Annotated in this window: 52 protein-coding genes and 1 tRNA gene (1 of these 53 cut by a window edge); 35 read left to right on the top strand and 18 right to left on the bottom strand. The window is 29.3% G+C overall.

The window, feature by feature from the left end:
* Positions 1–32: 32 nt before the first annotated feature.
* Positions 33–968: a calcium/sodium antiporter gene (locus MKD41_RS07605; RefSeq protein ID WP_240244831.1), complete on the bottom strand. Its 936-nt coding sequence runs from the start codon at positions 966–968 to the stop codon at positions 33–35.
* A gap of 148 nt (positions 969–1,116) precedes the next feature.
* Between MKD41_RS07605 and MKD41_RS07610 the strand changes: the two genes are divergently transcribed.
* The 18 genes from MKD41_RS07610 to MKD41_RS07695 all read left to right on the top strand — a co-directional run bounded on the left by MKD41_RS07610 (position 1,117) and on the right by MKD41_RS07695 (position 24,595).
* The gene (locus MKD41_RS07610) at positions 1,117–1,476 is read left to right on the top strand and encodes a BlaI/MecI/CopY family transcriptional regulator (RefSeq protein ID WP_240244832.1); all 360 of its coding nucleotides are present in this window, start codon (positions 1,117–1,119) and stop codon (positions 1,474–1,476) included.
* Positions 1,476–3,419 (top strand): M56 family metallopeptidase, encoded by a 1,944-nt coding sequence (locus tag MKD41_RS07615; RefSeq protein ID WP_240244833.1) that lies wholly within the window; start codon positions 1,476–1,478, stop codon positions 3,417–3,419. The genes MKD41_RS07610 and MKD41_RS07615 overlap by 1 nt, the downstream gene beginning before the upstream one ends.
* 532 nt (positions 3,420–3,951) lie before the next feature.
* Positions 3,952–4,101 (top strand): SsrA-binding protein, encoded by a 150-nt coding sequence (locus MKD41_RS07620; RefSeq protein ID WP_240244834.1) that lies wholly within the window; start codon positions 3,952–3,954, stop codon positions 4,099–4,101.
* A gap of 35 nt (positions 4,102–4,136) precedes the next feature.
* Positions 4,137–4,210, top strand: a tRNA-Arg gene (locus tag MKD41_RS07625).
* A gap of 221 nt (positions 4,211–4,431) precedes the next feature.
* Complete coding sequence (locus MKD41_RS07630; protein WP_240244835.1) at positions 4,432–5,691, top strand: site-specific integrase; 1,260 nt, start codon at positions 4,432–4,434, stop codon at positions 5,689–5,691.
* A 92-nt stretch (positions 5,692–5,783) separates the two neighbouring features.
* A complete protein-coding gene (locus MKD41_RS07635) occupies positions 5,784–6,647 on the top strand; it encodes an RteC domain-containing protein (RefSeq protein ID WP_240244836.1) in 864 nt (287 codons plus the stop codon).
* A gap of 317 nt (positions 6,648–6,964) precedes the next feature.
* Complete coding sequence (locus tag MKD41_RS07640) at positions 6,965–7,237, top strand: helix-turn-helix domain-containing protein (RefSeq protein ID WP_240244837.1); 273 nt, start codon at positions 6,965–6,967, stop codon at positions 7,235–7,237.
* A gap of 12 nt (positions 7,238–7,249) precedes the next feature.
* Positions 7,250–7,936, top strand: coding sequence for a hypothetical protein (locus tag MKD41_RS07645; RefSeq protein ID WP_240244838.1), 687 nt, complete (start codon positions 7,250–7,252; stop codon positions 7,934–7,936).
* Between the two features lie 318 nt (positions 7,937–8,254).
* Positions 8,255–8,989 (top strand): ATPase, encoded by a 735-nt coding sequence (locus tag MKD41_RS07650; protein WP_240245019.1) that lies wholly within the window; start codon positions 8,255–8,257, stop codon positions 8,987–8,989.
* Positions 8,990–9,911: 922 nt separating this feature from the next.
* Complete coding sequence (locus MKD41_RS07655; protein ID WP_240244839.1) at positions 9,912–11,495, top strand: type I restriction-modification system subunit M; 1,584 nt, start codon at positions 9,912–9,914, stop codon at positions 11,493–11,495.
* Positions 11,479–12,771 carry a restriction endonuclease subunit S gene (locus MKD41_RS07660; RefSeq protein ID WP_240244840.1) on the top strand — a complete coding sequence of 431 codons (1,293 nt, stop codon included), beginning with the start codon at positions 11,479–11,481 and terminating at the stop codon, positions 12,769–12,771. Before MKD41_RS07655 ends, MKD41_RS07660 begins: the two co-directional genes overlap by 17 nt.
* Before the next feature lie 12 nt (positions 12,772–12,783).
* The gene (locus MKD41_RS07665) at positions 12,784–15,699 is read left to right on the top strand and encodes a TrlF family AAA-like ATPase (protein WP_240244841.1); all 2,916 of its coding nucleotides are present in this window, start codon (positions 12,784–12,786) and stop codon (positions 15,697–15,699) included.
* Positions 15,700–15,981: 282 nt separating this feature from the next.
* Positions 15,982–19,116 (top strand): type I restriction endonuclease subunit R, encoded by a 3,135-nt coding sequence (locus tag MKD41_RS07670; protein ID WP_240244842.1) that lies wholly within the window; start codon positions 15,982–15,984, stop codon positions 19,114–19,116.
* Positions 19,117–19,160: 44 nt separating this feature from the next.
* Positions 19,161–20,678 carry a hypothetical protein gene (locus tag MKD41_RS07675; protein WP_240244843.1) on the top strand — a complete coding sequence of 506 codons (1,518 nt, stop codon included), beginning with the start codon at positions 19,161–19,163 and terminating at the stop codon, positions 20,676–20,678.
* Positions 20,671–22,392, top strand: a complete 1,722-nt coding sequence (locus tag MKD41_RS07680) for a hypothetical protein (RefSeq protein ID WP_240244844.1) — start codon at positions 20,671–20,673, stop codon at positions 22,390–22,392. The genes MKD41_RS07675 and MKD41_RS07680 overlap by 8 nt, the downstream gene beginning before the upstream one ends.
* Before the next feature lie 363 nt (positions 22,393–22,755).
* Entirely contained in the window at positions 22,756–23,097 is a 342-nt protein-coding gene (locus tag MKD41_RS07685) for a type II toxin-antitoxin system RelE/ParE family toxin (RefSeq protein WP_240244845.1), read from the top strand.
* 3 nt (positions 23,098–23,100) lie between these two features.
* Positions 23,101–23,430, top strand: coding sequence for a helix-turn-helix domain-containing protein (locus MKD41_RS07690; RefSeq protein ID WP_240244846.1), 330 nt, complete (start codon positions 23,101–23,103; stop codon positions 23,428–23,430).
* A 172-nt stretch (positions 23,431–23,602) separates the two neighbouring features.
* Complete coding sequence (locus tag MKD41_RS07695; RefSeq protein WP_240244847.1) at positions 23,603–24,595, top strand: hypothetical protein; 993 nt, start codon at positions 23,603–23,605, stop codon at positions 24,593–24,595.
* Positions 24,596–26,160: 1,565 nt separating this feature from the next.
* On the opposite strand, the gene MKD41_RS07700 is transcribed toward MKD41_RS07695, so the two are convergent.
* From MKD41_RS07700 to MKD41_RS07710, 3 genes are read right to left on the bottom strand one after another with little or no spacing between them, the layout of a single operon-like run.
* Positions 26,161–26,892: an SOS response-associated peptidase gene (locus MKD41_RS07700; protein WP_240244848.1), complete on the bottom strand. Its 732-nt coding sequence runs from the start codon at positions 26,890–26,892 to the stop codon at positions 26,161–26,163.
* Between the two features lies 1 nt (position 26,893).
* Positions 26,894–28,153, bottom strand: coding sequence for a Y-family DNA polymerase (locus MKD41_RS07705; RefSeq protein WP_240244849.1), 1,260 nt, complete (start codon positions 28,151–28,153; stop codon positions 26,894–26,896).
* Positions 28,154–28,603, bottom strand: coding sequence for a LexA family protein (locus MKD41_RS07710; protein ID WP_240244850.1), 450 nt, complete (start codon positions 28,601–28,603; stop codon positions 28,154–28,156). It lies immediately after the preceding gene.
* A gap of 360 nt (positions 28,604–28,963) precedes the next feature.
* On the opposite strand from MKD41_RS07710, the gene MKD41_RS07715 reads away from it, so the two are divergent.
* The 8 genes from MKD41_RS07715 (at position 28,964) to MKD41_RS07750 (ending at position 34,407) form a co-directional block, all read left to right on the top strand.
* Positions 28,964–29,368, top strand: coding sequence for a DUF6943 family protein (locus MKD41_RS07715; RefSeq protein ID WP_240244851.1), 405 nt, complete (start codon positions 28,964–28,966; stop codon positions 29,366–29,368).
* A 223-nt stretch (positions 29,369–29,591) separates the two neighbouring features.
* Positions 29,592–29,972, top strand: a complete 381-nt coding sequence (locus tag MKD41_RS07720; protein WP_240244852.1) for a DUF2493 domain-containing protein — start codon at positions 29,592–29,594, stop codon at positions 29,970–29,972.
* 369 nt (positions 29,973–30,341) lie between these two features.
* Complete coding sequence (locus tag MKD41_RS07725; RefSeq protein WP_240244853.1) at positions 30,342–31,067, top strand: hypothetical protein; 726 nt, start codon at positions 30,342–30,344, stop codon at positions 31,065–31,067.
* Positions 31,068–31,120: 53 nt separating this feature from the next.
* Positions 31,121–31,528, top strand: coding sequence for a hypothetical protein (locus MKD41_RS07730; protein WP_240244854.1), 408 nt, complete (start codon positions 31,121–31,123; stop codon positions 31,526–31,528).
* 261 nt (positions 31,529–31,789) lie between these two features.
* Positions 31,790–31,972, top strand: coding sequence for a hypothetical protein (locus MKD41_RS07735; protein WP_240244855.1), 183 nt, complete (start codon positions 31,790–31,792; stop codon positions 31,970–31,972).
* Positions 31,962–32,630, top strand: a complete 669-nt coding sequence (locus MKD41_RS07740; protein ID WP_240244856.1) for an SLATT domain-containing protein — start codon at positions 31,962–31,964, stop codon at positions 32,628–32,630. Before MKD41_RS07735 ends, MKD41_RS07740 begins: the two co-directional genes overlap by 11 nt.
* 146 nt (positions 32,631–32,776) lie before the next feature.
* The gene (locus MKD41_RS07745) at positions 32,777–33,391 is read left to right on the top strand and encodes a hypothetical protein (RefSeq protein ID WP_240244857.1); all 615 of its coding nucleotides are present in this window, start codon (positions 32,777–32,779) and stop codon (positions 33,389–33,391) included.
* Complete coding sequence (locus MKD41_RS07750) at positions 33,388–34,407, top strand: Kiwa anti-phage protein KwaB-like domain-containing protein (protein WP_240244858.1); 1,020 nt, start codon at positions 33,388–33,390, stop codon at positions 34,405–34,407. Before MKD41_RS07745 ends, MKD41_RS07750 begins: the two co-directional genes overlap by 4 nt.
* Positions 34,408–34,755: 348 nt before the next feature.
* Here MKD41_RS07750 and MKD41_RS07755 read toward each other — a convergent pair whose 3' ends face one another.
* Genes MKD41_RS07755 through MKD41_RS07765 form a run of 3 tightly spaced genes read right to left on the bottom strand, consistent with a single transcriptional unit; the run spans position 34,756 to position 36,206 of the window.
* Positions 34,756–35,043, bottom strand: coding sequence for a hypothetical protein (locus MKD41_RS07755; protein WP_240244859.1), 288 nt, complete (start codon positions 35,041–35,043; stop codon positions 34,756–34,758).
* A 12-nt stretch (positions 35,044–35,055) separates the two neighbouring features.
* Positions 35,056–35,451, bottom strand: coding sequence for a DUF5675 family protein (locus MKD41_RS07760; protein WP_240244860.1), 396 nt, complete (start codon positions 35,449–35,451; stop codon positions 35,056–35,058).
* Positions 35,451–36,206, bottom strand: coding sequence for a hypothetical protein (locus MKD41_RS07765; RefSeq protein ID WP_240244861.1), 756 nt, complete (start codon positions 36,204–36,206; stop codon positions 35,451–35,453). The genes MKD41_RS07760 and MKD41_RS07765 overlap by 1 nt, the downstream gene beginning before the upstream one ends.
* Positions 36,207–36,367: 161 nt before the next feature.
* Here MKD41_RS07765 and MKD41_RS07770 point away from each other — a divergent pair, with 161 nt between their 5' ends.
* Entirely contained in the window at positions 36,368–36,571 is a 204-nt protein-coding gene (locus MKD41_RS07770; RefSeq protein ID WP_240245020.1) for a hypothetical protein, read from the top strand.
* Between the two features lie 608 nt (positions 36,572–37,179).
* Positions 37,180–40,518: a glycoside hydrolase family 2 TIM barrel-domain containing protein gene (locus MKD41_RS07775; RefSeq protein WP_240244862.1), complete on the top strand. Its 3,339-nt coding sequence runs from the start codon at positions 37,180–37,182 to the stop codon at positions 40,516–40,518.
* Positions 40,519–40,632: 114 nt separating this feature from the next.
* Here the strand turns inward: MKD41_RS07775 and MKD41_RS07780 are convergent, their stop codons facing one another.
* The 5 genes from MKD41_RS07780 to tpiA all read right to left on the bottom strand — a co-directional run bounded on the left by MKD41_RS07780 (position 40,633) and on the right by tpiA (position 44,669).
* Positions 40,633–41,649 carry a UDP-glucose--hexose-1-phosphate uridylyltransferase gene (locus tag MKD41_RS07780; protein ID WP_240244863.1) on the bottom strand — a complete coding sequence of 339 codons (1,017 nt, stop codon included), beginning with the start codon at positions 41,647–41,649 and terminating at the stop codon, positions 40,633–40,635.
* Between the two features lie 363 nt (positions 41,650–42,012).
* Positions 42,013–42,324, bottom strand: a complete 312-nt coding sequence (locus MKD41_RS07785) for an isoamylase early set domain-containing protein (RefSeq protein ID WP_240244864.1) — start codon at positions 42,322–42,324, stop codon at positions 42,013–42,015.
* A gap of 358 nt (positions 42,325–42,682) precedes the next feature.
* On the bottom strand, positions 42,683–42,958 hold the full coding sequence (locus MKD41_RS07790) for an ATP-dependent Clp protease adaptor ClpS (protein WP_240244865.1): 276 nt from the start codon (positions 42,956–42,958) through the stop codon (positions 42,683–42,685).
* Positions 42,959–42,986: 28 nt separating this feature from the next.
* Complete coding sequence (prmA, locus tag MKD41_RS07795; protein ID WP_240244866.1) at positions 42,987–43,820, bottom strand: 50S ribosomal protein L11 methyltransferase; 834 nt, start codon at positions 43,818–43,820, stop codon at positions 42,987–42,989.
* A gap of 90 nt (positions 43,821–43,910) precedes the next feature.
* Positions 43,911–44,669 (bottom strand): triose-phosphate isomerase, encoded by a 759-nt coding sequence (gene tpiA / locus MKD41_RS07800; protein ID WP_240244867.1) that lies wholly within the window; start codon positions 44,667–44,669, stop codon positions 43,911–43,913.
* 276 nt (positions 44,670–44,945) lie between these two features.
* Between tpiA and pyrF the strand changes: the two genes are divergently transcribed.
* Together pyrF and MKD41_RS07810 are read left to right on the top strand one after the other, a co-directional pair.
* Positions 44,946–45,767: an orotidine-5'-phosphate decarboxylase gene (gene pyrF / locus MKD41_RS07805; RefSeq protein WP_240244868.1), complete on the top strand. Its 822-nt coding sequence runs from the start codon at positions 44,946–44,948 to the stop codon at positions 45,765–45,767.
* Positions 45,768–45,872: 105 nt separating this feature from the next.
* Positions 45,873–46,679 (top strand): ABC transporter substrate-binding protein, encoded by an 807-nt coding sequence (locus tag MKD41_RS07810; protein WP_240244869.1) that lies wholly within the window; start codon positions 45,873–45,875, stop codon positions 46,677–46,679.
* Between the two features lie 100 nt (positions 46,680–46,779).
* Here MKD41_RS07810 and MKD41_RS07815 read toward each other — a convergent pair whose 3' ends face one another.
* The 4 genes from MKD41_RS07815 to purU all read right to left on the bottom strand — a co-directional run bounded on the left by MKD41_RS07815 (position 46,780) and on the right by purU (position 49,312).
* Entirely contained in the window at positions 46,780–47,481 is a 702-nt protein-coding gene (locus MKD41_RS07815) for a DUF4197 domain-containing protein (protein ID WP_240244870.1), read from the bottom strand.
* A gap of 4 nt (positions 47,482–47,485) precedes the next feature.
* Entirely contained in the window at positions 47,486–47,656 is a 171-nt protein-coding gene (locus MKD41_RS07820; protein ID WP_240244871.1) for a DUF5522 domain-containing protein, read from the bottom strand.
* A 69-nt stretch (positions 47,657–47,725) separates the two neighbouring features.
* Positions 47,726–48,256 carry a DUF4136 domain-containing protein gene (locus MKD41_RS07825; RefSeq protein WP_240244872.1) on the bottom strand — a complete coding sequence of 177 codons (531 nt, stop codon included), beginning with the start codon at positions 48,254–48,256 and terminating at the stop codon, positions 47,726–47,728.
* Positions 48,257–48,457: 201 nt separating this feature from the next.
* Positions 48,458–49,312 carry a formyltetrahydrofolate deformylase gene (gene purU, locus MKD41_RS07830; protein ID WP_240244873.1) on the bottom strand — a complete coding sequence of 285 codons (855 nt, stop codon included), beginning with the start codon at positions 49,310–49,312 and terminating at the stop codon, positions 48,458–48,460.
* 141 nt (positions 49,313–49,453) lie between these two features.
* Here purU and MKD41_RS07835 point away from each other — a divergent pair, with 141 nt between their 5' ends.
* Both MKD41_RS07835 and MKD41_RS07840 read left to right on the top strand, forming a co-directional pair.
* Positions 49,454–52,906, top strand: a complete 3,453-nt coding sequence (locus tag MKD41_RS07835; protein ID WP_240244874.1) for a methylmalonyl-CoA mutase family protein — start codon at positions 49,454–49,456, stop codon at positions 52,904–52,906.
* A gap of 177 nt (positions 52,907–53,083) precedes the next feature.
* On the top strand, positions 53,084–53,623 hold the full coding sequence (locus MKD41_RS07840) for a sigma-70 family RNA polymerase sigma factor (protein ID WP_240244875.1): 540 nt from the start codon (positions 53,084–53,086) through the stop codon (positions 53,621–53,623).
* Position 53,624: 1 nt separating this feature from the next.
* Here the strand turns inward: MKD41_RS07840 and MKD41_RS07845 are convergent, their stop codons facing one another.
* Positions 53,625–54,023 (bottom strand): hypothetical protein, encoded by a 399-nt coding sequence (locus MKD41_RS07845; RefSeq protein ID WP_240244876.1) that lies wholly within the window; start codon positions 54,021–54,023, stop codon positions 53,625–53,627.
* Between the two features lie 116 nt (positions 54,024–54,139).
* Between MKD41_RS07845 and MKD41_RS07850 the strand changes: the two genes are divergently transcribed.
* A complete protein-coding gene (locus tag MKD41_RS07850; protein ID WP_240244877.1) occupies positions 54,140–54,583 on the top strand; it encodes an Lrp/AsnC family transcriptional regulator in 444 nt (147 codons plus the stop codon).
* An 86-nt stretch (positions 54,584–54,669) separates the two neighbouring features.
* Here MKD41_RS07850 and recQ read toward each other — a convergent pair whose 3' ends face one another.
* Complete coding sequence (recQ, locus tag MKD41_RS07855; RefSeq protein ID WP_240244878.1) at positions 54,670–56,787, bottom strand: DNA helicase RecQ; 2,118 nt, start codon at positions 56,785–56,787, stop codon at positions 54,670–54,672.
* A 254-nt stretch (positions 56,788–57,041) separates the two neighbouring features.
* Between recQ and MKD41_RS07860 the strand changes: the two genes are divergently transcribed.
* Positions 57,042–57,311 (top strand): hypothetical protein, encoded by a 270-nt coding sequence (locus MKD41_RS07860; protein WP_240244879.1) that lies wholly within the window; start codon positions 57,042–57,044, stop codon positions 57,309–57,311.
* A gap of 79 nt (positions 57,312–57,390) precedes the next feature.
* On the top strand, positions 57,391–57,671 hold the beginning of the coding sequence (locus tag MKD41_RS07865) for an amidase (RefSeq protein ID WP_240244880.1). 1,117 nt of this gene lie beyond the right edge of the window; only the first 281 of its 1,398 coding nucleotides appear in the window; its start codon is at positions 57,391–57,393; the stop codon falls past the right edge of the window.

A 57,671-nucleotide genomic window follows, 5' to 3' on the forward strand; every position in this document is an offset into this window, starting at 1 on the left:
AGCCTGTTAGGCTTAACAACTTAACTAAGTAATTAAGCTATCATTTTATAAATAAAACCGCCATATAAAGCAATTAAGATAAGACCTTCTTTCCAACTCAATTTCATTTTTACAGGTGCAAAAACCAATGGAAGTACTAAAAGTGACACACCAAGCATCCAATAAATATCGCTAGTTAACAAACCTTGATCTTTTACGGTAACTGGAGTAATTATAGAAGTTATTCCTAAAACAGCTAAAATATTAAACACATTAGAACCAATTAAATTTCCTAAAGAAATTGCTTTTTCCTTTTTTAGTATAGCAATAACTGAAGCAGCTAATTCAGGTATACTTGTACCAACCGAAACAATTGTAACACCAATAACACGCTCACTAACATTAAATTTAGTTGCTAAACCAACAGCACCATCAATTAACAATTCTGAGCCTCCCCAAAGTGCAACACCACCAATTACTAAAAATAACACATCTTTGTAAAGCGGCAATTCCTCATTATCATCTGGTAAATCTTCAATAACAGCAGGTTTTTGAAATTTTAATAAATAAAATAAAAAAACTACAAGCATTAAAAATAATATAATTCCTTCATATCTTACCAAAACACCATCAAAAGCTATAAAGCCATAAAGTAATAATGAAGAAAGCATCATTACAGGCCAATCTGTTTTATAAAAACTTTTTTCAACACTAATTGTTGAAATTAAAATAGTGATTGCTAAAACCAATCCTAAATTTGCAATATTAGAACCAATAACATTTCCAAGTGCTAAATCTGCGTAACCATCTAAAGCCGATTTTACACTCACAATTAACTCTGGAGCAGAAGTTGCAAAGGAAACTACCGTCATACCAATTACAATCTTTGGTATTTCTAAACGTAAAGAAAACCCAACTGCAGCTTTTAACAACCAATTTCCTCCCAATATTAATATCACCAATCCAACAACAATAAACAGTAAATTCATAAAAAATATTTTGTGCAAATATAACAGAAATAAAATCGTAAAGAATGAAGTTTTAAAATTTGAACAACTTAAAATTTAGTTAAATAACTATTTATTTAGTTGTACAACTAAATAAATAGTTTATATTTGACTTATAATTTCAAAAAATATGGAAAAACTCACCAATAAAGAAGAAGAAATAATGCAGGTTTTGTGGAAGTTAAAAAAAGCTTTTGTTAAAGAAGTTGTTGCCGAATTACCTAAACCTAAACCACATTACAACACCGTTTCTACAGTTATTAGAAAAATGGAGGATAAAGGTTTTATAAAACATGAAGCTTTTGGAAATACGCACCGCTACTATCCTATAATTTCAAAAGAAGACTACAGAAAAGGCTACTTTTCAAATGCTATTCAAAATTATTTTGAAAATTCTTATAAAAATGTGGTATCATTTTTTGCAAAAGAAGAAAAAATTAGCACGGATGAATTGCGAGAAATTATTAAACTAATTGAAAACAAAAAATAATGGAATTTTTACTTAAAGCAAGCGGATTAATAACCACTCTATTTCTATTTTATATTGTATTTTTAAAAAATGATACTTTTTATAAATCAATTCGTCATTATTTTTTGTTAGGACTTTTATGCTCTTTAGCAATTCCTTTTATAGAAATTCCAATCTATGTAGAACAAGCTATCAATAATTTTAACACAACAAACATAGCTACTACAGTAAATATTGTAAATTCTCCAGAAGAAGAAAGTTTTAATTGGTTATTAATAACTCCAATTATTTATGCAATTGGAGTATTATTTTTTAGCATCAAATTTATAATTCAAATAGTTTCATTACTTTATTTAATTTATAAGAATGAAGTTTCTAAACAAAATAATTTCTATTATGTAAAAACTGAAAGAGACATTAGCCCTTTTTCTTTTTTCAACTATATTGTTTACAATCCAACTAGTTACAATCAACAAGAATTAGAACAAATTATCAACCATGAAAAAGTTCATGTAAATCAACTACACAGCTTAGACACCATTTTAACGCATTTAGTTGTAATACTTTTATGGTTCAATCCATTTGCATGGCTTTATAAAAAAATTGTATTACAAAACTTAGAATTTTTAGCAGACAAGCAAGCTATTCAGACCTCAAAAAACATAGAACTTTACCAACATACACTTCTTAAAACAAGTGGAAATACTTATTACACAGCCTTAACCAATAATTTTTACAATTCATTAATAAAAAAACGCATTATGATGTTACATAAAACACCTTCAAAAAAATTAAACCAATGGAAATATGCATTGTTAATTCCGGTAATAATTGCATTTATTGCTACATTTAATACTAAAACCGTAGCGCAAGAGAAAAAACTAACAGAAATTGAAAATATAGATAAACTGGAAGTAAAATTAAAATTAGATAAAGATACTGACAGTAAAACATTAAAAGAAGAAGCTTCTTTTTTCAAAAAAGAATTTGATGCTGATATTTCTTTTAAAAGCATAAAACGAAATAAAGAAAATGAAATTACTTCTATTAAAATAACTTCAAAATACAAATCTAATTCTACAGTTTTTGTAAGAAAAAGCGACAAGCCTATTTCTCCTATAATTATAACTTATAATTCAGAAATTGATAAAATAAATATTGGAGATGCCAGTAATGAAGATCCAGAAAGTGCTTACTCAAAAAACAAAAGAATTCATGAGAAACACAAAAAGATTCATGAGAAAATTAAAATATCAAATAACTTAAACACTTCAAAAATAAATAGCGACACTTTAATAGTTGAGAATAATAAATTTATAATAAATAAAATTGATGATAATAATATAGAGGTTGAAGTAACTGAAACAGAAGATTCAGATAAAAAAAATACAATAAAAGTTACTAATACAATCTTTATTTCTGATGAAGGTGAAGAAACTAAAATTGATCTGGATAAAATTAATGCTAGTGAAAATACTTATATTATTGAAAGTGATGATGCAAAAGGACATAAAATTAAAACCTACACTATCAATAACGAAAGCTCAATAATTAATGAAAAAGAAAAACCAAAAGTATTTGTTAATGGTAAAGAAACTTCTTATGAAAATATTGAAAAAATATCACCAGACAATATCAAATCAATTTCTGTTCTAAAAGATGATTCTGCAATTAAAAAGTATGGTGAAAAAGCTAAAAACGGAGTGATAGAAATAACAACAAAAGAAAATTACAGAGTTCTAATTAATACTGATGAAAAAGAAATTTCAACAAATTTAAATAGAATTGCTGATGATAATAAACCATTGGTATTAGTTAACGGCAAAGAAATATCTACAGAAGAAATGAAAGATCTAGATCCAGATACAATTAAATCTATGAATGTTATTAAAAATGTAAATGCCACTAAAAAATATGGTGAGAGAGGTGAAAATGGAGTTATAGAAATAACATTAAAAGAATAATAATTAAATAAAATTTTATCAACCTCTTTTTTAAATTAAAAAAGAGGTTTTTTTTATTCAAAAAAATGCAAATTATATTTTATACTACTTTTAAACATAAAAACTCCTTAACATTTTAAAAAAGCGTAAAAAACACCCTTTAAATACTTACATATTTTAAATAAAAAAATTAATTTAATTACACTTAACAACTTAGTTATAGTATTAAAATAAAAACAATAAATTAAAAGTATTTTTTAATTGATAAATGAAAGGTAATCATATAAATAGCAATTAAAATTATTGCAAATAGCTTTTAATTCTTCATATCTTCTTTTAAGAATTAATTCAAATACTATTTATTAACCTTTAAAACTAACCCATATGTTATCAATTTTCGCATTTCTTACAACGTTAATACTAACAATTATTAACTATTTATTAAACTTATAAAACACTAATTACACCAATGTATTTAATAGCATTTGTTTAAAATAAGCTAAGAAACTTTCCCACACTTCTGTGGGATTTGTTTTTTATGTACATTTACAATATGAAAAAACAACTCTTTAAATTTGTTGCAAAAATCAATAAAATTGTATTGCCAAGCCTTGCTAAAACAGGTCTAGATGTGGCAAAAGCAAAGAAATGGCAGTTAGCAATTATTGGTTGGAGATATTTTGTTACAAAAAATAGTTTGTAAATAATTAAAAAGTATTATATTTGCACCCGCAAAACGGCCTCGTGGCGCAACTGAATAGCGCATCTGATTACGGCTCAGAAGGTTACAGGTTTGAATCCTGTCGAGGTCACTAAAGCTTAGTGCTTTTAACCCTAAATCCTTGTAAATCTTATGGTTTACAAGGATTTTTTATTTTTTGAACAACATATAATTTGATTTAATTTCATATATTTGGTCAACAAATCGGTCAACAAAATATTATGCGGTCAACATTGTTGACCAGATGACCAAAACCATAGTTGATTTGACTTTCGTCTTAAACAAAGTATAACTTTAAAAAAGACAACAACTATGAAAACATCAACCACCTTTTCAATCCTTATTTGGATTAATGCTTCACGTGCCAAAAACAATGAAGCTGATTTATTTGCAAGAATTACTGTGAACCAAAAACGTGCAAATATTAGTTTAAAAAGAAAAGTTAATATTAAATCTTGGGACAAATCAAAATCTAGATTAAAAGGAAACAGTGCAAATGCCCGAAAAGAAAATCAATATATCGAACAAGTAAAAGCCAAACTGCATAAAATTCATATTGATTTAGTCAATCAAGAAAAATTTATTACAGCCCAGCTAATCAAATCAACCTATCTAGGCGAAGGAGAAAATCATAAAACCCTTCAAAATTTGATTGATTATCATTCCAATAAAATTAAAAACGTGCTAGCCCCTGGTTCGATAAGAAACTACGGAATCACAGAAAATTATATTTCAAAGTTTCTAGACCAAAAAAGAAGAACAAATGATATATATTTAAAGGAGCTAGATTATAAGTTTATATGTGATTTTGAAAATTTCCTTCACAGCTATTGGCCAGAAGGTCATCCAAAAGCAATGGGCCAAAATACGGTAATGAAACACATTCAAAGACTACGTAAAATGGTCACCTTAGCTTACCATTTAGAATGGTTACAAAAAGATCCTTTTATTAGATGGAAACCAACATTTAAAAAAACAGAACGTCAATTTTTATCTGCAAATGAATTATCAAATATTGAAAACTACCACTTCCCTATTGAAAGACTTGATAGAGTACGAGATTTATTTGTTTTTAGCTGTTATACCGGTATAAGCTATATAGACATTATGCAATTAACTAAAGAAAATATTCATTTAGGAATTGATAGAAACAACTGGATTATAACCAAACGTCAAAAAACGAAAACACCCGTAAAAATCCCCTTACTAGAAAAAGCACAAGCAATAATCAATAAATATAAAAACCATCCTATCACACAAGTAAGTGAATCATTATTGCCTATTATAACCAATGAAAAACTAAATTTCTATTTAAAAGAAGTTGCACTTGCCTGTGGCATCAAAAAGAACCTAACATTCCATATGGCACGGCATACATTTGCAACAACCGTAACTTTAACAAACGGAGTTCCAATAGAAACCGTATCAAAATTATTAGGACACACAAAAATCGCTACTACGCAAATTTACGCAAGGGTAATTGAACGAAAAGTAAGTGAAGACATGAATGCTTTAAAAGCAATTTTAGATAAAAATAAAACTAAAAAAAATGAAAATAAAGCTGTAAATTAATTAGGGGTTACTATTTAATAACTATTGAATCAGGAGTTTAGGAACTTTTTGTTATTTTTAAGCATTGGAAAAGAGTTATAATTCCCCTCATTATGTCAAAAATTGTAAAAATTATCGAACAATTCGATGCGTCTATTAATGAAATTGATAAATCAAATCTAAATCTATTAAATAGTTTAAATTTAAAAATCAAAATAAATCAAAATTGTTTAGTTGTACTTCGCAAAGAAGTAAAACAAAAAGGTTTCTCTTCTCAAAAATCAGAAATAACCTTTTTTAAAAATCAAAAACCCTATATTAAGGGGAGACTTAAATTTTATCTTGCTTTAAACGATTATTATTTAGGTAAGCCTGCAGGTGAAAAATCAAAAATCCGAAAATATATAAACCTTAAATTAAGTGAGATTTCAAATGAAAATTGCAAATACAATGGATTTAGAAATTATATAAAATTAGAAAAATCATATAAAGACAACTTGTATTTTCTTAGAATACCTAATCAACTTGAATTATTAATTGAAGACACACCACTCAATAATCCAAATATTTTCGAGGACCCAGATTTTTGTACATCTAGAGATCATCTTGTAGCTATGATTGTTAAAAATGATTTACTCTGTCAGTTTTTCACAAATGAATTAGAGATTAATAAAAAGAAAAATTCTAAACCATTAATACAAGAAGTGCAAAGTATTAAAATTCCTTGGACAGGTACTAAAACAGAATTAGTAGAATTATTATTTGCATCAAATGCAGAAGGTTCAATAGGCAATGGTAATTTAAGTTTAAAAGAAATAAAAGAAATTTGCATTAATAATTTTGGAGTAGATCCGGGTAATATTTATCAAATAGTAGATCAAATAACAACTAGAAAAGGCAATCCAATAAAATTTATCGATAGATTGAAAACTTCACTATCAAATGAAATTAATAATTTTTTAAAGAAAGGTAAATAACTATACTGCAGTATGTTATATTTATTTTTTTATTAGTAATTATTACTGTTAAAAAAATATACCCTAAAAATAAACAGAATATTACCTTTATTTCAAGAGTGTATTTTAAAAAAAATATTAAAAATCATTTTTTAAAAAAATCCATAAAAAAAAGTGAAAAATAAGCATCACAATATCAGGATGATAGCTTGTTTTGATACTCCTTTTTTTATTACTTAATAAAAACTAATATTTTTTCTCATCATAACTTTTCAGCTTTGCAGAACGAAAGTCAAATCGCTATAAACAAATTATTAACCTAAAAAAAAGTTGAAAAAATGGCAGCAGAAATTATTACAACAGATGATCTCCGAGAATTCAAAATTGAACTACTAAATGAGTTTGAAAAACTATTAGAAAAAACAACGGCATCAGGAACAAAAAAGTACTTAAAATCTGGTGACTTAATGAAAATGCTAAAAGTAAGTTCAGGAACACTCCAAACGTTAAGAATCAACGGAACCCTACCCTACACAAAAATTGGAGGAATCATTTTTTACGACGCTGATGAAATCTCAAAAGTGATGAAAGAAAACCGGGCTCATAATTAAATTTCAAGTCTTATGAATTACATCAAACACCTCAACGGAGTTATGCTCCAATTTTCAAAAGACAACCGCTTAAATCCAACACATATAAGCTTGTATTTAGCTTTATTCCAGTTTTGGAACTACAATCGTTTTCCGAATGAATTTTATATCAATCGCGAAGAAATCATGAAGTTTTCTAAAATCGGTTCAAATACAACATACCACCGTTGCATAAAAGAGCTAAGTCATTGGAAATATATTCTTTACAGTCCATCTCACAATCCATACAAAGGCAGTAAAGTGAAGTTGTTTAATTTCAGTACAAGCGATAAAAAAGCTATGTATTTAGACTATCCCATAAATGAACAAGCACTGGTATCTAATATAAACATTAATAAACATAATATAAACTTTATTAAACTAGAGGCAATCGCAAAAGAAAAATTGATTTTAGATTTTTTTAAAAAAGAAAAATATCCAGAATTGGAAGCCAAAAAATTTTTCAATCATTACCAGGGAATCGGATGGAAAGTTGGAGGGAAATCAGCAATGGTAGATTGGCAGGCAACCGCCAGAAGTTGGATGCTAAAATCCGAAGAAATGAAATTAAAATCTCAAGGAAAATCGAAAGCACAAAACAATCCAAACGCTTTACCACTTGACCATTTTTACGACAACCTCCACGTCAACCAAAACAAACGCTATGATGAACCTCTTTGAATTTTCCGTTGAAGCCAAACGACCTATTTGAATTTCTGTAGCAATTCAAATTTTAGTAGCGGCTAAGCATCCAAAGAGCGCAGCGGTCTGGATGCGATAGCGGATAAAATGCAAGAATTCAAAGAAATTAAAATCAGTCTTGACTTTTTTGTTTCGTTTTTGTGTCAAGACAAAAATGAAAAGAACACAAAAGAAACCTAAAAACAAACTTCTAGAACTTAAAGAAATGGATGAAACAAAAAAATGAAAGAATACCAAAAGAATTTCAAATTTTCATTTCAACAATCAGAGTTGAATAGAACCAAAAAGAAAAAAACTATGAACCCACAACCTCACATAAAAACCGAAGGAACCTCAAAATTCCAAATAGGAGAAATTATCGACAACACCGTTCATTACGATTTCGAAAAAATAAAAACCTACCTCAACATCAAAGGGCATCTACTCTTTGGGAAAAATTTTAGAATCTACAAAGAAGACGAACCACTACTTTTCAAACTCTGTTGCTATTTCATCCAGGATCATTACAGCTGTGCCCAAATGGGAATCGACACCAATAAAGGAATATTGCTATCAGGACCCGTAGGATGTGGTAAAACATCGCTAATGAAGCTACTCCCCTACTTAGCACCACACAAAACCAACTACGAGCTCATTCCAACACGCAACATCGTTTTCAATTTCAATACCAAAGGATTCGAAACCCTGGAAAAGTTCAACGACACCAAAAACTATTGTTTTGACGACCTAGGTGTTGAACCAGACGGTTCACACTATGCCAAAGAATGCAATGTAATGGGTGAAATACTTTTATCGCGTTACGATCAATTTACCCAAGCAAATCAAAGCCTTAGTCCAAGTCTTAGTCTTAGTCATAGTTCAAGTCAAAGCCTTAGTCTTAGTCAACGTCTTAGTCACACCAAAACCCACCTAACCACCAACCTCAACGCAAAAGAATTAGAAAAAAGATACGGAAGTCGTGTTAGAAGCCGATTAAGACAAATGATGAACGTTATAGCATTTGATTCAAATTCCAAAGATAAAAGACTGTAGTTCATCATTCACGAAAACCAAAACAAATAAAAAAGGGTTGAGTAATGTTCAATCTCCTTAGCTTCAATGTAAATTCAAAAGACAAAAGAAAATAGTTTTTTATCCGTACCCTGGAATAAATTAAGGGTCTTTCCAAAAACCACTAATTGTCAAACTGAGCTTGTTGAAGTGTTGATTCAGCACCTCAATACTAAGGTTTCCCGTAACAAAATTCACTTTAAAATCCAGTAATTAGAGAAACACGAAAAACTATAAAAAAACCACCTCCAGCAGTATTTTTGTAAACCACCTGTAACACAGAACCTCCCCAAGTCCAAGTCTTCGTCTTCGTCTTCGTCTTCGTCCAAGTCTTAGTCTTAGTCTAAGTCTTAGTCTTAGTCAACGTCAACCTCCTATTTCAGCACCTCAACAATACGGAATCCCGTAACAAAATTTACTTTAAAATCCGGTAATTTGAGAAACCAACAAAATAAAACCCACCTCCAAAAATTGCTATGTAAAATAAAAGAGGTGGGTTAAAAAAATTGCTATGAAATGAGCTTTACGCTCGAAGATTATTTTTACTAAAATTACTTTTAGCGAATTCAAGCTGTACCATAAAAAAAATAAAATGACAACAGCTTAAAAAGATTGACCACTAATCGTAGTCATTTCAAATATAAAATAATTTTTTTTCAAACCCAATTTTATTCAATATTTATTATATTCAAACCCAATTTAAAACAACCAACTAAAAAATTAACATTTATCATAAAGCACATCATTTATTTTAAGTACTTTTAACTTCGTTTGATAAATAACGCTATGACCTTTATCAAAAAAACAACAAAAAAAATAACGGAATTATCGTCATTTTCAAGGCTAAAAGTCAAATTTAGTGCTTGATAATGTTGAATTGTTTCAAAAAAGTATAAAAATAAATATGGCTAAAAAAAGCACAACTCCCAAAAAAACGAAATCTATTGAAGAAACCCTTTGGGATTCGGCCAATAAATTAAGAGGTACTGTTGAATCATCAGAATACAAACACGTAGTTTTAGGATTAATCTTCTTAAAATTCACATCTGATAAATTCCAGGAACGCAAACAAGAGATCATAGACGAAGGAAAAGAAAAGTTTGTAGATATGGTTGAATTCTACACAATGAAAAACGTGTTTTATTTACCTGAAGAATCTCGTTGGAGTTACATCATACAAAATGCCAAACAAGCTGATATTGCGCTAAAAATCGATACCGCTTTATTTACCATTGAAAAAAACAATCCTTCATTAAAAGGAGCGTTGCCAGACAATTACTTTTCACGCTTAAATATGGACGTAAGTAAGCTTTCAGCGTTACTGGATACCATAAACAATATTGATACTATAAAAGACAAAGAACAAGATATTGTTGGGCGTGTATATGAATATTTTTTAAGCAAATTTGCCATTGCAGAAGGAAAGGGAAAAGGAGAATTCTACACACCTAAAAGCATTGTAAACTTAATTGCGGAAATGATTGAACCGTACCGTGGTAAAATCTATGACCCAGCTTGTGGTTCTGGTGGTATGTTTGTACAGTCGGTAAAATTTATTGAAAGCCACAAAGGGAACACCAAAGACATTTCCGTTTACGGACAAGAATATACAAATACCACCTACAAACTAGCAAAAATGAACTTGGCTATTCGTGGTATTGCTGCAAATTTGGGTGCCGTAGCTGCTGATACGTTTGGTAGAGACCAACACCCCGATTTAAAAGCTGATTTTATTATGGCAAACCCTCCTTTTAACCAAAAAGATTGGAGAGCAAAAGATGAGTTATTAGACGACCCTCGTTGGCGAGGGTATGACGTGCCTCCTACTTCAAATGCAAACTATGGGTGGATTTTAAATATGGTTTCTAAACTATCTGAAAATGGTATTGCAGGTTTCCTATTGGCAAATGGTGCGCTATCTGGCGGTGGTGAGGAGTATAAAATTAGAAAAAAACTAATTGAAAATAATTTAGTAGAAGCCATTGTTATTTTGCCTCAAAATATGTTTTATACTACAAATATTAGTGTAACTCTTTGGATTTTAAACAACAATAAAACCGAAAGAACGGTATCTAAAGGAATTGAAGACCGTAACTACCGAAACAGAAAAGATGAAGTACTGTTTATGGATTTACGCCAAAAAGGAGAACCTTTTGAAAAAAAATACATTCAGTTTAATGAAGCTCAAATAAAGGATTTTGCAAAAACGTATCACAACTGGCAATGCCATCCTGAGCTTGTCGAAGGATCTTATAAAAACATCCCCGAATATTGCTACTCCTCAACAAAAGAAGAAATTAGTAAAAAAGACTATTCTCTAGTACCAAGTAAATACATTGAATTTGTAAACCGTGATGAAAACATTGATTTTGATACCAAAATGAAAGGTTTACAAAATGATATTGGTAACTTACTTAAAGAAGAATCGAAATCTAAAACTGAGCTATTAAACGTTTTTAAAGAATTAGGGTATGACATCGAATTATAAAAAAATTGGAGATTATATTCAGCTCGTTGACGAAAGGAATAAAGAATTAAAAGTTACTACACTTTTAGGTTTAAGTATTACAAAAGAATTCATTCCATCAGTAGCCAATACTATTGGAACGAATATGAAGAACTACAAGATTATTAGAAAAAATCAATTTGCTTGTAGTACTATGCAAGTTCGTAGAGATAAAAAAATGCCTATAGCATTACTACAAGAATTTGATGAAGCTATCATTTCTCAAGCTTATCCTGTTTTTGAAGTAATGAAAGAAAATGAATTACTGCCTGAATATTTAATGATGTGGTTTACACGTTCTGAATTTGATAGACACGCTTGCTTTTTAGCTGTTGGAGGTGTTAGAGGTAGCTTAGAATGGGAAGATTTCTTAGAAATGCCAATACCAATCCCATCCATAAAAAAACAACAAGAAATAGTTAATGAATACAATACCGTAGTAAATCGCATAAAATTAAACGAACAACTCAACCAAAAATTAGAAGAAACAGCACAAGCATTATACAAACATTGGTTTGTAGATTTTGAGTTTCCTGTAGATTCAGAACGTCATCCTGAACTTGTTTCAGGATCTCATCCAATAGGCTACAAATCTTCTGGAGGTAAAATGGTTTACAATGAAGAATTGGATAAAGAAATTCCTGAGGGATGGGAAGTTGAAAGTTTATCCTCAATATGTCAAATAAAAGGAGGGAAAAGAATGCCTTCTGGTGAAAATCTTATCTCTATTAAAAACAACCACCCTTATATAAAAGTTGCTGATTTAGGAACATCTAAATATGCTACCCTCAATGATAATTTTGAGTATGTTCCAAAAGAGGTTCAAAGTAAAATATCAAGATATATTGTTTCAACTGGAGATTTAATAATTTCAATTGTTGGTACAATCGGAATTATTAAAGTGATTCATAAGTCATTAAATAATGCCAACCTTACTGAAAACTGTGTAAAAATTACTAATCTAGAAAGTATTAGCTCTGGATACTTATATCATTATTTAAATTCAAAAGAAGGGAAAGAAGAAATAAAAATGAGAAATGTTGGGGCAGTGCAAGCTAAGCTACCAATTTATAATATAGAATCTTTTGATATTCTGTGTCCAGAATCAAAACTATTTGAAAAATATAAAAAATATATGACTCCAATAGATTCCTCTATTGAAAAAAGTCAAATAGAAAACATTCAACTTAATCGCTTAAAAGTACTCTTACTCTCAAAAATGACAAAGGTTGAAATTGAAAAAGAAATAGTTAGTTAAAATATCATCGTTATGAAAAAAGAAAAAACAAATCAAAAATTTCCTAAAGGAGCAGAATGGCGAAAGTGGGATTTACACGTACATAGTCCTTATACTTTTATGAATCGTTATTCATCCACAGATGAAGAATTTATTAAAAAAATTCAAGATGAAGACATTTCAGTTATTGGTATAACTAATTATTTCAAATTCTCTGATGAAGAATTTAATTTAATTACTAAATTAAGAAGTGTCAGTGTTCAAGCATTTTTAAACCTTGAATTACGTTTAGATTACCAAAATAAGGATGATGATTGTTTAGACTTACATATTATTTTTTCTGAAACTGTTGAAAAAACAGATATTCAAAAATTTTTACAAAACTTAACGGTCAATGTCGAAGGGAAAGACAAAAAAGCAGACGATTTAGCTACTTCAGATGATTTTAAAAAAGCAGTTGTAAATTTTGATAAATTAATTGATGAATTAAATCAAGAGTCATTAAACCTTAAAGGAAAGTATTTAGTTGGGTTTTTATCGAGAGGAAAAGGAAATGCCCGTAGTAGTTCTAACTTTGAAAAAATAACTTCCAAAACATCATTTTTAATTCATTCAACAGATAATCCTAAAAATATAAATGATGATAGACTTTTTTGGCTTAAATATGAAAAGCCTCTTTTTCAAAATAGCGATGCACATAGTCTTCAATCAATTGGGAGTAAAAACACTTGGGTAAAAGCAGATTCAACTTTTGATGGTCTTAAACAAGTTCTAAATGAGCCTGAAGAAAGGATTTATATTGGCGAATCACCATCTATAAAGAAAAGAGTATTGACTAATAAAACAAAGTATATTAAAAGCCTATCAGTAAAATCTATCCCAAGTTATAGCGGAGGATATGGAAAATGGTTTTCAAATGTAAATATTCCTTTAAATCCAGAGCTTGTAGCAATTATTGGAAACAAAGGGAGTGGTAAAAGTGCTATGGCGGATATTATTGGTTTATGTGGGAATGCAAAAATTAGAGTTGATGACTTCTCTTTTTTGAATAGGAAGAAATTTAGGTCTGGAGGAGATAGAATCGCAAAAAACTTTGAAGCTAATTTGTTATGGGAAAGTGGTACATCTAAAACAAAAACATTAGATAGTAATATTGGAGAAGAAATCCAAATGGTAAAATATCTACCTCAAGGGTATTTTGAAAGATTAACGAATGAAATTTCATCTGTTGAAGAATTTCAAGAAGAAATTGAGAATGTTGTATTTACGCATATTAATAGTGATGACAGAGGTGACTTCACTTCTTTTGACGAATTAATTAGACACAAAAAAAATATTTCTAATCAAGAAATCAACCTAATTAAACAAGAATTAAAACCCATTAATGAAGAAATTATTAACCTCGAAAAAAAGAGAAATGCTAAATACAAAGAAAAAATTAAAAATAGTATTAGATTAAAAAAGGATGAGCTAAAAGCCCTTAATGAGCCAAAAGCTGTTTCTAATCCTGATACTGATCCTAAAAATGTTTCTCAAAATAAAGTCATTCTTGATGCTATAGAAAAAATAGATGAGAAAATTCAAAAAATATCAGAATCCATTCAGAAAAAAATAGAACTTAAAAAAGAACTTATTACTGAACTTGATGAAATAAAAACAATAAAAGAAGATTTTGAGTTTAAGAAAAGAGAGTATGATGATTTCAAGGTTCAAAAAGAAACCATTTTAACAAAGTATAAATTAGTATTTGATGACATTTTTGAATTCAAATTAAACCTAAAAAGTATTAATGACTTAATAAAGAAAAAGAAAAAAGAATTATTAATTGTTAAGACTGATTTGGGTGATGAAACTAGTAAAGATCCTAACTTTAATTCATTAGAAACTCAATTAGAAATATTAAACAAGGAGCTTAAAATTGAGCAAAACAAATTAGATGGACCTCAAAAAGCTTATCAATTATACCTTACAAAAAAGAAAGAATGGGAGAAACAAAAAGCTCTAATTATTGGTGCTGATGATAAGTTAAATACTTTAAAATTCTTTGAAAAAGAACTGAAATTTTTAACAAATGATTTATCAAGTAAACTTGATGAATTAAAAGATAAAAGGAATCAAATTGCGAAGAGGATTTTTGATAAAAAACAAGCAATTATATCCATCTATAAAAAAATTAAGTCTGATATTGATTCTATTATAAAAGATAATTCAAGTTTAGTTAATGATTATAAGATTAACATTAATGCTGCTTTGACTTTAAAATTAGGGTTTAATGATAAATTCTTTAATTTTATTAACCAGAATGTAATAGGTACATTTTACAATAAAGAGAATGGACAACAACAATTAAATCAAATTTCGAATGGTCTTGATTTTGATAAAAAAGATGAGGTAATTAGTTTTCTTGATAGTTTGGTTGATGCAATTTCTTTTGATAAAAGAGATTCTCAAAACAATGCTGAAAGGTACATAAATGAACAATTGAAAGAACCTGAGGAGTTTTATGACTACTTATTTTCATTAGATTTTTTAGATTACAATTATCAATTGAAACAGGGTGATAAAACTTTAGAACAATTATCTCCTGGAGAGAAAGGTGCATTATTACTTGTCTTCTACTTACTCTTAGATAAAGAAGATATTCCTTTAATTATCGATCAACCTGAAGATAACTTGGACAATCATAGTGTTGCAAATATTTTAGTGCCATTTATTCGAATAGCAAAAAAGAATCGTCAAATTATTATGGTTACACATAATCCTAATTTAGCCGTTGTTTCAGATGCAGAACAAGTAATTTACGTGAATTTAGATAAAGAAAACAACCATCAATTTGAAACTATTTCTGGAAGTATAGAGGATAGAACTATTAATGAAAGTATTGTTAAGGTTCTTGAGGGAGCTATGCCTGCATTTAATAAACGTAAACAAAAATATTATGAACATTAATCACAAACAATCATTCTTGCTTTACGAGATTTGGATGCTTTAGTTGTAGTAGGAGTACTAGAAAAGGTTGGAGAAAAACGAGGTACTTTTTATAAATTGGCGAATTAGTGGCGGAAATGGCGGATAAATGGCGGAAAACATTGTTTCAAATGCATCATTATTGATTCAATAGACTCCTTTGAGATGTCAAAACAAGCAAATTGGTAACCAAGTAAGTAACAAAGTTGGTAACCATCACAGTAACCAAGATAAAATTAAATGTAATAGATTTGTAAAACAACTATGAAATTTACAGAATATCAATTAGAAAAGGCATTTATAGAATTACTAGAGGTACAAGAAATACCACACGTAAACGGTAAAGAAATTGTACGTGCTGAAAATGAAGTGTTAATTAAAAACGACTTAATTACATATCTTCAATATCGTTATACCGATATTTCAATAAGTGAAATAAATTCCATTATAAAAAAAATGGAAGCTTTACCAAGTTCAGAAGTATACCATAGCAATAAAAAAATAATGCACTGGTTAATGGATGGGTTTACATTAAAACGTGAAGACCCCACTAAAAAAGACCTTTTCATTCAGTTAATTGATTATTCAGATAAAGACAACAATACCTATAAATTTGTAAATCAACTAGAAATTGTTGGGTATGAAAAACGCATTCCTGATGGCATTATTTACATCAATGGTTTACCAGTTGTAGTATTTGAATTTAAAACAGCTATTAGAGAAAACACCACCATTTACAATGCGTATGTACAGTTAACAACACGGTACCACCGTGATATTCCAGAATTGTTTAAATACAATGCTTTTTGTGTAATTAGTGATGGTGTAAATACTAAAGCAGGTTCCTTTTTTGCACCTTATGAATTTTATTATGCTTGGAGAAGAGTGGCTGGTTTGGCTAAAGATGTAGATGGTATCGACAGTATGTTTACGTTAGTGCAAGGAATGCTACATAAAAACAGATTACGTGACATTATTCAGAATTTCATTTACCTGCCAGATAGTTCAAAAAAAGACGAAAAAATAGTATGCCGTTATCCGCAATATTATGCAGCACGAAGTTTGTATAACAATATTAAAAAAGCGCAAAAACCAGAAGGTGATGGTAAAGGGGGTACTTATTTCGGCGCTACAGGTTGCGGTAAAAGTTTTACAATGCTATTCTTAACAAGGTTATTAATGAGAAGTCCTTTTTTCTCAAACCCAACCATCGTGTTAATCACAGATAGAACAGATTTAGACGATCAATTATCCGGGCAATTTACCAGTGCTAAAACCTATATTGGCGATGAAAATATTATCAGTGTTGAAAGCCGCAATGAATTAAGAGAATTAGTACAAGGCAGAAAAAGCGGTGGGGTATTTTTAACCACCATCCATAAGTTTACAGAAGATACAGAACTTTTAACCAATAGAACAAATGTTATTTGCATTTCTGATGAAGCCCATAGAAGTCAAACAAACCTCGACCAAAAAATTCAAGTAACAGAAAAAGGTGTGAAAAAATCATTTGGTTTTGCAAAATATCTTCACGATTCTTTACCAAATGCAACATTTGTTGGTTTTACAGGAACACCTATTGACGCAACGTTAGATGTATTCGGAAAAGTAGTGGATGCCTATACAATGACAGAATCTGTAAAAGATGAAATTACAGTAAGAATTGTATATGAAGGTCGTGCTGCAAAAGTTGTTTTACATAATAATGAGCTACATAAAATTGAAGAATACTATGCTGCTGCAGAAGAAGATGGAGCCAATGAATACCAGGTAGAAGAAAGCAAAAAGCAATCAGCTAATATGAATGCTATTTTAGGTGATCCTGATCGTTTAAAAGCATTGGCTGAAGATTTTGTAAAACATTATGAAAACAGAATAAATGAAGGCGCTACTGTAAAAGGAAAAGCAATGTTTGTTTGCAGTAGCAGAGAAATTGGATACCAATTTTATAAAAATCTAATTGCTTTACGTCCAAATTGGGCAGAAGTTAAAATTGCTGAAGAAGGAGCAGTTTTAACGGATAAGGACAAACGAGAAATCAAACCAATGGAGCGTGTCAAAATGATAATGACAAGAGGAAAAGATGATCCAAAGGAAATGTACGATTTGTTGGGTACGAAAGAATATCGAAAAGAATTAGACCGTCAGTTCAAAAATGAAAAATCAAATTTTAAAATAGCCATTGTAGTAGATATGTGGCTAACAGGTTTTGATGTACCATTCTTAGATAGTATGTATATCGATAAGCCAATCCAACAACATAACTTAATTCAAACCATATCTAGAGTAAACAGAAAATTCAAAGGTAAAAACAAAGGTTTAGTAGTAGATTATATCGGAATCAAAAAACAAATGAACCTTGCGTTAGCTAAATACAATAAAGGAGAAAAAGAAAATTTTGAAGACATAAATGAATCACTTGTTATCGTTAGAAATCATTTAGACTTGCTAGCTAAAATATTCCACAAGTTTAATAGTACCAAATATTTTAAAGGTTCAGCTTTAGAGCAATTAAACACCTTAAATAATGCCGCTGAATATGTACAACTTACAAAAGAATTAGAAGTACGTTTTATGGGATTGGTAAAAAGATTAAAAGCAGCTTATGATATTTGTGCCGGTAGTCATCAATTAACACAAACTGAAAGAGATGATACACATTTTTATTTAGCAGTGCGTTCAATCGTATTCAAACTTACAAAAGGTAATGCTCCAGATACAGCACAAATGAATGCCAAGGTTAGAGAAATGATTAAAAAGGCATTAGAAAGTGATGGAGTTCAAGAAATATTTAAACTAGGTGAAGAAGCAGGAACAGAACAAGATATTTTTGATGAGACTTATTTAGCCAAAATTGATAAAATAAAATTACCAAATACAAAGATTAAACTATTACAACAATTGTTAGCAAAAGCAATTGGAGAAATGAAAAAAGTCAATAAGCTTAAAGGGATTGACTTCTCAAAAAAAATGCAATCATTAGTAGAACGCTATAATGAAAGAAAAGATGATGATGTTTTAAAAAGTGAAGTGTATGAAGAAATGGCAGAACAATTAACCAATTTAATTTGGGAGGTACACAAAGAATTTTCGGCAGGTGATGAATTAGGAATTGACTTTGAAGAAAAAGCCTTTTATGATATTTTAAAAGAATTATGTGTTAAATATGATTTTAGATATCCCAATGATAAATTAATTGAGTTATCAAAAGCAGTAAAAGACTTAGTAAATGCTCAGGCTAAATTTCCTGATTGGAGTAAAAGAGATGATATAAAAGCTGCTTTAAAAGTCGGTTTGATTTTATTGCTAGATGAATTCGGTTACCCACCAGTAGAACGTGATGAGGTTTATCACGATATTTTTGAACAAGCTGAAAACTTAAAAAAAAATAAAGGCTAACCTAATAATTGTAATAGAAATAAGAATTCAAAAATTGCTACGCTATGGCATTAGATGATGAAAAAAAGTTGACAAGTGCAGATTATTTTGATAATGTGTTGACTCAGATAGAATTAATAAAAAGTGATGCGGATTTTAATATTGATTTAAATACTGTTTTAAATGGAGTTAAAAATAGATGTAGAGCGGACTATAGTTTAGGTTTAGAATTATTAAATAAATCATTATCAGTAAATGAGGACAAAGAAATTATTATATCTGCTATTGTATCGGGGCTCTATGATAACAAGAAAGTTGAATTCTATAACTCAATCTTACTAGATTTTATACAAAAAGATGATAAGCTAAATCCAATTTTCTTTGGCTTATCTAATATTTCAGAAATTACAGAAATCGAATGTAAATTATTTATCAAACTAATTAATAAATACAACAAAGAGGATTTATTAATTAGTTCAATTTTATCACTTATATTTTCAATTCTAAAATCCAACAATACAAAATATCACATCTTTTGTTTTAAAGAATTAAAATCATTTATTAAAAATGAAAAAGCAGCTTACTATATTATAAGTAATTTAAGTCATCTAAATGATTACAATAAAGAGAAAACAGAAATTGTTATCAAACTAATAAATCAAGATTACTTTTCAATTGAAAAATATATAAATCCAATAAGTAATGTATTTTGGCATTTAAAAGAATTTGACTCTTTTAAAAGTGTTGTGCTTAGCTTAATTAGAAAGAAGCCTTTTGAAAAATTTATTAAACGTTTTGGTTCGTATTTACATTCTGTAGATAAAATTGAACTAGACAAATTTACATTAGATCTTTTAACTAGTAATCAAGCTAGTAAAAGAGCGACTGGTATTGAGATATTTAATCAATTATCAAAACAAAACCCTTATCGTTTTACATTTAACGTTTTAGAACTATCTTATATTTCACAATATAAATTGTGGATGTCATTAACTCAAGACTTTCACGAACCTAAAAATAGACTTATAGCTTTACTTCCTTTAATTGATTCAAAAAGTGAATTAATTAAAGAAAGTTTTTTATGTAAACTAGAAGAAATATCAGAAGACTATGGAGGTCTGGTTACTAAGGTATTGGAAGAAAATCTTAACAAAGATAATCCTGATTATATTTTAGTGACGGAAAGGATTAAAAAATATAATGAGAATTATTATGGTGAAAATATTGATATAAAGAATTCCGTTTTAGAATTAAATCCATACCATATCCATTATAAATACATAAAACATTTTAACGAAGTATTTTATAAAAATATGAGTAAAACAGTAGATAAAGGAGCTAAGGAAAATAGCTTTCTTTCTTTTTTGGGAGCAAATACTATAAAACTATCAAAAGGTGGAGGTTGGCGATTTGGAGAGAACAAAGAAATTTCACAATTAGGAAAAGTTGGAACTAGTTTTACTATGCCAAGAAGTTACTTTATAAATCCAAATAGATTTGAACTTGAAAAAGGATTTTCAATTAGACAAGATTGGACAGATGAAGAATTTTTAGAAATTAAAAGCTTTCTTGAGGATGAATAGCAATAGTATAATAGTTCGTGAATATCTAGCTTCATTAAAAGAAGATTCAGAATTAGATTATCTATTTCCAATTCTTTTAAATCTTATGGGGTTTAGAATTATTCAAACAGCAAAAGAATCAAAAGGACAATCACAATACGGAAAAGATATTATTGCTATTGGTAAGGATGAAAATGGAATCAAGCACAAGTGGTACTTTGAATTAAAAGGATATTCCGATAGAGATATAACAATTACTAATTTCTCAAAATCTGACGGAATTAGAGAATCAATTATTGAAGCTAAGCATAGTTCATTTAATGATTCTAGTATTCCTGAATTCAATAGTTTACCTATAAAAATAGTAATTGTACATAATGGAGTTTTAAAAACAAATTTTAGAAATACTTTTGAAGGTTTTATTACCAAAGAATTTAAAAATGGTGAATTTGAACGCTGGGATATTTACCTACTAACAGATCTTTTCAGTAAATATTTATTTAATGAATATTTGCTTTCGGATGATGCAAGTAATAGGTTGTTAAAAAAAACTTTAGCCTTTTTAGATTCCCCAGATAACGATTATTTAGAATTTAAAGAGTTAGTTACTATTCAGTTCAATAAGGTTGAAAACATAAAAAGTAGAGCATTTAAAAAGCTTTTTGCAACTCTAAACCTTTTAAATTCTATAATCTTTCATTATAGCAAAGAAAATAATTATTTAGTACCTGCTAAGGAATGTTCTAAATTTTTGATTCTAGAAACTTGGCATTGGATTTTAGAAAATAACTTACAAGACAAAAAACCGGTCGTCAAAGAATTTAAGAAATTACTTAAAGGTCAGTTCGAAATATTTGACAAATATTTTCAAAAAACTTTTTCTATTGCAAAAATCGAAAATGGTTTGTTCTCTGAATATGGTGCTTTCTACGAAAAAATCGGATATCCTTTAAGGTGTTTTGAATATTTAGACGACATAATTTATTATTGTAGATTAAGAAATACCATATTTGAATCAAAGAAAATTGAACGTCTTAAAAACAAACAGAAGGACTTAATCATTGAGCTGATAAATAATAATAGTGGTTTCAATCGTCCTATTTTTGACAATCATTCTATACCTATTACACAACTATTTTTATTCTTTTCCGATAAAAAATGCTTAAGACAAAAAGATGTTAACTTTCTTGCTGGTTATTTTCAACTTACAATTTCAAATTTAAGAATAGAAAAAATAAGACACGATAGACAACCTGAACTGTACAACAGAATTGACCCAATAATTGAATTTGTTGCCACTGGAATCAAACCAGAAGAATATTGTGACAGCTCTTCAATTCTACTTGCAATATTATTAGAAATAACTTTAATATTTAATTCAGAAGATTTATTCAATGAAATCTTATCATTTGTAGATGAAGGTTTAAGTTTGCAAATAGTCTCTATTGATGCTGCCAAATATAATGTTGAGCAATTACTATTTGAAAAAAATTTACACAGTGAATATTATGTGGATTGTATTGAAAGAGATCAAGAAGGATTAAAATTACTTAAAAACCAAGCTGATTACCGCCTTTTTAAAAAATCAGTATTGAAGAAAAAAGCATTACCTAATTTATACAAAACAGATAAATTAGGTCTTTCCTGCATTAGATATTTGGCTCATAGTTATTATAAAAACGAAATATTACCAGAAGAGTGGAGAGAATTAATTAATGATAATAATGGTCAATAAATAAAAAACTTACCCTATTATCTCCAGCAGTATTCCGTTCCATTGCATTACACTACATACAGCTTTCAATTCACCGCATAAAAGCTTTCCTATGGTCAGCATTTATCTTTGCCTTTGCGCTCTCTTAAATCCGGTTCCATAATAAAGTTTAGTACAAAACTTCATCATTATAAAAATGTTATTTTTATATTTGAATAACTCAACTAAAACCCATGTTTATCCCAAAGTAGAATACAGATAAACCAATATAAATGAAGCATATAACAAGTTGCCTGTAATACGATTGAAAATCGCAAAACACAAAATAGTTTCCATATATTGAAACTTTTCACTAACTTTGTCGTCTAAATAGTAAGAAAAGGAATGAAACCTAAATTTGATGTTATATTTTTAGAACAAGCGATTGAGTTTGTGGAAAATTTAGACAAAAAAACGAGAACGAAAATATTTTACAATATTGACAAAGCAAAATTGATAAATGATCCTAAACTATTTAAAAAACTAAAAGATGAAATTTGGGAATTTAGAACAAAGTATAACGGAGTTCAAATTAGACTTTTTGCTTTTTGGGACAAAACAGAGAAAACTGAAACGTTAGTAATATCAACTCACGGAATTATTAAAAAAGTGAGTAAAGTTCCGAAAGGAGATATTGATAAAGCTGAAAAATTAAGAATGGAATATTTTAATCAAAAAAAATATTAGAAAATGGAAACTACTAAAAAAATAAAAATGATGAGTTTAAACCAACTTAAAGATAAACATCTTGGAGAAGTTGGAACAATTGAAAGAGACAAATATGAGTTTGATTTAAAGATTGAGATTCTTGGAGATATGATAAAATCTGTACGAAAAGAAAGACATTTAACTCAAGAACAATTGGGAGATTTAATTGGAGTACAAAAATCTCAAATATCAAAACTTGAGAGAAATACGAGAAATGTTACAATTGAGACAATATTGAAAGTATTTAAAGCTCTGAAAGCTAATGTGAAATTTAGTATAGAAATGAACGAGGGAGAATTTAAAGTAGCATAAAAGTACTACAGGCAACACCTCATATAATTTATGCTTATATTTAAAATAAATACGAACTGACAAACATTCAACTAACGATTTGCTACCACCGAAAAATCTCCGATTTTTAGGCGCACAAATCATATAAAAACTCGTTATAGGTAATTTACCAAAATCGCTAAAAACCAGAAAAATGAAAAAAATTGGAATAAAAAATTTTGATATGCTTTACTTCCTTAATTCTTCAAGTTTAAAATCAGATTTTTTGTTCTTTGATGAAATCAGATATGACCCTTTACAATTAGAATCAATTTTACCTTTTGCAGAGTTAATCTCAAAAACAATGTGTGATAGAACAGGAAACATGTTTGAGGGGAAAATGAAAGAAATTGAATTCTTATCAAAAAAAAATTTACTAAAGGAGTTTGAAAGAATTGAAATTTCAAATTGTTCAAATATGCATAAAATTTCAAATTCCGAACAGTTAAAAATCTTACAAATAAAAATCACAGAATTAATCAACGAAAGGAATGAATTATTAAACGCTGATTTTGCAAATAATATTCAAAACAGACTGGAAAGAGTATTTACTTCCTCTACAGAAATTAGTGATTTACATTCTCTATTTTTAAGTTTCATTACAAATTATGAAGGAGTTTTTGAAACTACACCTATTGTCTTTTATCCACAAAATTTAAGCTTTAATAAAAAATTTATATCAAATAAATCAAAAGTTATAAACTTAACACTTAATAAATTTCCATCTTTAAAATATCAAACTGAATGGAATCAAATTATAGAAATCAAATCTGATGAAGACTTGAAACATAAATACCTTAAGCTAAATAATTGGATAAATGAAGTTGCTTTGGAAAGTTATTCTATAAATGAAATTAAAGAAAAGTTAGAATTTATGTTAGCAGATTATGAAAAACAACTAAAATATCACTCAAAACAAATAGAATATAATAAACTTGAATTACTACTTAATTCGAGTATAGGAATAATTGAAAACCTTCTTAAATTAAATTTAACTGAAATAGGAAAAAACACTATTAATGCAAAAAAGGAAAAATTGAATTTAGAAATTAATAAGCAATTTTTATCGGGTAATGAGATTGCATATATAACTGAAGTCGGAACAAAAAAATCACTACAAAAAACTACTTACAACAAAGTACTGTGATAAAAAACAAGTAAAAATGTATTAATTTTTCACAAAAGTACTTTTATAGTTTCTATCATATATTAATCCAGATTTAGCAATTGCAAAGGCCTGTTTTAGTAGTTTGTTACAAACCCGTTTACCTCAAAGAACCTCAAAAGATTTTATAACCCGAACTCCCAACAAATCCGTTTCCATAACAAACAGCAAAACAAACCACAAACATTCGTGCAGGTAATAAGGTGTTCGCAATACGCTCCATTTTGTTCCATAAAATATAATTACAAGGGTTTTTAACTTTAAAACCTAATCCCGGACTTGTTCCAAAATCTCATAATTAAAACCGTAATCCAATTCTCAACCCCTTGTACTTACCGTTCATAGCACTACAATTTGTGCTCCAGCGGGTGCTCATTGTAGCACACTCACTTATTTTATTACACACAATACACGTATTCCTCACGCATAGCTATCTTTTGCCCCTAAAACCCAATAAGGTATAAATATATAGTATTAGGGGCAAACCGCTATTAAACTATTTTCGCTCGCCTGCTGCTCACTTCGGGCAACCCCCATAAGAGGATAATGGAACTTCGTTATGAGAATTACAAAAGACAAAAAATATAGTGTTTTTAATATGTAATAGAAGGAATAATCCCTCTTATGGGGTACGGTTGTCACAGTTTTTGCAGTACTTACTTCAGAATTAAAAAATCCATTTTGCATATTATTTAACCCCTCCCTAACACTCGGGATTAAACCATATTGCAAACCCGCACAAGAGCAATCCATTTCGTTATATTATTTTTACATTAGAATAATTTTATTAGTTACCCAACTCACCAAATCGACCTATTAAAATTGCAGTAGTAATACAAGTTATCGAAACGTTTGAGTAAGCCAAAGAGAACAGCGGTCTGGCGTCAGGTCAGAGCGTCAAGGAAATGTTCAGTGAACATTTTTAGCGAATGAGCCAGATGGCGCTTTGGCAGATGACATAATATTCAATGCAATTTTAATAAGTCTTGATTTTTTGGTTCGTTTTACATCAAGTCAAAATGAACATAAAGTAAATAAACCACTCCATTCCTTGCCCTTGTCTTTCCTACCACATAAACTCAAACATAAAAAAGTAGGCAAAAACTCCGCCAACCTTGCGTGTGCCACGTAGTTGTTCCACGTACTTATGCCGTTGGCAACGTACTTTTGCCCCAACACCCTCGTTCAACTCGCTGGCGGCTCGCTTTAACGCTTCGCAAATTACCTGCTTAAGTATACTGTGTAGATTCTGATTAATATTAATTTTCAAAATATTATTCCAATCCTCATCGACCTTAGAAAACTAAAGTAGTAATTCAAGTTTTACAAACGTTTGAGTAAGCCAAAAAATGAAATGGTCTGGCGACGAAAGTTGTAAAATGTAGAATTCAATGAGGTTTTATGCAGTCTAGATTTTTTGGTTCTTTTTCATCAATGCAAAAAGAGTAATAAATACAACCGCATAACACATTGATTTTTGTTATTACAAAAAACCAATAAGTTATTGCTAACACCCAATGGGTTAAAAACAAATTTTTAACCCATTACTAAAAAAAAATATTCACAGTCGTATCTCGTTCCAAAATTGAACTTTTATTGCTATCGACACTAGAATTAAACAAATCCTTGGAAACAGCATAAGCATCTAATTCAGTATCATTATAGCTTTCATTAAGTAGTAATTTTATATCTGTTTCTGTTAAAGAAGCATTTAACCATTCCTTTTCCAAATCTTTAGAAAGTAGTAGAGGTTGTCTTAATTTCTTATTGTGAATTTCACTAAACAACGGACTAGCATTTTTAGTTAATATAGTATAAGTAACAATATTTTCAACAACTGTATAAATTCCCGCTAAGCCAATTATAGCGTCATCTTTATGCTTAATATGTATGGGATATTTTTTTTTATTGTATTCGTGAGGTTCAAAAAAACCAGTTACAGGTATAATACAACGTTTTGTCAATGCAGATTTTTTATACAACCAATAATTAAACAACTTTTCACTTCTAGCATTTAAGCCACTACCATATTTAAGTTGTTGTTTGTAGTACTCTTTTACTTCACTAACTTTTTTGGTAGGTGGCACAATACCCCATGTTGCGGGTATTAAATGTGTTGTTTTTTGTTGAGGTATAATCAACGAGTTTAAATGTTCAAATCCATTATTATGAAAATGAGGTGTATCATAGGTTTCTCTCAATCCATCATCAATCAATTGAACCTTGAATCTATTTTCAACTTTCTTAACTTTTTTAGTATGTGATGTATGAAAGCACATTTTAATAAATAGTAATGATCTCTTTTAATTTTGTAGTATAGCGTGGTGATAATTGTTCTTGCTTCATTTTCCAAGTTCGTCCTAAACTTTGTGAACCAAACTTTACTTTATGACTTCCCAATTCTCTGTTCAATTTATCAATACTTTTCATTAAAGGCAAATGCTTCGCATTTTCTTTAGTAAATAAAGTCATTTGTTTATTTGTTTCAGGTGCAATACCCATAACAACAATACCTGCTTTTTTGTAGTGATAATTTTCTTTATAAATATATTCCAACCCCTCAACAGCATATTTAATTAAATCAATGCTAGAATTAGTTGGATAATGAGTTTTAATAACGATGTTCTTGCTATATTGAGCTAAATCCTTTCTATGGTAATTAGTATGTAAAAACACCATAACAACAGTGCAACAGCTACCTTGTTTACGTAACTTTTCAGCACAACTAACAGCAAAGGTACTTACGCGTTCTTTGATACTATCAAAATCAGTTAACATTCCTTCAAAAGTTCTGGTAGTTGCAATTGCTTTTTTCTTTTGAATAACTTCTAAACCTAAAGTTTCTTTGCCTTCCAATTCGTGTTTTAAACGTAAGCCAACAACACTCATCTGTTTTCTAACAACATCATCGTGTAAATTTGTAAACTGGTATGCAGTTAAAATATTTTTTGCGTGAAGTTTTTGTGAATGTTTCCTCCCAATACCCCAAACATCTTCAACAGCTAACCATTTCAAAGCTTTAATTCTTTTTTCTTCTGAATCAATAATATACACACCTTTGGTTTGTTTTGGAAACTTTTTAGCGATTCTATTAGCTACTTTTGAAAGTGCTTTTGTAGGTGCAATTCCAATACTAATTGGAATGCCTGTTCCTTTGTCAACAGTACGTTTAATAGATTCAGCATAGGTTTGTAAATCAAAATGTTTGTCAAAACCTTTAAACTGTAAAAATGCTTCATCAATGCTATAAATTTCAACATCTGGTGTATAAGTACCTAGTAAAGTCATAACTCTATGACTCATATCTCCATACAAGGCATAGTTTGAAGAAAATACGTGAATGTTGTTCTTTTCAAATGTACTTCTGAATTTAAATGCAGGTGCGCCCATTGGAATGCCCAACGCTTTGGCTTCATTACTTCTTGCAATAACACAACCATCATTATTCGACAAAACAACAATAGGTTGATTTCTCAAATTTGGTCTAAACACACGTTCACACGATGCGTAAAAGTTATTACAATCTACCAATGCGTACATTTAAACAGATTTAATAACAGTTGTTACAATACCCCAAATAATAAAATCATTATCTTCAGTAACTCTTATAGGTTTATATTTTTCATTTTCAGCTACTAGCCAAACACAATTTTTGTCAATGTTTATACGCTTTACAGTAAATTCTCCATCAATAAAGCAGACAGCAATTTTATCATTAATAGGCTCTAAACTCTTATCAATAATTAATAAATCGCCATTATTTAAACCTGCATTAATCATACTATCTCCTTTAACTCTTCCATAAAAAGTAGTACTTGGATTTTTTACAAATTCTTTATTTAAATCAATAGCAGCATCTAAAAAATCATCAGCCGGACTCGGAAACCCTGCACTAATACCACTATCAACCAAAGGTAAATTAATACTTGTTGAAGTATCAGAAGAATAAATTTCCAAATTTGTAGAATGATGAAGTTTCAAGAGTTTCATTTTTGAAGTTTTTACAAAATTACTTCTAAATAAAATATGAAATAAAGTTGTATTTAAAAAGTTATAAACGAATCTAAAAAAACAAAAGTTGATGCAAGTAGTAAAATAAAAAAACATAGCAAATATTGGTTGTTCCCTCCACCAGCCGCACTAAGGCTATAAAGGTCAAGCCCTACGGGTTTTGAAAAAAACCTCCACCTCACAATATTTAAGTTTTTATTAAAGCATTATATATAGGTTGTATTTTTCTCAAAAACCTTGACAGCCTTTGCCTCACAACCATAAAGCTTGCTTTCTTTTTTCTTTTTGTTCCGAAAAAATTACGTGCGCGGTAGCGCATATAATTTTAAATCGTGAACTATGTCAAATTTTGAAATCAAAACCCACCAGGTAGGAAGAACCTACTGCGTACCTCATTTTTTTATCCTATCTAAAGGCTTGAACAGTGGCAAGCCACTAGAGCAGCCTTGCCCAAACTGCTTTGTAATTACAACTAATTCTGAAGCAACCCGGGAGTCATTGTATTACCTATGTCTATCTCTTAAAATTGGTCGATTCTTCAGCTATTATTTAAAAGGAAGTGTTATCCCATTCATTTGTATTTCAGATGCTAAAAAAGTAATCAATACAGCCTTGCAAAACAACCAAGAGCAGCAATGGAAAATCAAAGTTGAAAAGCTAAAAAAAATCAATGCTTTTGAAGCAAACCTAAAACAACAATTAGCTGCAATCTCACAATTAAAAATTGTGTTGTTGAGGTCTTAAATAATCTATAAATCAATTATTTACAATACGACCTATTTAAATTTCTGTAGTAATTCAAGTTTTAGGAGCGGCTAAGTATCCAAAGAGCGCAGCGGTCTGGATACGATAGCGGATAAAATGCTAGAATTCAAAGAAATTAAAATCAGTCTTGACTTTTTTGGTTCGTTTTTGTGTCAAGACAACTGCGAAGCACATCACGATTTCAGTTAAAAAAAAAAAAGGAATGAGTAAAAATGAACAAACAACTATGAAACTAATTATAGCCGGAAGTAGAACCTTCTCCGACTACAAAAAACTAAAGGAGGTGTGCGACCAATTCCTCCAGGATCAAAACAATATTGAAATCGTAAGTGGAGCCTATTACAGAGGAGCCGACAAACTTGGAGAACAATACGCCACTGAAAAAGGATTCCCTATAAAACAATTCCCTGCAGACTGGAAAAAATTCAGAAGAGCTGCAGGACCAAAACGCAACCAACAAATGGCAAAATATGCCGATGCCTTAATAGCCTTTTGGGATGGAAAAAGTAAAGGGACCAAAAATATGATTGACTTAGCAAAAAAAGAAAATCTAAAAGTAAAACGTATACATTTCGAAACGTAACCCTGAACTTGATTCAGGGTCTCTCCTCCAAATTTTAAAACTAAAATAGCATCAAATAAATTTAAACCATATTTAAATTCATTTTAAATTGGAGACAATCATATTTTTGAAGCTCTTTTTTATTAAATTAGTACATTGAAAAATTGCACAATCAAAAATAACTCAAACATACGTTTATCCAGAAACAGCATCGGATAAACCTTAATAAATGTTTGGATATAACTAGTTGTAAAATATAGCGGATTAACAATTCAAAAAACGGATTGATTTTATTAATAATTAGAGAAATGAACATTATAAAAGGAGTAATAACAAAAACAACAAAGTAATAAAAGAAAATTCTAAATTTTAACATAAATATTACAAATTATGAAAAAAGCACTATTATTAATTGCTTCTATTATCATTTTTATAAATACAACTAAAGTATTTAGTCAAAATGAGGTTTCAGGAACAGTAACATACTTATTCAATTATTATCAAGGAAATAAAGCAGACGTCGGTTCTAAAGTTTATCTAATTGACAGTACAATGTTTTCAAAGATTAAGAATTACGAAAACTTAAAAAACTATTCGCTGATGAACAGCAAAAGATTTTTAGCAAATAGTTGTATTAAAAGCTTAGCTGAATATAATTCAGAAAATGACTATAAAAAGCTGATTAAACAAAAAGAAAAATTAGAGAATAAAAACAAGCATCTACAAGAAAAGAATAAGGAAGATTATAAAAATATAGTGGATGATTTAAAACCATTTAATAAAAAGATTGAAGATAAAAAAAAGGAATTAGAAAAATGGACAAATGATTTACAGGAAAATAAGGCACTTACAGATGATGAGTGGAATATTTATTGCCGTAAAGCTGCTGAATCGTTAATAGACTTATCAAACTCAAAAAACGTTAAAACAAATACTGCAAACGGTCTCGGAATGTTTACGTTTAAAAAAGTTGAGAATGGAACATATTATGTAGTTATCCAGTCTAAAAACAGAAGTGGTTTAGACGTGCTTAGCTTTATGGGTAAAGTGTATTCAAAAAAAATAATAGTTGATAATTCCGATATCGATGTAAGTTATAATTTTACTGTTAATTAAAACCACCTTAGCCTTTTTTTTCAAAATTAAAATCACTTTAAACTAAATAAACTATGAAAAAGACACTATTCCTAATCGCAATTATAACCTTATTTACAAACTGCTCAAAGGACGATGATCCTAAATTAACAATTGACGATATAGCAAAGAATGTTAAATTATCATTTTCAACTGAAAATTACGAACCTGAATTAATTATTTTTTCAGGCTCTGTATTTTCAGTTATCACAAATAATAATAATGATGTTGATTTTAATGTACGTAGCTTAGAAGTTACCGCAAAAAACGGAGATGTTTTATACTCTAAAAATTACAAAAACGATTTTATAACCGTTCCAAAAAATGGAGGAGAATGGTTAGATGGAAAAAATTTCCTTTACGTTTTTTATGGTGTTACTTTTAAATGGACTATTGTTTATAATGGAGAAACTCGCATTTTAGAACATACTTTTGTCAAATAAAACCAAATTGACAAAATAGTAACTAAATCGAGAATCTTTCACATTTTCCAATTTAAGAGGATTTGAGAATTGAATCAGTACGATTTTAGCACTAGATTGAAAAGCTACATTTTACAACACCTCATAAAATTTATGCTTAAATTTGAACTAGTACAAACCGACAAACATTCAACAAACGATTTGCTTCAACCGAAAAATCTCCGATTTTTAAGTCGCACAAATCTTATAAAAACTCGTAACCACACATTAAAGCGAACACCTATGACAGACGACCAATACCAAAGAATAGTTAAGAATCAAACAATTTTGGATAGTAAACTTGATGGAATAATTAACGAATTGAAAGTGATTAAAAGTGACGTAAAAGTTGCTATTAACAATCAACAGTTACTTGAGCAGTATGAAATAGATATAACCAATAGATTAAAAAGAATTGAAAAATAATAAACCATCATTAGAAAAGAAAAAATCATATAAAGATTATTTAGACAAGACATTTATTGAAGAACTTAACTATAAAATTTGGTCTACGAAAGGAAGCCGATTTAATGCGAATAAAAGACTTCTAAAAATTGCAGATTTATCTAATTTATGTACAAGTATGTTATCGGTTTATCTGATAGCAGTTGGACTTTTATCAGTTTATAACATCTACTCGACTGAAAATATTGATGAAAATCTAATTGCATATTCAATAACTTGTTTATCAATTCTACTTTTAGTTTTTGGACAAATAGAAAACGCTAAAGATTTTAGCACCAAAGCAAAACAATTCCATAATTGCGGACTTGAACTTTCAAGTTTATATAATGACTTGCGGATTTTTAAAACTCTGACTGACAAACCAAATCTGAAAGAAAAGAAAGATTTTGCGGAAAAAATATCTAGAAAGTATGAACGGATTTTGGAAAGACACGAAAATCATCATCCAATTGACCATAATATGTTTAAAGCAACTAAAGCGGAATATCACGAATTGAGTGATTGGTCTGTTTTTAAGATTAAAGCTGATTACTATTTAAAGACAAGTCTGATTTATCACGTTTTAATAATTTTACCGCCAATAATTATAATTGGATTAATGATAAAAAACGTGTGGTAACTCCGTGTATAATTAATTACAAGGTTCTAGCCTACTTACGAAAGTCCTCTCGGACTTTCTATCTGTGATTTATTTGCTAACTTTAGTGCTTAAACCACGCAACTAACCATACATAAACACGTTAGCCACAAGCCGAAAAGAAAAAAATGACTATAAAAAAAACAAATAATTTAGAAAGTAGAGCACAGTTTTCTTTGTTTGTAACTTCATATTTGCCATTATTTATATTGATAATATTCAAACAATTTTATATAAATTTTTCAGATTTAGTTTGGGGTGGATTTACTTTTAATTCAATTAATAATTTTATTGAAAAATTTGGTTTATCAGCAATCCTGATAGTTATTGGAGCTTATGGTTATTGGGGAGCTCAATTGACTTTTTCAAATATCGATAAAGCTTCAAATAATGGTTTTCCATCGGTTGTAACAAATATCAAAAATAAAAATAGTGAAGCGATTAGTTACATCGCAACTTACATTATTCCTTTTGCATTTCAAAAATTTGATTCTTGGTTTGAATTAATTTCTGTACTATTTATTATAATAATTATTTATAGAATTTATATAAATTCTTCACTATTACTAATAAATCCCGTTATGAATTTAAAATATGCCATTTTTGACTTTGAATTTGAGGAGAACGGAAAAATCAAAAACGGAATGATAATTACAAAAAATAAATATTTACAAGAAGACGATAGTGTTAAACTATACCAAATCGGAAACAAAATGTATTACTCAAAAAATATTGCAAAATGATAGAAACTTTTTTAGAAAAAATTGAAGAATTACCCGTTGAAAATTCTCACTTATACTTTATAACAAGAGTCTTAAAACCAAATATTAAAAAAAGAGACAAAGTATTAGATAAATATGATTTTCAAATCTACCAAGTTGATGTAGATAATGAAATTCAAAACCATTTACACAGCTTAACTGTTAGACAATTAAACTATATTAACAGAAAAAAATTAGAGACTACAGAATATGAGGCAATATCTGATGACACTCATCAAATATTCACTTATGACACTACGAATAAAGCAATGTCATTTACAAATATTGTTGAAAATCGTCTTTCAAATAAATCTGAAATTCCAAAAATTGATAATTTAACTGATATTGTTTCTACTCAAGAACTTTGGGCTTATTCAGTTGGTTTTTTTGATAGTGAAAACAAATGGATTTATTCTTTTAGAAAAATTCTAAGAGGAAAAGTGGCAATAGATGAAGAAGAAAATTCTAAGAGAAAATTTTTAGGGTCATTTAGAACTAAATTTAACACGCAAAGTAGTAAACTTGAATTACTAAAAGGTGAAACTATAACACTTGATGAAAAAATAGATTGTTTATTTTTTAATGATATATTTTATATATTTCAAAAAACACAATTCGAACAAATAACTTGTTTAACAGAAGAATTTAAAGATCACGCTGAAAAAGTAGCAAATGAATTACTCGAAACAAATATGTTTGAGGGTATGGAATTATTAAAAACACAGATTAAAGAAACTCCTGCGATTCATAAAAAATTGGTAAGATTAAAAAAGACAAACAACTATAACAATCTTAATGAAAATTCATTAGATAGGATGATTGATATTGCTCATAAATATGGAGGAATATTAAAAAAGAAAGGTGGTAAACTGTTAATTGAAAATGAAACAGATATTGATTTAACAATCAAGGTCTTAGTTGATTTCTACAAAAAGGGTGAGTTTTCGGGAAAACCATATGGAACATTTAGCGGAAAAGAATTAGTAGAAAAAGCATAATGCCAGTGGCTAAAAATGCATATAAAAATAGGTAAATTATTGTAAATATGATATTTACGACACAAAAATACATTAATTTTAAGCATCTGAAAAGTGCGTTTTCAAACCCGCTACTTTTCATATTCTAACCCGTTAAAAAAAAGCCTGGCTAAAAATAGCTAGGCTTTATTTTTTAGAAAACAACTTCCGCAACAAACAAGAAACAATAAAACTTACAACCGCTCCAATAACAGCCATAACAACGGTAAAAACCACATCGTGTATGCTAATATTAAATAGAGTGGAAAGCAACGTACCTCCCACAACCCCAGAGCGTACTTGTATATTTGTATTATTCATCACTTCGTCTTAGTCAAGGTCTTTGTCTTCGTTTTTGTTTAAGTTTTCGTCTAAGTCTTTGTCTTCGTTTAAGTCTTTGTCAAGGACCTCGTCATTATCAGAAACCACCGCCTGACTCACCGCAGTTGCCACCGTTCCGGCAACCGTTAAATAAGTGGCAATAGTTACAATAATTGCAGGCATAGCAACTGGTGCTGCAATAATAGCACCACCAGTAGCGGCCAATGCAATACCTATATTTCTAAGCTTTTTAAAAAAGCTTGGCGTTGTTGTTTTATAACGTTCAGTAATTTTCATAATAGATGTTTTTTAAGATTTAATGTTAAGTGTTACTTTTTCTTTTCGTTCAAATGCCTGATGGCAATACGAAAGTATTTTTTGAAACAAGGGCCTTGAATACAATCCCTTTCCAATACCGTTGAGGTGTCCTACAGGAGCCAAACAACCTTTTAATTCTGTTCGTGCATCATTGGCAGGATGAATCAATATCAAGCTTCTGCCAGGAACATTTTCAAGTTGTAAATGATGTTTAAACTTTTCAGAAAATCTCGGTTTCAAAATATATTCACCTTCTGGAATACAGGAAACTTGTTTCTTATTTTCAAACCAAGGCAATTCAATCACAAAACCCATAAAATGGTTTTTGTAAAAGAGGGCACCATTGGTACCCTCTTTAAAATAGGTTCTATGCAGTAAAAACTCCATTAAGCCTGATCAACTTCAATAACAGATAAAGCATTGTAAGAACCGTTTTTCAACGGATACATTTGCCCATTTACCTCTTGATAAAACTCAACACCCAATACAATAACAACTGGGTTTGTTGAATTTGCAGGTACCGTAGTTGCTAAACTAATAGCAGCTCCCATTGTACTGTCATAAGGTAAAACAGCAGTCTCATCATTTTCAAAAGCTGAGGTTTCTCCTGCAAAATCCAATTCAGCAGCACCAGTCACTACTTTAAAATGCGTAGTTCCTGAAGGTGCAGCAATACGAATAGCAGGAGCAAAAGCTGCAATATCAACTACAACATCACCCAAAGCTCTGTCATAACTTGCAGTGTAAGGAGCAAACAAAGTTGCACCTAGCTTTCCGTTCGTATTAAAATCAAAGCCCTTTAAAAGACTTAAATCACCATCTTCAATGGTTCTTAAACCTCTTTCGTTGGTAGCATCTGTTTTTACCACTTTCAATAAGTCAGTAGTCAATCTACTAACCACTCTTTTGTCCTTTGCATTTTGCAACAACACACGAATCGCATTACGTAATACTTTACCACCTTTACCAGCTCTTCCAAATTCAGAACCGTTTTCACGCGTTCTTTGAAACGCAGGATCATTTTTAATTCGTGATGCATCCACACCACCTTTTTCACGGGCCAAATGCCCATCACTTGTTTTGTAAAAAGAAATATCTCCGATAGTTCCTTTTAACTTAATAATGCCGTTTTGTCTAGCCATAATTATATAAAATTTTTAATTCTCAACAAATGAAGTTATATTTATAAAAGAATTAAAAAACAAGTATCCATTCATTCCGAAACCCGTTTTTTCTTCCGAATTAGGTGTATAGATAAAGCATAGATACTCCTAGGGTAAAGTATGGATAGTGTATGAAAACAATGAAAATAGTAAGAGCTTGCATATACCCAAAAGACATTCAGTGCATCACTGGTAGAAGTGAACGCTATGGTCGTAAGCTCCTAAATAAAATTAAAGATCACTTCGGGAAACAAAAGCACCAGTTTATTACTTCAGAAGAATTTGCAGAATACAGTGGTATTGATCTAGAAATTGTAAATGAATATTTACAAAAAGTATCATAGTATTTAATGCTATTTGTGTTTATTTAATGATGATAAAATTGTATATTTGATATTAAGATTGAAAGTTAAAACCAATCAATGGATATCAAAGGTTAGGTCAACAAATCGGTCAACAAAATATACAAGGAGCAGGAATTCCCTTATAAAATAAGGCACTCAACTGATAAGTTTGAATCCTGTCGAGGTCACAATTCAAAAAAGCAACTATCTAACATACAGGTAGTTGCTTTTTTATTTAATCCACCCTCTCCCCTTTTAACCAACTAAGAATCTTTCTTTTTATTAACCTATTTACTATTTTAAAATAAATTGTAAAAATCTTAACTTATAGAAACTTTTATTAATTTACTGATTTAAACATTAAATAAATAGTAGTTATTAAAAATTAACCATCAGAAAATCTACCATTTATTTTAGCTAAAAATAAAATTTCAGATAACCTATAATCAAATTTGTAAATCAATTAGCCGCATTAATAACATCATATTTAATTCAAAAAATAATTGTATTTTAGACATTTATTTACCCTTTTAATTCAAAAAATAATTGTATTTTAGACATTTATTTACCCTAAAAAAATTAAAATAACTGAAACTAAACTAAATCTAATGAAAAAAACAACTAAACTCCTACTATTTCTCTTAGTTACACTAAACTCATTTGGACAACAAAAAGCCCCTATTACGGACTACAAATATTATATTGAAAATGAAACTGTAATCAGTGAAAACAAATTAGATGCACGTGCTTCTTTCACCTCATATTCTAATTACAAAGATGCTTTAAACGAAAATATATCCAATACTTATTTTCAGTTATTAGATGGTGATTGGAAATTTAATTGGGTAAAATCTCCAAAAGATAGACCTACAACTTTTATGAATCCTTCAGAAAATATTTCTGATTGGAATACCATTAAAGTTCCTTCAAATTGGGAAGTTGAAGGTTATGGAACCCCTATTTATGTAAATCATCAATATGAATTTGCAGATCACAAAGCTATGGTTGCAGATGATATGGAATTAATAGATGGTATTTACCCTGCTGACCCAGGAAATGTTCCAAACAGTTATAACCCTGTTGGTTCTTATAGAAGAGATTTCACTGTTGATGCTAATTGGAACGATAAAGAAGTTTTTTTACAGATTGGAGCTATGAAATCGGGTGGATTTGTTTGGTTAAACGGACAATATATCGGATATTCTCAAGGAAGTAAATTACCTGCAGAATTTAATATTTCTAAAGCTTTAAAACCTGGGAAAAACACTATTGCTATTCAAATTTTTAGATGGACAGATGGTAGTTATTTAGAATGTCAAGACTTTTGGAGAATTAGCGGTATAGAACGAAGTGTTTATATTTATGCGCAACCAAAAGTAAGAATTAATGATTTTGAAGTTGCTTCAACATTAGATAAAGCCTATGAAAATGGTTTACTTGACCTAACAGTTTCTTTAAAAAATCATTTTTTAAAAAAGCAAAACATACAAGTTAGCTATCAATTATTAGATGAAAATCAACAAATAATTACTTCAGAGAATGTAAAAACTTCAGTAAATGCTTCTAGTAACAATCAAGTAAATTTTAAAGCTGAAATTCCACAAGTAAAACAATGGAGCGCAGAACATCCAAACCTATATACTTTAATTTTAGAATTAAAAGATAAAAAAGGGAAGGTTTTAGAAGTAATTCCTACTAAAATTGGATTTAGATCTGTTGAAATTAAAAACGGATTGCTTTTAGTAAACGGCCAACGTATTACTTTAAAAGGTGTAAATACTCAGGAAGCCAATCCTGAAACCGGACATGTTGTACCTGAAGAACAAATAATAAAAGACATTAAACTTTGGAAAGAAAATAACATTAATGCAGTACGTTTAAGCCATTACCCTCAACAACGAAGATTTTACGAATTATGTGATATTTATGGAATATATGTTGTTGATGAAGCAAATATAGAATCGCACGGAATGTACTACGGAAAACACTCTCTAGCAAAAAAAGAAAGCTGGGAATTAGCCCATGTCGACAGAATGGTTAGAATGGTAAAACGCGATAAAAACCATCCTTCAGTAATTATTTGGTCTATGGGTAATGAAGCTGGAAATGGAGTGAACTTTTTTGCTGGATACGATGCTATTAAAGCTTCTGATAAAACTAAACGACCTGTACAATACGAACGACCATATAAAGACTACGATGGTAGTTTATTTGACATGGATACTAACACAGATATAATTGTACCACAATACCCATCTCCTGCAACTTTTGAAGCCATTGGAAAATCTAAAACAGACAGACCTTTTATTCCAAGTGAATATGCTCATGCAATGGGAAATAGCACAGGTAACTTTCAAGATTATTGGGATATTATTGAACAATACGACAATTTACAAGGTGGTTTTATTTGGGATTGGGTAGATCAATCTATATGGAAAACTAATGAGAAAGGAGAGCGTTATTATGCTTATGGTGGAGATTATGGTGAAAATATGCCTTCAGATGACACCTTTTTAAATAATGGAATTGTTTTTCCAGATCGTACTCCACAACCTGGTTTATATGAAGTAAAAAAAGCACACGAATTTATTAATTTCAAAAATAAAGGAATTAATAAACACAACGAAATAAGAATATTAGTAGAAAACCTATACGATTTTACAAACTTAGATCAATTTAACATTAGTGCACAGATTAAAGCTGATGGTACTATTTTAAAATCTATAAATATTGGTAGCATTCCTGTTGAAACTCATACAGGAAAGCTTATTAGAATAAGTTTAAATGGTGTAGATTATAAAGAAAATACCGAATATTTTGTTGAAATTTCAGCAACTACAAAAGAAACTTGGAGCCTACTTCCTGCTGGGTTTGAAGTTGCACATGAGCAAATTATGTTAACAAATAAATTCAAACAAAATACTAAGGAAGTTTATTCAAACAATACACTTACTGTTAAAGATTCTGATGGAAATTTAACTATTTCTAATGAAGATGTTACCATTATTTTTAATAAAGAAAATGGAATTATTACATCTTACACATACAAAGGTAACCAACTTATAAAAGATGGTAATGGTCCAAAACCAAACTTTTGGCGTGCACCAACAGACAATGATTTTGGTAATAGAATGCAAGCAAACAATATTGAATGGAAAAAAGCGTCATTATTTGCCAAAGTAACAAATTTTGAAACTTCAAAAGGAGCTAATAATAGTATTAAAGTTACAATAGATTATAAGCTTCCTGGAGTTGAAACTACTTTTAATTCGTCTTATGCTATAAATGGTGATGGAGTTATTTTAGTTGACAATACCTTAAATGAAACAACTTACAAAGGAGATATTCCACGTATAGGAATGCGTATGCAATTACCAAAAAAATATGAAAATATGAATTATTACGGTCGTGGCCCTTGGGAAAACTATATAGATAGAAAAGCATCTGCATTTATAGATTTATATAGCTCTAAAGTAAAAGATCAATACGTTCCATACATTCGCCCACAAGAAAATGGATATAAAACAGATGTACGTTGGGCTGCTTTTTCTGATACAAATAACAACGGTTTATTAGTAGTTTCAAAAAATATATCTAAGGGATTTGGTATGAGTGCACTACATATGCCAAATGAAGATTTTGATACTACAGAAGGACTTGTTTACGGAAAGACACAAGATATTGAACCAGAATTTAGAATTGATGGTATTCCAGCAATTAACACATCTAAACATACAATAGATATTAAAGAACAAGATTTAATACAATTAAATATTGATTTAGAACAAAGAGGTGTTGCTGGAGATAATAGTTGGGGTGCTAAACCACAAGATTACTATCTAATTAAGGGTAATACTAAACAGAATTATCAATTTTATTTAGTTCCTTTTAATAATAAAACAAAAGATGATTTTATTAAACTAAGTAAATTAAGTTATAAATTTTAAGTTGAAAACACACTGTTTTTTAATTTAAAAGCTAATTAAGAATGCAAAAAAAGGATTAAATCTTAAGATTTAATCCTTTTTTGATATAATAAAAAATAATATAAACTAAACTTCTTATAATTCTCTTAATCTTTGAGCAGCAATTTCTGCGGTAATATCTCTTTGTGGAGAACCAAACATTTCGTATCCAACCATAAACTTCTTAACCGTTGCACTTCTTAATAATGGTGGATAAAAACTCATATGCCAATGCCAATGATTATTATCTTCATTATTTGTAGGCGCTTGGTGAATTCCACTAGAATATGGAAAAGAACAATCAAATAATTTATCGTATGCTTTTGTTAAAACCGAAATTGCTTCAGCAAATTGCTTACCTTCTTCTTCGTTTAAACAACTTATATTTTTTTGTGCTTTTTTTGGTAAAATCATAGCTTCAAATGGCCAAACTGCCCAAAACGGAACTAACACTACAAAAGCATCATTCTCAAAAATAATTCTTTCTTTAAGAGCCAGCTCTTGTTTTACATAATCTTCTAAAATAGTTCTATTATTTTGTTGAAAATATTCTAATTGCTTAACATCTTTTTTAAACACCTCGTTAGGTAAAGAAGATTGACTCCAAATTTGTCCATGTGGATGTGGATTACTACATCCCATTACAGATCCTTTATTTTCAAAAATTTGAACGTAATTTATATTTTCTTCCTTCCCTAAAAGTTCGTACTCGTTTTTCCAAGTATCAACAACTTTTTCTATAGCGTCTATAGACATTTCAGCTAAACTTTTTGAATGGTCTGGACTAAAACAAATTACTTTACAAATACCAGTTTCACTTTCTGCTTTTAATAAACCATCATTTATACTAAAAGACTTAGAATCTTTTTGCAATGCAGCAAAATCGTTGGTAAAAACAAACGAACCTTTATAATCTGGATTTACTTCACCATTAATTCTTGTATTTCCTGCACACAAATAACAGCTTTCATCATAAGAAGGTCTTACTTCTTTATTTAATGTTTCTTTCTGTCCTTGCCAAGGTCGTTTTGCTCTATGAGGAGAAACCAACACCCATTCACCAGTTAAAATATTGTATCGTTTATGCGAGTAATCTTGTAAATCTGTATTCATTGTAAAATTTTTATTTTCTGAAACATTTTTAAATGTAAAATATACATTTAATTTAACTTGTACAAAGATAATTTAAATTTTATAGAAATAATAAATACAGTGCTTAAAAATAACTTTTGAAATAAAAAAATTAAATATTTTATTCTAAAGTATCTAAAAACAGGTTGTTAAATAAAGAATTTTAAAAAAAACAATTAAGTATGATAAAAGTCATAAATTATACTCTTATTTAGACTTACTTTTGGCGTATATTTCATTACTTAATTGAAATAAGTAATGTTTTTGATTTTTTTAGTTAGTAGTAAAAAAAAGAGAATTTGACTTCAAATTCTCTTTTTTTATGTTAACCAATATATAATTGTATTATAGTAATACAACTGAATTTTCTTCAGCTCCTAATCCGCTATTTACATATTTATCTGCACTATCATCATTCACCCATTTTTCACCGTCTAATAAATATTTGAATTGAAATTCATTTCCAGCCGGCAAATCAATTGTAACCTTAAATGATCCATTCTTTAATTTTTTCATAGCAATTGGTTCTGCAGTATTCCAATTATTAAATTCACCTAATAAATCAACTTTTTCGGCTCCTAATACAGCATCTTTATCCATTGAAAAAGTTACTTTACATACCGGTTTGCTTTTTAAATATTGTTTCTTTAAACCCATAATAATTTTTGTTTAGTATTTAAATACAAATATAATTGAGAATTAAGTGTTTAAATACAACTCAGTTTTCATATTTATACACTATTTTAACCTTTAGATTATTTTTAAATGACAAATATCAATATCACACACATACAACGTTTTCTCTTAAAATAAAATTAGCTTAAATTAATAAGCTACAAACAGTTAAAAAAATGCTTAAATTCTTAATTATTATATTTAAATAAACAATTTGTAAGCTTTACAAGTAATTAGCGTCTAAATAAAAAAGAGAGAAATCTCTTTTCATTTTAATTAATAATGTTCTTTTTAATTAAATAAGTTATTTGAAAAGTCGGTAGTAAATCATCGACTTTTCTTACACTATTTCTGCAGATAAGCCTTTGCTTAATAATTTACTACAGCGTGGTTTCAATTCGTTATATTCCCCTGTTTTTACGGTACATTTTCCTTTATAGTGAACTAAAATTGTACATTGCTCAGCTTGTTCTAAAGTATGGTCACAAACTTCTATTAAAGAATCAATTACAAAATCAAATGTGTTAACATCATCATTAAACAACACAATTTCATATTGATTGGTTTCTTTTTCTAATGTTTCAACTTCTTCTTGTATTTTTCTTTCGGTACTCATAATGCTAAAATAATAAATTATTATGAAATTAAATGGCCTTATATTTTAAAGCAACCCAATTATTACGCTCTATTATGGTATCTATTTTAAAATTATATTTAGATACTTCTGCATCAATAACTGGAATATCTTCTTGATAAAAACCACTAAACAATATTACACCATCTTTATTTAAACAATTCATATACGATTGCATATCATTCAACAAAATATTTCTATTAATATTTGCAATAATTACATCGTATTTTTTATTTACCAACAAAGAAGCATCTCCTTCATAAACTGAAATATGCGAACATTTATTACGTGCTACATTTTCTAATGAATTCTCATAACACCAAGTATCAATATCAATTGCATCAATAGGTTTTGCACCTTTCATTTCAGCAAAAATTGCTAAAATTCCAGTTCCACACCCCATATCTAATACTTTTTTATCGGTTAAATCTATGTTTAACAAGTGTTGCACCATCATATGTGTTGTTTCATGATGCCCAGTTCCAAAACTCATTTTTGGTTCTATAATAATGTCGTACTTTAAATTTGGGTTTTCGTGAAACGGAGCTCTAATACTCACCACATCATCAACCTGAATTGGGTTAAAGTTTTTTTCCCATTCACTATTCCAATTTGTTTGTTCTATAACCTCTTCAGTAATGGCAAATTCAAACTCACCTGAATTTAAAATCTGAATGTCTTTTAAAATTTCGGAATTCCAATCATCTTCCTGTATATAGGCTGTTACACCATCTTCATTTTCAACAAAACTTTCAAATCCTGCAAAGCCTAATTGCGCAATTAAAATTTCAGTAGCAGGTTCTTTAGGTGAAACCGTAAAATTATAACCAATGTATTTTATCATATCAAAATTTATTTCCAAATGCAAAAATACGGTTTCCTTTGCTAATGAAAGAAAACCGTATCTATATTTTGTATTTATTTTAAAAACTCCTTAAAAAGAATTTACCAAAGCAATAAAACTTTCAGCTTTTAAAGCTGCTCCACCAATTAATCCACCATCTACATCTTCTTTAGAGAAAATTTCTTTTGCATTTCCTGGGTTTACACTTCCTCCGTATAAAATTGATACGTCACCAGCAACTTCTGTATTGTATTTGTCTGTAACAATTTTTCTAATAAAAGCGTGCATCTCTTGAGCTTGCTCTGGAGAAGCAGTTTCACCAGTACCAATTGCCCAAACTGGTTCGTATGCTAAAACTATATTTTTCCAAGCATCAGCTGGTAAATGAAATAATGCATTTTTAATTTGACTTTCAACAACACTAAAATGATTTCCAGCTTTTCTGTCTTCTAAAACTTCACCAAAACAGAAAATTACTTCTAATCCGTTTGCTAATGCAGCATCCACTTTTTCGGCTAAAATAGCATCGGTTTCTCCAAAATATTCACGTCTTTCTGAATGTCCTAAAATAACAGTTTTTAAACCTAAAGATGTTAACATTTCAGCAGAAATTTCTCCTGTAAAAGCACCGCTTTTAGCTTGGTGCATATTTTGAGCAGCAACTTCTACAGCTGAACCTTTTGCTACTTTTACAACTTCACTAATATTTACAAAAGTTGGTGTAACAATTACACGCGTATTGTCTAGATTTAAGTCTTTTACTTCTGCTACAATTTCGCTTGCTAATTGTGTTGATTCTTGAACATTTTTGTTCATTTTCCAGTTTCCTGCAACTATTTGTTTTCTCATTATATTATATTTTACTTTATACTATTCATTTATCATACAAATTTACACTTTTAAGATGAAAAAAAGGCTGAAAAAAAGGACATGTTTCCGCAATCGTTTTCGATTGATAATCAATATAAATAACTAATTCAATAGTTACATAATAATTACTAGAAGTGCAATCTAAAGCCTAAAATATTAACAAGTAGATAACATTGTTAAACGCATAAAATTTAAGCTCAATTAGAACTTAAACTATTAAAATTACTATTTTTGCCCTAGACTTTATTTTACACTATGAACAGACAAGAATTAATTGCCCAAATTCAACAAAAAAAATCTTTTTTATGCATTGGTTTAGATGTTGATTTATCTAAAATTCCAACATATTTATTAACTAAAGAAGATCCTATTTTCGAATTCAACAAACAAATAATAGATGCCACACATCATTTAGCTGTTGCCTACAAGCCAAATACAGCGTTTTATGAGGCTTACGGAATTAAAGGTTGGCAAGCATTAGAAAAAACCATAAAGCATATCAATACAAATTATCCTGAATTATTTACTATTGCCGATGCAAAACGTGGCGATATTGGAAATACTTCTACAATGTATGCTAAAGCTTTTTTTGAAGATTTAAATTTTGACTCAGTTACAGTAGCTCCCTATATGGGAAGTGACTCTGTGGAACCTTTTTTAGCTTTTAAAAACAAAAACACCATTCTTTTAGCACTAACTTCTAATAAAGGCGGATTGGATTTTCAAGGATTAAAAACTGAAAATGAAGCATTATACAAAGAGGTTTTAAAAACTGCACTTACTTGGAAAAATTCTGAAAACTTAATGTTTGTTGTTGGAGCCACAAAAGCTGAATATTTTAAAGATATTAGAAAAATTGTACCTAATCATTTTTTATTAGTTCCAGGAGTTGGAGCGCAAGGCGGTAATTTACAAGATGTTTGCAAATACGGATTAAATAAAGACTGTGGCCTACTTATAAATTCTTCAAGAGGAATTATTTATGCTGGAAATGATGAAAATTTTGCTTTAAAAGCACAACAAGAAGCTGAAAAACTGCAACAAGAAATGGCTAAAATTTTAGTTACTGAGGTTTAACTGTTTACTTTTAGTGAATCCAATTAAATTCACTCAGATAATATGTATAAAACCAATTAATTTTTACCACCACCAAAACACTAAACACCTGATAACCAAAACACAATGAAAACAATTAAAGATCAAATTGGAAGAGAAATCACATTAAAAAACACACCTAAAAGAATTGTTTCTTTAGTTCCTTCGCAAACAGAATTATTATATGATCTAGCCTTAGAAAATGAATTGATTGGTATTACCAAGTTTTGTGTTCATCCGTATCATTTAAAGCCTACAAAAACAAGTGTTGGAGGTACTAAAAAAGTAGATTATGAAAAAATTAAAGCGTTAAACCCTGACTTTATTTTATGCAATAAAGAAGAAAACGCTTACGATATGCTGCCTGAATTAGAAAAAATTGCACCTACTTATTTTTCTGATGTAAATACCATACAACAAGCTATTGACTTAATTTTACACTTAGGTTCAATTCTTAACCGAAGAACTGAAGCTGATAATTTAGTGCATAAAATTGAGTTTAAAATGAACGATTTTAAACAATTTATAAAAGACAAACCCACCAGAAAAGTTGCTTATTTTATTTGGGCAAAACCGTGGATGGTTGCAGGAAACGACACCTTTATCAACGAAATGATGCTACTTAATAAGTTTGAAAATATTTATGGAGATATGAGTCGCTACCCTAAAGTAGAAATCAATAAAATACGCCACGAAGGCGATCCAGACGTGGTAATACTATCTTCAGAACCTTTTCCTTTTAAAGATGAACACGCCATGGAAATAGCAACCTTTACAAATCGTTCTGTTACAGTTTTTGGAGATGGCGAAATGTTTAGTTGGTTTGGTTCTAGAATGCTTTTAGCTTTTGATTATTTTAAAGAATTACATAAAAAATTAGAAAGCCATTTCTAAGAAATAATTGCTAAATGTTACTTTTTAGTGAACACAGTAAACCTTTACCCCTTTAAACCTATACAGCTATAAACCTTTCAACTTTTCAAGTCAAAAAAACCTAATCCTGTAAGGCAAAAACCTTTTTTAACAAGTCTGAGCTTCTACTACCAACTTTAGTTCTAATATTTAACTCTTCAACTTCAACCATTTCATAAACACCTTTTAAAGCTTCTCCAGTAACATAATCTGTTAGGTCTGGATTCACATCATTTGTTAATGGCAAACTATTATACTTGGTAATTAAATTTGTCCAAATTTGATCTGCTCCTACTTTTTGAAAAGAATTAGCGATAATTGGATTAAATTTTTGGTACAATGTGTCAGAAGTTGCAGTTTGTAAATATTGTGTTGCAGCATTGTTTTCTCCTAATAAAATATTTTTTGCATCTGCAAATGTCATACCTTTGATAGCATCAACAAAAATAGGAATAGCCTCTCCTACAGCATCTTCAGCGGCTCTATTTAATACTTTAATACCTTCATCAGCTAATTTAGACAAGCCTATTGAACGTAGTGTATTATCTACTTTTTGTAATTCTTCAGGTAGTAAAATTCTAGTTAATTCGTTATTATAAAAACCATTTTCTGCAGATAATTTTGTTACCTGATTGGTAATTCCATTATTTAAAGCCTCTTTTAAACCTCCAGCTATCTGCTCGTTTGTAATACCTGTATTAGGCAATTGACTTATTACTTGTTGTAATTCTGAACAAGCAGAGAATTGAAAAATAACTGCAATTAATAATATTCTTTTTAACATTTTTTTATTTTTTAAATGAATCTGTTTTTTTATCGTAACCATACGGACAATGTTTACATCCATTTTTACAACAACAGCCTCTTTTTAAAAGGTATTTTTCTGTAAAAACACGATATCCTTGTTTATTAGTATAGTAATCTCCTTCTTCTAAAGGAATGAATTTTTTATATTCCACGGGGTAAAAAATAACATAAAAAAACGTTCTGAAACATCAGAACGTTTTTAACCGTATTATTAACTATTTTCATTCAATTGTTGGTGGATATTTTGCCATTATTTCAGCAAGAAACTCTTTAATTCTGGCTTCTTTTTTAGCTACATCACCAGAAGTAGTTAAACCTCCACTTCCTATCCCTTGCCAAACTAATTCTTTCTTATCTGCATCTATTAAGTCTACAAAAAGTGTTCCTTCTGTATATTTAGAAATATGCATTCCATAATTTGGACCATAATACCAAGGATGCCAACCAATATGCATAGAGTTATTACTATAAACATCAACTTTTTGTCGTGCTTTAGTAAAAATATTTACCAAAATATCTGGATTTTCAGATTTTGTAAAACCTTTAGCAAGCAATTCAGATTCTATTGCTTTTAAAATTCTACGTTTATCTAAATCAGATATTTCAACCTTATCAATTCCTTTTTTATAAAATGCAAACGTTTTATATTTAGAAAAATCTGTTGATGTATCATAATCAGATGTAACTTTTACAGAACTACATGATGCAACTAAAAAAAGTAGCACTAATGGAAGAAATTTTATGGCTTTCATATTCTTGAATTTTACTTTATTGAACATATTTTATGATGAATAGCTTTTATTTTATTACGTTTTTTTTTTAGATATAATCTTAATAAATTAACTTTTAACAAGCTATCTTTCATAACAATTAACATATCAATAATCATACCAGAGTCTTTAACTAAAATACTAATCCAATTTTAAATCTTAAGCTTTAACACAAAATGCTTCTTACTTAAAAACAACAGTTTTATTTTTAAAAACCATTACTTTACGTTTTGTATGTAATTTTAAGGCTCTAGACAATACAATTTTCTCTAAATCTCTACCTTTTAAAATAAAATCTTTAATGGTATTTATATGAGATATACGCGTTATATCTTGTTCAATTATCGGACCTTCATCTAATTCTTCAGTAACATAATGACTTGTTGCTCCTATTATTTTAACCCCTCTTTTAAAAGCCGAATGGTATGGTTTTGCGCCGGGAAATGCAGGTAAAAATGAATGGTGAATATTTATAATTTTATTCGGATATTCTTCAATTAATTTAGAGGAAATTATTTGCATATACCTTGCCAATACAATAAAATCTATTTCAAACTCACGCAATAATTTTAACTGCTCATCTTCAGCCTGTTGCTTTGTTTCTTTAGTTACTTTTATATAATAATAAGGAATATTAAAAGATTTAGCTATAGGCTCTAAATCTTGATGATTGCTTATTATTAATGGTATTTCCACCTCCAATTCATTTGTAGTATACCTACTTAAAATATCATACAAACAATGCTCGTATTTAGATACAAACAATGCCATTTTAGGTTTTTGATCGGAATCATACATACGCCAAGTCATCTCAAATTTATCGGCAATAACATCCCTAAAAACATTTTTAAATACACGAAAAGAGAACGATTCTTTTAAAAGTTCACATTCCAATCGCATAAAAAACATATTATCTTCTCTATCAACATGCTGATCTATATATACAATATTTCCGTTTTGTTGATGTATAAAATTAGTTACAGCAGCAATTATACCTTTACTGTCTTTACAATTTATAAGTATTGTTATTTTTTTCATTACTAAAATTTATGTGTCAAAATTAAATAAAAATAACACTGTAATTACCGTTACTTAAAATGTTATCTATTTAATAATAAAATATTTGTATTTTTAAAAAATTCATAAATTGCAGCAACAAATATTTATAAATATTACGAAATGAAAAAAATCACACCTTTTAAACCCGTAAATAAAATACGAATTGTAACTGCTGCTTCGCTTTTTGATGGCCATGATGCATCCATAAATATTATGCGTAGAATTATTCAAGCAACTGGTGTAGAAGTTATTCATTTAGGTCATGACAGAAGCGTTGAAGAAGTAGTAAATTGCGCTATTCAAGAAGATGCCAATGCAATTGCAATCACTTCTTATCAAGGCGGACATACTGAATATTTTAAATATATGTTAGACCTTTTAAAAGAAAAAAACGCTGCACATATTAAACTTTTTGGCGGTGGTGGAGGTGTAATACTTCCTTCTGAAATTGAAGAATTAATGCAGTACGGAATCACAAAAATTTATTCTCCAGACGATGGTAGAAGCCTTGGACTACAAGGTATGATTAATGATATGGTTAAAAAAAGTGACTTTACCACTGGTGAATTTATTGATTTTAAAGTTTCGGACTTAAAAAGTAAAAACGACCGACAATTAGCAATTGCTATTTCAGCTGCTGAAAACTTTTCAGAAAAACATACTAAATTTATTAAAGAAATTAGAAATTCATCAAAAACATCTGATACACCAGTTTTAGGTATTACAGGTACTGGTGGTTCTGGAAAATCTTCTACCGTAGATGAAATTGTAAGACGCTTTTTAAATGATTTTCCTACAAAAACAATTGCAATTGTTTCGGTAGACCCTTCAAAACGTAAAACTGGAGGCGCGCTTTTAGGCGATAGAATTAGAATGAATGCCATTAACAACAACCGTGTTTATATGCGCTCATTAGCCACACGTCAGGCCAACTTAGCACTTTCAAAACACATAAATGATGCAGTTAACATTCTAAAAGTTGCTGGTTTTGATTTGGTTATTTTAGAAACTTCTGGAATTGGACAAAGCGATACTGAGATTATAGAACACTCTAACGTTTCTATGTATGTTATGACACCAGAATATGGCGCTGCAACACAATTAGAAAAAATTGATATGCTAGATTTTGCAGATATAATTGCACTTAATAAATTTGATAAACGCGGCGCCTTAGATGCACTTAGAGATGTAAAAAAACAATACCAACGCAATCATAATTTATGGGAAGAAGCTATTGATTCTATGCCAGTTTTTGGCACTATTGCTTCACAATTTAACGATCTTGGTACAAATCAATTATACCGCTTTTTAATTGAAAAAATAAACGAAAAAACCAATTATGATTTTAAAAGTAATTTTAAATTTAAAACAAATTCGGTTAAAAATCAATTTATAATTCCTCCAAATAGAACCCGCTATTTATCTGAAATCACCGAGAATAATAGATCTTACAGCAAAAAAAGCCTTCAACAAAAAGAAATAGCTGAAAAATTATATGGAATTTACAAAACTATTTGTTCCGCTGCAAACGTCATTTCAACGGAAACAACACAAACCTTTCTTTCTGAAACTGGGTTAAACGAAGATGAGATTCTAAAACAAGTTGACAATAGCGAAAATCACCAATTAATTTCACTGTTATTTAAAGAATTTACTCGTGTAAAAATGGATTTAAATCCGCATAATTGGAACATCATTTTAAACTGGGAAATCAAAAAACAAGCTTATAAAAATGAAGTATATTCTTATAAAGTACGAGATAAAGAAATTCAAATAAAAACACATAGCGAAACACTTTCTCATTTACAAATTCCAAAAATTGCATTACCAAAATATGAAGCTTGGGGAGCAATTTTATATTGGACTTTAGAAGAAAATGTACCAGGAGAATTTCCGTATACCGCCGGACTTTTTCCTTTTAAAAGAACTGGAGAAGATCCTACAAGAATGTTTGCAGGTGAAGGAAGTCCGGAACGCACAAACAGACGTTTTCATTATGTAAGTTTAGGCTTACCTGCAAAACGCCTATCCACCGCTTTCGACTCTGTAACTTTATATGGAAATGACCCAAATATTCGTCCAGATATTTATGGTAAAATTGGAAACGCCGGTGTTTCTATTTGTTGTTTAGACGATGCTAAAAAATTATATTCAGGTTTTGAATTAACAAACCCTACAACATCTGTTTCTATGACTATTAACGGCCCAGCCCCAATAATGCTAGGCTTTTTTATGAATGCCGCCATAGACCAAGAATGCGAGAAATACATTATAAAAAACAACCTTAAAGAAGAAGTTGAAGCTAAAATAGGTTCAATTTATAAGAAAAAAGGAGTTAACAGGCCAAAATATCAAGGAAAACTTCCCGAAGGAAACAACGGTTTAGGTTTGCTATTATTAGGTGTAACTGGAGATGAAATACTACCAAATGAAATTTATCAAAAAATTAAAGCTGAAACTATTTCAAAAGTTAGAGGTACTGTTCAAGCTGATATTTTAAAAGAAGATCAGGCACAAAATACCTGTATTTTCTCTACTGAATTTGCATTGCGTTTAATGGGTGATGTTCAAGAATACTTCATTAAAAATAGTATTCGAAATTTTTATTCAGTCTCTATATCTGGCTATCATATTGCAGAAGCTGGTGCAAATCCAATTTCGCAACTTGCATTTACTTTGGCAAACGGATTTACATATGTAGAATATTATCTTTCTAGAGGAATGGATATTAATAAATTTGGACCAAATCTTTCATTCTTTTTTTCAAATGGTATCGATCCAGAATACGCAGTAATTGGTAGAGTTGCTCGTAAAATTTGGGCAAAAACATTAAAATATAAATACGGAGCAAATTCAAGAGCTCAAATGTTAAAATATCATATTCAAACTTCAGGTCGTAGTTTACACGCACAAGAAATAGATTTTAATGATATTAGAACCACATTGCAAGCTTTGTATGCAATTTACGACAATTGTAATAGCTTACATACAAATGCTTATGACGAGGCAATTACAACTCCTACGGAAGAAAGTGTACGTAGAGCTATGGCAATTCAATTAATTATTAACAAAGAATTAGGTTTAGCTAAAAATGAAAATCCAATTCAAGGTGCATTTATTATTGAAGAATTAACCGATTTAGTTGAGGAAGCAATTTATTTAGAGTTTGATAGAATTACAGACAGAGGTGGTGTTTTAGGTGCTATGGAAACTATGTACCAACGCAGTAAAATTCAAGAAGAAAGCTTGTATTATGAAACATTAAAACACAATGGTAAATTTCCAATTATTGGTGTAAATACGTTTTTAAGCAGTAAAGGATCTCCAACAATTTTACCTCAAGAAGTAATAAGAGCAACTGAAAAAGAAAAACAACATCAAATAAATGTAGTTAAAAATTTAAACACCGCTAATGCAAATAAAGTAAAGGAACAACTTAAACTATTAAAACAAAAATCCGTTAACAATGAAAATATTTTTGAGCAATTAATGGAAGCTTGCAAAGTATGTTCTATTGGACAAATTACAGAAGCTTTATTTGAAGTTGGTGGTCAGTATAGACGGAATATGTAATTTTTTCAATTAAAAATGCATCTTTTTAATCATTTTTCAGTCTACTATATGAATATAAAATTTAATAATATGAAAAATAAAAATGAATGTTCTTGTAATTGTGAAGGTTGTAAAACTGGAAATTGTGAAAACTGCACTTGCTCAAATTGCACTTGTACAAATTGTAACTGTTAAAAAATGACAACAAATCAAGTTTGGAATAACTATTCAACAGATTTAAAACAATTTATCATCAGCAAAGTAAAAGATACTACTATTGCTGATGATATTTTGCAAGATATTTTTATTAAAATCCACACAAAACTTCATACTTTAAAAGACTTAAACAAGCTAAAATCTTGGACTTTTTCAATAGCTAGAAATTCTATTATGGATTATTATAATTCTAGAAATTTAGTTTTTGATATACCTGAATTAGAAGTTGATTTTGAAATTGAAAATAAAGAACATACTGAAAAAGATTGTTTGCATGGAATTTTAAAAAACCTTCCAAAAAAATACAGAGACCCTCTATTCTTATCAGATATAAAAGGAATAAAACAAACAGAAATCTCTAAAATATTAAATCTTCCTTTACCAACAGTAAAATCTCAAATTCAAAGAGCTAGAAAATTAATTGCTCAAGGTTTTATGGATTGTTGCGGGTATGTTATTAACGAAAAAGGAGTGCTACAGGGTGAATTAAAAGATAAAAAAGATTGTAAAATTTGTAATTAAATTACAGCAAAGAATTTACATAACGCCTGTGCATTCTTTTTAATAAAATAAGCTCTTTTCTAAGCAACCTTACAAAGTCTTTTCCCTGTATTTTAGTATTTTCTAACTTTACACAATTAGTGTATAAATTATCTATAAAATACTGAAGTGATTTTGCATATTTTAATTTTAATCTTGGATTTTCTTGAATTTCTGTTTCGGCAATTTTAGGCACCAAACCTAAAGAATCCATCACCAAAATATTAGCATATTTATCCGATGCCGATTTAGACAGATACATTTTATTTATACTTTTATCGTTTGTTACGTATGCAGCAACGCTTCGCGACAGACGAAAAACCTCTAACGATTTTTGATAAATTGTAGATTGACTTAAATTGTATCCTTTATTTTCTTGCATATCTTTAAAAAACTAACCCAAATTTAACAAGAATTCTCATAATTCATATTTAATAATTAAAGACAAATAACTATTTTAATTTAAATTTTAATATTTTTACTTTAAATTCTTTAATTATGAAATTAGACGATATAAACTGGAACATCTTAAAATGTTTGCAACAAAATTCACGCCAGTCTAATACTGAAATTGCAAAAAAAGTTGGTATTACTTCGCCAGCTGTTGCAGAAAGAATTAGGAAAATGGAGGATATTGGTATAATTGAAGGTTACTTTGCTAAAATTTCATATACCGAAACAAACTATCAGTTAAAAGCTATAATCACTTTAAGAGCTTTTATGGGGCGTTTAAAACCATTTTTAGAAACTGTAAAAACATTTGACGAAGTTGTAAATTGCTATAGAATTACGGGAAACGAAAATATTATTATGGAAGTAGTTTTAAAAAACCAACAACATTTAGAGCAACTTATAGACAAACTTATTACCTACGGCGAAACTAGAACCCATATTGTACTATCAGACATTGTAAATAACAACCCTATTTTGAAAAAAATTTAAAAGTTACATCTCATAACTAGCGCTCGTTTTCAACAAGTACCTCAGCTAACGCAAGCCTTATACATGTGCCGTCTTCTAAAATTTAATTACCCATCAGTATCAATAATTGTTAAAGCCAAACGGATTTTAAAATAGGCAATTTCAGCATTAAAATATTCAAAATAAGGCTTTAACGCAAAAGGACTTTCTAATTTTTCTTTAGCTCTCCTTACTTTTTCAACCTCTTCTTTAGTAACAAAATTATAAATATCTATATCTTTTCCTTCGGTATATAACAATGCTAAATGCGAAAAAATAGTAGTTGATTTTAAGTTTCTTTTTTCAGCAATTTCATCAATTGTTAAACCTTCTTTATATAAATCGTAAGTAATTTTGTGTGTGTCTTTCTTTTTGCGAGATTTTATTTTCTCATTTGAAAAAGCTACAATTTCAGCAATAAAATCCTCTCCATAAACCTCTAATTTACGCTGCCCTACTCCACTTATTTCTAAAAAGTCTGATTCACTCATTGGTCTAGCACGTTCTATTTCTTTTAAAGTTGCATCATTAAATACTAAATATGCTGGTATTTTTTCTGCCAACGCAATTTCCTGACGTAATTTTCTTAAACGTTCAAACAAAGTATCGCGTTTTGCTTTTTTAGTTTTAGTTGTTTTTTCATCATCAACTGGTTGTTCTTTAAATTCAACTGGTTTGGTTAAATTAACAACTTCATTTTTAAACAATACTTTTTCAGAAAAATCGGTTAGTTGTAAGGCATTATTTTTATGAAACGCAATTTCGCAATATCCTTGATTAATTAATTGAACAATATACTGCTGCCAATCTCTCCAAGAAATATCTTTTCCAACTCCGTGAGATTTTAATTTATCGTATCCTTTTTCTAAAATAGTTGCATTTTGCGCACCACGTAAAACATCAATTACGGTTCCAATTGCTTCACTTTCTTTTAATCTTGTAATTACAGACAATGCTTTTTGAGCAATTACAGTACCGTTAAAAAACTGTGGCGGATTTTTACAAACATCACAGTTTACACAATTTTCGGCTAATAATTCACCAAAATAACTCAGCAATATTTTTCTTCGGCAAGTTGTAGCTTCAGAAAACTGCTTCATTCTTTCTAATTTTGCTGCTTGCACTTCTTCATTAGTAGCTCCGCTTATAAATTTTCGTAACTGTATAACATCCGAATAACTATGAAATAATAAGGCATTCGCTTTTAATCCATCCCTTCCACTACGTCCAATTTCCTGATAATAACCTTCAATATTTTTAGGCATATTATAATGTATAACCCAACGTACATTAGATTTATCTATTCCCATTCCAAATGCAATAGTTGCACAAACAACTTGCACTTTATCATAAATAAATTCTTCTTGGGTTTTGGTTCTTTCATTAAAACTTAAACCTGCATGGTACGATTTTGCGTTAATTCCGTTTAACTTAAGTTTGGAAGCTATTTGCTCAGTTCCTTTACGACTTAAACAATAAATTATACCCGATTCTTTTGGCTGTTTTTTTATGAATTTAATTATTTGAGATATTCTATCATTTGCCGGACGCACTTCCAACTCAATATTTTTTCTATCAAATGAAGCAATAAATTGTGTAGCGTGTGGTATGTTTAATTGCTCAATAATATCTGCCCTTGTAGCTTTGTCTGCGGTTGCAGTTAAAGCTATAATTGGTGTGTTTGGCAATGAGTTTTTTAAAAAACCAAGCTGCTGGTACGATGGTCTAAAATCGTGTCCCCAAGACGAAATACAATGTGCTTCATCAATAGCAATACAGCTTATAAACTCTTCATTTAAAATATTTTCTAAATACGATAAACTTTCTGGCGCTACATATAAAAGTTTTAATTCTTTTCTATAAATTTTCTCAAAAATCTCAGTTTGTTCTTCTGTTTCTTGACTACTATTGTAAAAATCAGCTTCAATTCCGTTTGCTTTTAAGCCATCTACTTGGTCTTTCATTAAAGCAATTAATGGTGAAATTACCAAAGTTAATCCATCAAACAATAACGCAGGTAATTGAAAACAAATAGACTTCCCTCCTCCTGTTGGCATAATTACCAAATTATCGTTTTTTTTAAGTACGGAAGTTATAATTTGTTCCTGTTGATCACGAAATGAATCGTAACCAAAGTACTTTTTTAACGTAGGAATTAATTTTTCTTGGGATTCTTTTATAGTCATTTAACAAATTTTCTACAAAAATACATTTAATTAACAAATTAGAAGAAATTGAAATTACCAATACTATTTTCAATATTATTTCAATATTTTCTAAAGATTGTAAGTTTCATTTACAATATATTAAAATTTTTATCGGATAGTTTAGTTTATAAGGCTTAAACGTCAACTTCTTATAAAAAAAAGTATGCTTCCCTCGTAAAACTTTCGTAATTTCGTCAGCTTAAAGTTTGACTTACAAAATAAATTAAAAAAAGATGAGTAAAATAATGACAGTCGACATATTGTCGAGTATTAAAGGAGCACAACCCTCTGAGGCTGTGAACAAATTATTTGATGTAATTAAAAATGCACAACCAACAAATAATAATTCTTTAAATAATGTCAATTATAATTGCGTATCGGTTAATAATTTAAGAGAAGATGTTGTTATTGAAAGTTCAGCTATTGAGAAACAACTAATTATTGAAAACTTCCCGAATAAAAAGAATGGTTATTTAGTAGTTGCAAAAATTATTGAAGACTAGAAACAATTACAGATTTCAAATTATGAATTACGAGTTGTAATTTAAAAATTCAACTACTAACAATTCAACACAAAATTAAATGGATTCTCAAATAAAACACATACACCAACAATTGGTGACTCAACAAATAACTTGTACAGAACTGGTACAAGAAAGATTAAACTTACTTAAAGAAAACACACATAATACCGTAAATTCTTTATTAGATGATTCTGCTTTAGAATTGGCTGAAAAAGTAGATACCAAAATAAAAAATGGTGAAACTATTGGACTTTTAGAAGGTATTCCTTTTGGAGTTAAAGATGTATATATGTTACAAGGAACTTACACTACTGCTAGTTCCGATTTATTAAAAAATTA

The sequence above is a fragment of the Lutibacter sp. A64 genome (assembly GCF_022429565.1).
GTDB lineage: Bacteria > Bacteroidota > Bacteroidia > Flavobacteriales > Flavobacteriaceae > Lutibacter.

Coding starts and splice junctions, on each gene's coding strand:
- MKD41_RS07605 (WP_240244831.1), bottom strand. CDS start 968: ATGAATTTACTGTTTATTGTTGTTGGATTGGTGATATTAATATTGGGA.
- MKD41_RS07610 (WP_240244832.1), top strand. CDS start 1,117: ATGGAAAAACTCACCAATAAAGAAGAAGAAATAATGCAGGTTTTGTGG.
- MKD41_RS07615 (WP_240244833.1), top strand. CDS start 1,476: ATGGAATTTTTACTTAAAGCAAGCGGATTAATAACCACTCTATTTCTA.
- MKD41_RS07620 (WP_240244834.1), top strand. CDS start 3,952: ATGAAAAAACAACTCTTTAAATTTGTTGCAAAAATCAATAAAATTGTA.
- MKD41_RS07630 (WP_240244835.1), top strand. CDS start 4,432: ATGAAAACATCAACCACCTTTTCAATCCTTATTTGGATTAATGCTTCA.
- MKD41_RS07635 (WP_240244836.1), top strand. CDS start 5,784: ATGTCAAAAATTGTAAAAATTATCGAACAATTCGATGCGTCTATTAAT.
- MKD41_RS07640 (WP_240244837.1), top strand. CDS start 6,965: ATGGCAGCAGAAATTATTACAACAGATGATCTCCGAGAATTCAAAATT.
- MKD41_RS07645 (WP_240244838.1), top strand. CDS start 7,250: ATGAATTACATCAAACACCTCAACGGAGTTATGCTCCAATTTTCAAAA.
- MKD41_RS07650 (WP_240245019.1), top strand. CDS start 8,255: ATGAACCCACAACCTCACATAAAAACCGAAGGAACCTCAAAATTCCAA.
- MKD41_RS07655 (WP_240244839.1), top strand. CDS start 9,912: ATGGCTAAAAAAAGCACAACTCCCAAAAAAACGAAATCTATTGAAGAA.
- MKD41_RS07660 (WP_240244840.1), top strand. CDS start 11,479: ATGACATCGAATTATAAAAAAATTGGAGATTATATTCAGCTCGTTGAC.
- MKD41_RS07665 (WP_240244841.1), top strand. CDS start 12,784: ATGAAAAAAGAAAAAACAAATCAAAAATTTCCTAAAGGAGCAGAATGG.
- MKD41_RS07670 (WP_240244842.1), top strand. CDS start 15,982: ATGAAATTTACAGAATATCAATTAGAAAAGGCATTTATAGAATTACTA.
- MKD41_RS07675 (WP_240244843.1), top strand. CDS start 19,161: ATGGCATTAGATGATGAAAAAAAGTTGACAAGTGCAGATTATTTTGAT.
- MKD41_RS07680 (WP_240244844.1), top strand. CDS start 20,671: ATGAATAGCAATAGTATAATAGTTCGTGAATATCTAGCTTCATTAAAA.
- MKD41_RS07685 (WP_240244845.1), top strand. CDS start 22,756: ATGAAACCTAAATTTGATGTTATATTTTTAGAACAAGCGATTGAGTTT.
- MKD41_RS07690 (WP_240244846.1), top strand. CDS start 23,101: ATGGAAACTACTAAAAAAATAAAAATGATGAGTTTAAACCAACTTAAA.
- MKD41_RS07695 (WP_240244847.1), top strand. CDS start 23,603: ATGAAAAAAATTGGAATAAAAAATTTTGATATGCTTTACTTCCTTAAT.
- MKD41_RS07700 (WP_240244848.1), bottom strand. CDS start 26,892: ATGTGCTTTCATACATCACATACTAAAAAAGTTAAGAAAGTTGAAAAT.
- MKD41_RS07705 (WP_240244849.1), bottom strand. CDS start 28,153: ATGTACGCATTGGTAGATTGTAATAACTTTTACGCATCGTGTGAACGT.
- MKD41_RS07710 (WP_240244850.1), bottom strand. CDS start 28,603: ATGAAACTCTTGAAACTTCATCATTCTACAAATTTGGAAATTTATTCT.
- MKD41_RS07715 (WP_240244851.1), top strand. CDS start 28,964: ATGTCAAATTTTGAAATCAAAACCCACCAGGTAGGAAGAACCTACTGC.
- MKD41_RS07720 (WP_240244852.1), top strand. CDS start 29,592: ATGAGTAAAAATGAACAAACAACTATGAAACTAATTATAGCCGGAAGT.
- MKD41_RS07725 (WP_240244853.1), top strand. CDS start 30,342: ATGAAAAAAGCACTATTATTAATTGCTTCTATTATCATTTTTATAAAT.
- MKD41_RS07730 (WP_240244854.1), top strand. CDS start 31,121: ATGAAAAAGACACTATTCCTAATCGCAATTATAACCTTATTTACAAAC.
- MKD41_RS07735 (WP_240244855.1), top strand. CDS start 31,790: ATGACAGACGACCAATACCAAAGAATAGTTAAGAATCAAACAATTTTG.
- MKD41_RS07745 (WP_240244857.1), top strand. CDS start 32,777: ATGACTATAAAAAAAACAAATAATTTAGAAAGTAGAGCACAGTTTTCT.
- MKD41_RS07750 (WP_240244858.1), top strand. CDS start 33,388: ATGATAGAAACTTTTTTAGAAAAAATTGAAGAATTACCCGTTGAAAAT.
- MKD41_RS07755 (WP_240244859.1), bottom strand. CDS start 35,043: ATGAAAATTACTGAACGTTATAAAACAACAACGCCAAGCTTTTTTAAA.
- MKD41_RS07760 (WP_240244860.1), bottom strand. CDS start 35,451: ATGGAGTTTTTACTGCATAGAACCTATTTTAAAGAGGGTACCAATGGT.
- MKD41_RS07765 (WP_240244861.1), bottom strand. CDS start 36,206: ATGGCTAGACAAAACGGCATTATTAAGTTAAAAGGAACTATCGGAGAT.
- MKD41_RS07770 (WP_240245020.1), top strand. CDS start 36,368: ATGAAAATAGTAAGAGCTTGCATATACCCAAAAGACATTCAGTGCATC.
- MKD41_RS07775 (WP_240244862.1), top strand. CDS start 37,180: ATGAAAAAAACAACTAAACTCCTACTATTTCTCTTAGTTACACTAAAC.
- MKD41_RS07780 (WP_240244863.1), bottom strand. CDS start 41,649: ATGAATACAGATTTACAAGATTACTCGCATAAACGATACAATATTTTA.
- MKD41_RS07785 (WP_240244864.1), bottom strand. CDS start 42,324: ATGGGTTTAAAGAAACAATATTTAAAAAGCAAACCGGTATGTAAAGTA.
- MKD41_RS07790 (WP_240244865.1), bottom strand. CDS start 42,958: ATGAGTACCGAAAGAAAAATACAAGAAGAAGTTGAAACATTAGAAAAA.
- prmA (WP_240244866.1), bottom strand. CDS start 43,820: ATGATAAAATACATTGGTTATAATTTTACGGTTTCACCTAAAGAACCT.
- tpiA (WP_240244867.1), bottom strand. CDS start 44,669: ATGAGAAAACAAATAGTTGCAGGAAACTGGAAAATGAACAAAAATGTT.
- pyrF (WP_240244868.1), top strand. CDS start 44,946: ATGAACAGACAAGAATTAATTGCCCAAATTCAACAAAAAAAATCTTTT.
- MKD41_RS07810 (WP_240244869.1), top strand. CDS start 45,873: ATGAAAACAATTAAAGATCAAATTGGAAGAGAAATCACATTAAAAAAC.
- MKD41_RS07815 (WP_240244870.1), bottom strand. CDS start 47,481: ATGTTAAAAAGAATATTATTAATTGCAGTTATTTTTCAATTCTCTGCT.
- MKD41_RS07825 (WP_240244872.1), bottom strand. CDS start 48,256: ATGAAAGCCATAAAATTTCTTCCATTAGTGCTACTTTTTTTAGTTGCA.
- purU (WP_240244873.1), bottom strand. CDS start 49,312: ATGAAAAAAATAACAATACTTATAAATTGTAAAGACAGTAAAGGTATA.
- MKD41_RS07835 (WP_240244874.1), top strand. CDS start 49,454: ATGAAAAAAATCACACCTTTTAAACCCGTAAATAAAATACGAATTGTA.
- MKD41_RS07840 (WP_240244875.1), top strand. CDS start 53,084: ATGACAACAAATCAAGTTTGGAATAACTATTCAACAGATTTAAAACAA.
- MKD41_RS07845 (WP_240244876.1), bottom strand. CDS start 54,023: ATGCAAGAAAATAAAGGATACAATTTAAGTCAATCTACAATTTATCAA.
- MKD41_RS07850 (WP_240244877.1), top strand. CDS start 54,140: ATGAAATTAGACGATATAAACTGGAACATCTTAAAATGTTTGCAACAA.
- recQ (WP_240244878.1), bottom strand. CDS start 56,787: ATGACTATAAAAGAATCCCAAGAAAAATTAATTCCTACGTTAAAAAAG.
- MKD41_RS07860 (WP_240244879.1), top strand. CDS start 57,042: ATGAGTAAAATAATGACAGTCGACATATTGTCGAGTATTAAAGGAGCA.